The sequence below is a fragment of the Halomonas ramblicola genome (genome assembly GCF_030409215.1).
Lineage (GTDB): Bacteria > Pseudomonadota > Gammaproteobacteria > Pseudomonadales > Halomonadaceae > Halomonas > Halomonas ramblicola.
In genome coordinates this window covers 54755-104977 of the sequence record NZ_JAUFPL010000020.1, presented here as the reverse complement: position 1 = coordinate 104977, position 50223 = coordinate 54755, and the positions used below count along the sequence as shown (strand labels likewise).

General features: G+C 66.4%; 55 protein-coding genes, 4 tRNA genes and 1 rRNA gene. 52 read left to right on the top strand and 8 right to left on the bottom strand.

Translation table 11 applies throughout. The features are described from left to right. Nucleotides 1-93 precede the first annotated feature (93 nt). From rrf to rplQ, 47 genes are all read left to right on the top strand, one after another. Nucleotides 94-209: ribosomal RNA gene (rrf, locus tag QWY80_RS08770) — 5S ribosomal RNA — on the top strand. 228 nt (nucleotides 210-437) lie between these two features. Further along, nucleotides 438-1421: a biotin--[acetyl-CoA-carboxylase] ligase gene (locus tag QWY80_RS08765; RefSeq protein WP_290230410.1), complete on the top strand. Its 984-nt coding sequence runs from the start codon at nucleotides 438-440 to the stop codon at nucleotides 1419-1421. Then, a complete protein-coding gene (locus tag QWY80_RS08760) occupies nucleotides 1418-2257 on the top strand; it encodes a type III pantothenate kinase (RefSeq protein ID WP_290230409.1) in 840 nt (279 codons plus the stop codon). The genes QWY80_RS08765 and QWY80_RS08760 overlap by 4 nt, the downstream gene beginning before the upstream one ends. Before the next feature lie 123 nt (nucleotides 2258-2380). Continuing rightward, nucleotides 2381-2464: transfer RNA gene (locus QWY80_RS08755), tRNA-Tyr, on the top strand. Nucleotides 2465-2513: 49 nt separating this feature from the next. Next, nucleotides 2514-2587: transfer RNA gene (locus QWY80_RS08750), tRNA-Gly, on the top strand. A 23-nt stretch (nucleotides 2588-2610) separates the two neighbouring features. Further along, nucleotides 2611-2685, top strand: a tRNA-Thr gene (locus QWY80_RS08745). 146 nt (nucleotides 2686-2831) lie between these two features. After that, a tRNA-Trp gene (locus QWY80_RS08740) sits at nucleotides 2832-2907 on the top strand. Nucleotides 2908-2978: 71 nt separating this feature from the next. Further along, nucleotides 2979-3347, top strand: a complete 369-nt coding sequence (gene secE, locus QWY80_RS08735) for a preprotein translocase subunit SecE (RefSeq protein WP_290230408.1) — start codon at nucleotides 2979-2981, stop codon at nucleotides 3345-3347. Nucleotides 3348-3355: 8 nt separating this feature from the next. Continuing rightward, the gene (nusG, locus tag QWY80_RS08730) at nucleotides 3356-3889 is read left to right on the top strand and encodes a transcription termination/antitermination protein NusG (protein ID WP_290230407.1); all 534 of its coding nucleotides are present in this window, start codon (nucleotides 3356-3358) and stop codon (nucleotides 3887-3889) included. Between the two features lie 87 nt (nucleotides 3890-3976). Then, nucleotides 3977-4408: a 50S ribosomal protein L11 gene (rplK, locus tag QWY80_RS08725; RefSeq protein ID WP_132044070.1), complete on the top strand. Its 432-nt coding sequence runs from the start codon at nucleotides 3977-3979 to the stop codon at nucleotides 4406-4408. A gap of 2 nt (nucleotides 4409-4410) precedes the next feature. Beyond that, entirely contained in the window at nucleotides 4411-5103 is a 693-nt protein-coding gene (gene rplA, locus QWY80_RS08720; RefSeq protein ID WP_290230406.1) for a 50S ribosomal protein L1, read from the top strand. A 278-nt stretch (nucleotides 5104-5381) separates the two neighbouring features. Continuing rightward, nucleotides 5382-5885, top strand: a complete 504-nt coding sequence (rplJ, locus tag QWY80_RS08715) for a 50S ribosomal protein L10 (protein WP_290230405.1) — start codon at nucleotides 5382-5384, stop codon at nucleotides 5883-5885. Between the two features lie 89 nt (nucleotides 5886-5974). Further along, nucleotides 5975-6346 (top strand): 50S ribosomal protein L7/L12, encoded by a 372-nt coding sequence (gene rplL, locus QWY80_RS08710; RefSeq protein WP_290230404.1) that lies wholly within the window; start codon nucleotides 5975-5977, stop codon nucleotides 6344-6346. Between the two features lie 236 nt (nucleotides 6347-6582). Further along, entirely contained in the window at nucleotides 6583-10662 is a 4080-nt protein-coding gene (gene rpoB / locus QWY80_RS08705) for a DNA-directed RNA polymerase subunit beta (protein ID WP_290230402.1), read from the top strand. Between the two features lie 83 nt (nucleotides 10663-10745). Then, entirely contained in the window at nucleotides 10746-14966 is a 4221-nt protein-coding gene (gene rpoC, locus QWY80_RS08700) for a DNA-directed RNA polymerase subunit beta' (protein ID WP_290230401.1), read from the top strand. A 149-nt stretch (nucleotides 14967-15115) separates the two neighbouring features. Further along, complete coding sequence (rpsL, locus tag QWY80_RS08695; RefSeq protein ID WP_290230400.1) at nucleotides 15116-15490, top strand: 30S ribosomal protein S12; 375 nt, start codon at nucleotides 15116-15118, stop codon at nucleotides 15488-15490. 119 nt (nucleotides 15491-15609) lie between these two features. Next, nucleotides 15610-16080, top strand: coding sequence for a 30S ribosomal protein S7 (gene rpsG, locus QWY80_RS08690; protein ID WP_290230399.1), 471 nt, complete (start codon nucleotides 15610-15612; stop codon nucleotides 16078-16080). An 82-nt stretch (nucleotides 16081-16162) separates the two neighbouring features. After that, the gene (gene fusA, locus QWY80_RS08685) at nucleotides 16163-18283 is read left to right on the top strand and encodes an elongation factor G (RefSeq protein WP_290230398.1); all 2121 of its coding nucleotides are present in this window, start codon (nucleotides 16163-16165) and stop codon (nucleotides 18281-18283) included. Between the two features lie 29 nt (nucleotides 18284-18312). Next, complete coding sequence (gene tuf, locus QWY80_RS08680; RefSeq protein ID WP_290230397.1) at nucleotides 18313-19506, top strand: elongation factor Tu; 1194 nt, start codon at nucleotides 18313-18315, stop codon at nucleotides 19504-19506. 162 nt (nucleotides 19507-19668) lie between these two features. After that, nucleotides 19669-19980, top strand: a complete 312-nt coding sequence (rpsJ, locus tag QWY80_RS08675; RefSeq protein ID WP_021819602.1) for a 30S ribosomal protein S10 — start codon at nucleotides 19669-19671, stop codon at nucleotides 19978-19980. Nucleotides 19981-20128: 148 nt separating this feature from the next. Beyond that, nucleotides 20129-20767: a 50S ribosomal protein L3 gene (gene rplC, locus QWY80_RS08670; protein WP_290230396.1), complete on the top strand. Its 639-nt coding sequence runs from the start codon at nucleotides 20129-20131 to the stop codon at nucleotides 20765-20767. 14 nt (nucleotides 20768-20781) lie between these two features. Further along, the gene (gene rplD, locus QWY80_RS08665) at nucleotides 20782-21387 is read left to right on the top strand and encodes a 50S ribosomal protein L4 (RefSeq protein WP_290230395.1); all 606 of its coding nucleotides are present in this window, start codon (nucleotides 20782-20784) and stop codon (nucleotides 21385-21387) included. Then, the gene (gene rplW / locus QWY80_RS08660) at nucleotides 21384-21680 is read left to right on the top strand and encodes a 50S ribosomal protein L23 (RefSeq protein WP_290230394.1); all 297 of its coding nucleotides are present in this window, start codon (nucleotides 21384-21386) and stop codon (nucleotides 21678-21680) included. The genes rplD and rplW overlap by 4 nt, the downstream gene beginning before the upstream one ends. A 17-nt stretch (nucleotides 21681-21697) precedes the next feature. Continuing rightward, nucleotides 21698-22528 carry a 50S ribosomal protein L2 gene (rplB, locus tag QWY80_RS08655; RefSeq protein WP_290230393.1) on the top strand — a complete coding sequence of 277 codons (831 nt, stop codon included), beginning with the start codon at nucleotides 21698-21700 and terminating at the stop codon, nucleotides 22526-22528. Nucleotides 22529-22561: 33 nt separating this feature from the next. Next, nucleotides 22562-22837 (top strand): 30S ribosomal protein S19, encoded by a 276-nt coding sequence (rpsS, locus tag QWY80_RS08650; RefSeq protein ID WP_009098993.1) that lies wholly within the window; start codon nucleotides 22562-22564, stop codon nucleotides 22835-22837. Between the two features lie 17 nt (nucleotides 22838-22854). Next, nucleotides 22855-23187, top strand: a complete 333-nt coding sequence (gene rplV / locus QWY80_RS08645; RefSeq protein WP_010626471.1) for a 50S ribosomal protein L22 — start codon at nucleotides 22855-22857, stop codon at nucleotides 23185-23187. 11 nt (nucleotides 23188-23198) lie between these two features. Further along, entirely contained in the window at nucleotides 23199-23897 is a 699-nt protein-coding gene (rpsC, locus tag QWY80_RS08640; RefSeq protein WP_290230391.1) for a 30S ribosomal protein S3, read from the top strand. A 15-nt stretch (nucleotides 23898-23912) separates the two neighbouring features. Beyond that, a complete protein-coding gene (gene rplP / locus QWY80_RS08635; RefSeq protein ID WP_290230390.1) occupies nucleotides 23913-24326 on the top strand; it encodes a 50S ribosomal protein L16 in 414 nt (137 codons plus the stop codon). Next, entirely contained in the window at nucleotides 24326-24517 is a 192-nt protein-coding gene (rpmC, locus tag QWY80_RS08630) for a 50S ribosomal protein L29 (RefSeq protein ID WP_102588121.1), read from the top strand. The genes rplP and rpmC overlap by 1 nt, the downstream gene beginning before the upstream one ends. A gap of 1 nt (nucleotide 24518) precedes the next feature. Beyond that, the gene (rpsQ, locus tag QWY80_RS08625) at nucleotides 24519-24779 is read left to right on the top strand and encodes a 30S ribosomal protein S17 (RefSeq protein WP_290230388.1); all 261 of its coding nucleotides are present in this window, start codon (nucleotides 24519-24521) and stop codon (nucleotides 24777-24779) included. 49 nt (nucleotides 24780-24828) lie between these two features. Further along, entirely contained in the window at nucleotides 24829-25200 is a 372-nt protein-coding gene (gene rplN, locus QWY80_RS08620; RefSeq protein WP_290230387.1) for a 50S ribosomal protein L14, read from the top strand. A gap of 14 nt (nucleotides 25201-25214) precedes the next feature. Next, complete coding sequence (gene rplX, locus QWY80_RS08615; protein WP_290230386.1) at nucleotides 25215-25532, top strand: 50S ribosomal protein L24; 318 nt, start codon at nucleotides 25215-25217, stop codon at nucleotides 25530-25532. 18 nt (nucleotides 25533-25550) lie between these two features. Beyond that, a complete protein-coding gene (rplE, locus tag QWY80_RS08610) occupies nucleotides 25551-26090 on the top strand; it encodes a 50S ribosomal protein L5 (protein ID WP_290230385.1) in 540 nt (179 codons plus the stop codon). Nucleotides 26091-26100: 10 nt separating this feature from the next. Continuing rightward, a complete protein-coding gene (gene rpsN, locus QWY80_RS08605) occupies nucleotides 26101-26406 on the top strand; it encodes a 30S ribosomal protein S14 (protein ID WP_290230384.1) in 306 nt (101 codons plus the stop codon). A 32-nt stretch (nucleotides 26407-26438) separates the two neighbouring features. Next, the gene (rpsH, locus tag QWY80_RS08600) at nucleotides 26439-26831 is read left to right on the top strand and encodes a 30S ribosomal protein S8 (RefSeq protein ID WP_290230382.1); all 393 of its coding nucleotides are present in this window, start codon (nucleotides 26439-26441) and stop codon (nucleotides 26829-26831) included. Nucleotides 26832-26840: 9 nt separating this feature from the next. Continuing rightward, complete coding sequence (rplF, locus tag QWY80_RS08595) at nucleotides 26841-27371, top strand: 50S ribosomal protein L6 (protein WP_290230380.1); 531 nt, start codon at nucleotides 26841-26843, stop codon at nucleotides 27369-27371. 9 nt (nucleotides 27372-27380) lie between these two features. Beyond that, nucleotides 27381-27731 (top strand): 50S ribosomal protein L18, encoded by a 351-nt coding sequence (gene rplR, locus QWY80_RS08590; RefSeq protein ID WP_023007536.1) that lies wholly within the window; start codon nucleotides 27381-27383, stop codon nucleotides 27729-27731. An 11-nt stretch (nucleotides 27732-27742) separates the two neighbouring features. After that, nucleotides 27743-28243: a 30S ribosomal protein S5 gene (gene rpsE, locus QWY80_RS08585; RefSeq protein ID WP_290230378.1), complete on the top strand. Its 501-nt coding sequence runs from the start codon at nucleotides 27743-27745 to the stop codon at nucleotides 28241-28243. A 5-nt stretch (nucleotides 28244-28248) separates the two neighbouring features. After that, a complete protein-coding gene (gene rpmD, locus QWY80_RS08580) occupies nucleotides 28249-28431 on the top strand; it encodes a 50S ribosomal protein L30 (RefSeq protein WP_290230377.1) in 183 nt (60 codons plus the stop codon). Nucleotides 28432-28434: 3 nt separating this feature from the next. Next, on the top strand, nucleotides 28435-28869 hold the full coding sequence (gene rplO / locus QWY80_RS08575) for a 50S ribosomal protein L15 (protein WP_290230376.1): 435 nt from the start codon (nucleotides 28435-28437) through the stop codon (nucleotides 28867-28869). Further along, nucleotides 28870-30201: a preprotein translocase subunit SecY gene (gene secY / locus QWY80_RS08570; protein WP_290230375.1), complete on the top strand. Its 1332-nt coding sequence runs from the start codon at nucleotides 28870-28872 to the stop codon at nucleotides 30199-30201. 77 nt (nucleotides 30202-30278) lie between these two features. Further along, nucleotides 30279-30392, top strand: a complete 114-nt coding sequence (rpmJ, locus tag QWY80_RS08565) for a 50S ribosomal protein L36 (protein WP_031384759.1) — start codon at nucleotides 30279-30281, stop codon at nucleotides 30390-30392. A 123-nt stretch (nucleotides 30393-30515) separates the two neighbouring features. After that, the gene (gene rpsM / locus QWY80_RS08560) at nucleotides 30516-30872 is read left to right on the top strand and encodes a 30S ribosomal protein S13 (RefSeq protein WP_290230372.1); all 357 of its coding nucleotides are present in this window, start codon (nucleotides 30516-30518) and stop codon (nucleotides 30870-30872) included. A 39-nt stretch (nucleotides 30873-30911) separates the two neighbouring features. Then, a complete protein-coding gene (gene rpsK, locus QWY80_RS08555; protein ID WP_040183105.1) occupies nucleotides 30912-31298 on the top strand; it encodes a 30S ribosomal protein S11 in 387 nt (128 codons plus the stop codon). A gap of 12 nt (nucleotides 31299-31310) precedes the next feature. Further along, entirely contained in the window at nucleotides 31311-31931 is a 621-nt protein-coding gene (rpsD, locus tag QWY80_RS08550; RefSeq protein ID WP_290230370.1) for a 30S ribosomal protein S4, read from the top strand. A gap of 86 nt (nucleotides 31932-32017) precedes the next feature. Next, nucleotides 32018-33016, top strand: coding sequence for a DNA-directed RNA polymerase subunit alpha (locus tag QWY80_RS08545; protein ID WP_290230369.1), 999 nt, complete (start codon nucleotides 32018-32020; stop codon nucleotides 33014-33016). A 39-nt stretch (nucleotides 33017-33055) separates the two neighbouring features. After that, the gene (rplQ, locus tag QWY80_RS08540) at nucleotides 33056-33448 is read left to right on the top strand and encodes a 50S ribosomal protein L17 (RefSeq protein WP_290230368.1); all 393 of its coding nucleotides are present in this window, start codon (nucleotides 33056-33058) and stop codon (nucleotides 33446-33448) included. Nucleotides 33449-33672: 224 nt separating this feature from the next. Here rplQ and uvrA read toward each other — a convergent pair whose 3' ends face one another. Further along, complete coding sequence (gene uvrA / locus QWY80_RS08535; RefSeq protein WP_290230367.1) at nucleotides 33673-36543, bottom strand: excinuclease ABC subunit UvrA; 2871 nt, start codon at nucleotides 36541-36543, stop codon at nucleotides 33673-33675. A 218-nt stretch (nucleotides 36544-36761) separates the two neighbouring features. Between uvrA and QWY80_RS08530 the strand changes: the two genes are divergently transcribed. From QWY80_RS08530 to QWY80_RS08515, 4 genes are all read left to right on the top strand, one after another. Beyond that, nucleotides 36762-38150: an MFS transporter gene (locus tag QWY80_RS08530; RefSeq protein ID WP_290230366.1), complete on the top strand. Its 1389-nt coding sequence runs from the start codon at nucleotides 36762-36764 to the stop codon at nucleotides 38148-38150. Nucleotides 38151-38234: 84 nt separating this feature from the next. Further along, nucleotides 38235-38831, top strand: a complete 597-nt coding sequence (ssb, locus tag QWY80_RS08525; protein WP_290230365.1) for a single-stranded DNA-binding protein — start codon at nucleotides 38235-38237, stop codon at nucleotides 38829-38831. Nucleotides 38832-38869: 38 nt separating this feature from the next. Beyond that, nucleotides 38870-39763, top strand: coding sequence for a sugar nucleotide-binding protein (locus tag QWY80_RS08520; RefSeq protein ID WP_290230364.1), 894 nt, complete (start codon nucleotides 38870-38872; stop codon nucleotides 39761-39763). Next, on the top strand, nucleotides 39760-40509 hold the full coding sequence (locus QWY80_RS08515) for a lysophospholipid acyltransferase family protein (protein ID WP_290230363.1): 750 nt from the start codon (nucleotides 39760-39762) through the stop codon (nucleotides 40507-40509). Before QWY80_RS08520 ends, QWY80_RS08515 begins: the two co-directional genes overlap by 4 nt. A gap of 69 nt (nucleotides 40510-40578) precedes the next feature. Here the strand turns inward: QWY80_RS08515 and fabB are convergent, their stop codons facing one another. From fabB to QWY80_RS08490, 5 genes are all read right to left on the bottom strand, one after another. Further along, on the bottom strand, nucleotides 40579-41796 hold the full coding sequence (fabB, locus tag QWY80_RS08510; RefSeq protein ID WP_290230362.1) for a beta-ketoacyl-ACP synthase I: 1218 nt from the start codon (nucleotides 41794-41796) through the stop codon (nucleotides 40579-40581). A 13-nt stretch (nucleotides 41797-41809) separates the two neighbouring features. After that, nucleotides 41810-42325: a 3-hydroxyacyl-[acyl-carrier-protein] dehydratase FabA gene (gene fabA / locus QWY80_RS08505; RefSeq protein ID WP_290230361.1), complete on the bottom strand. Its 516-nt coding sequence runs from the start codon at nucleotides 42323-42325 to the stop codon at nucleotides 41810-41812. 136 nt (nucleotides 42326-42461) lie between these two features. Further along, nucleotides 42462-43877: a deoxyribodipyrimidine photo-lyase gene (gene phrB / locus QWY80_RS08500; protein WP_290230360.1), complete on the bottom strand. Its 1416-nt coding sequence runs from the start codon at nucleotides 43875-43877 to the stop codon at nucleotides 42462-42464. 10 nt (nucleotides 43878-43887) lie between these two features. Next, a complete protein-coding gene (locus QWY80_RS08495) occupies nucleotides 43888-44808 on the bottom strand; it encodes a MerR family transcriptional regulator (RefSeq protein WP_290230359.1) in 921 nt (306 codons plus the stop codon). Continuing rightward, nucleotides 44805-45185, bottom strand: a complete 381-nt coding sequence (locus QWY80_RS08490; RefSeq protein WP_290230357.1) for a sirohydrochlorin chelatase — start codon at nucleotides 45183-45185, stop codon at nucleotides 44805-44807. The genes QWY80_RS08495 and QWY80_RS08490 overlap by 4 nt, the downstream gene beginning before the upstream one ends. 140 nt (nucleotides 45186-45325) lie before the next feature. Here QWY80_RS08490 and QWY80_RS08485 point away from each other — a divergent pair, with 140 nt between their 5' ends. Next, complete coding sequence (locus tag QWY80_RS08485) at nucleotides 45326-46231, top strand: TIGR01777 family oxidoreductase (protein WP_290230356.1); 906 nt, start codon at nucleotides 45326-45328, stop codon at nucleotides 46229-46231. A 42-nt stretch (nucleotides 46232-46273) separates the two neighbouring features. On the opposite strand, the gene rapA is transcribed toward QWY80_RS08485, so the two are convergent. Together rapA and QWY80_RS08475 are read right to left on the bottom strand one after the other, a co-directional pair. After that, nucleotides 46274-49222, bottom strand: a complete 2949-nt coding sequence (gene rapA / locus QWY80_RS08480; RefSeq protein WP_290230355.1) for an RNA polymerase-associated protein RapA — start codon at nucleotides 49220-49222, stop codon at nucleotides 46274-46276. 141 nt (nucleotides 49223-49363) lie between these two features. Further along, nucleotides 49364-50164 (bottom strand): TlpA disulfide reductase family protein, encoded by an 801-nt coding sequence (locus tag QWY80_RS08475; protein WP_290230354.1) that lies wholly within the window; start codon nucleotides 50162-50164, stop codon nucleotides 49364-49366. Nucleotides 50165-50223 lie beyond the last annotated feature (59 nt).

Sequence of the window (50223 nt, the reverse complement as noted above, 5' to 3'; positions counted from 1 at the left end):
TTGACCATATAACACCCAAGGGGTCTGCGGGATGCAGACGACACCGGGTACGCGAGACGGCTCGGTCGGCATGATTCATATTGGCGTTTTTCGCCTGACGACCAGAGCGAGCGTGCCCCACCTGATCCCATGCCGAACTCAGCAGTGAAACCGCTCAGCGCCGATGGTAGTGTGGAGTTTCTCCATGCGAGAGTAGGTCATCGTCAGGCACCTCTTCCGACACCCCGGCCAACTGGTCGGGGTGTTCTCGTTTGGGAGCTTCTCCATGGAGAGTCCCGGGAGGCCGGCCCAGTCATCGTCAGGCGCTCATTCAGAAACCCCCGAGTTCTTGCGAGCTCGGGGGTTTTTGCGTTTCGGGGCCTTTCTCCGGGCCGACGGATTTCCGGGGTCGCTTCGCATCCGCTAGAATGAGGGCTTTTCCGGTCCGGGATCCAAGCATGACCATCGGTGACCTGATTCGCCTGCTCAGCGACGGCGAGTTCCACTCCGGCGAGCAGCTGGGCGAGCAGCTCGGGGTGTCCCGTGCCGCGGTGTGGAAGCAGCTACGCAAGCTGGAGTCGCTGGGGATCGCCATGGAGGCGGTCAAGGGGCAGGGCTACCGGCTCGCCGAGCCACTTGAGCTGCTGGATGGGGCGCGCATTGTGGCGGGGCTGTCGCGCGAGGCGCGGGGCCGTCTGTCGCGACTCTTCGTCGAGGAGACGCTGCCGTCGTCGAACGCCTTCCTGCGCCAGCGCTTCGAGCACGGGGCCGGCCACGGCGAGGTCTGCCTGGTGGAGCAGCAGAGTGCCGGTCGCGGGCGTCGCGGGCGCACCTGGACGACCCCCTGGGGCAAGAGCCTGATGCTGTCGCTGGGCTGGCGAGTCGAGGCGGGCGTGGCGGCCCTGGAGGGGCTGAGCCTGGCCGTCGGCGTGGTACTGGCCCGAGCCCTGGAACACCGCGGTGCGCGTCCGCGCCTGAAGTGGCCCAACGACGTGCTGCTCGAGACACCGGGGGGTGACTTCGGCAAGCTGGCGGGAATCCTGGTGGAGGTGACCGGCGACGCCTCGGGTCCCTGCGAGGTGGTGATCGGCATGGGCATCAACGTGGAGCTGCCGGAGGCGTTCCGGTGTGGCCTGGACCAGCCGGTGGCGGCGGTGCGCGACCAGGCGCCGCAGGTGTCGCGCAACGACCTGGCGGTCGACCTGCTCGATGGCCTCTTGCCACTGGTCGCGGGTTTCGAGCGGCAAGGCTTCGCCGCCTGGCAGGAGGCGTGGAACGCCCGGCATGCCTTCGCCGAGCGTGAGATCGACATCCTGAGCGGCGGCCAGCGTGAGGCGGGTATCGCCGAGGGGGTGGACGCCTCGGGCAACCTGCTGGTGAATCAGGCAGGGCGGCGCCGGCGCCTGGCCGGCGGTGAAATCAGCGTGCGTGTGCGCCCATGATCCTTGACCTGGATATCGGCAATACCCTGTCCAAGTGGCGGCTCAAGGATGCCGACAGCAGCGAGATCCGCTCGCGGGGCGCGGTCTGGACCCGCGAGGAGTGGCGTCCAGGTTCCGACATACCCGATCTGGACGTGGTCGAGGCGGTGCGTATCTCCAGCGTGGCGCGCCGGGCGGTGCTCGAGGAAACAGTGGCACTGCTCAGACAGCAGGTGGGTAGCGTCTACGTGGCGCACTCGACAGCGGAAGCCCTGGGGGTCACCAATGGTTACCAGGAGCCCGAGCGGCTCGGCGTCGATCGCTGGCTGGGGGCCCTGGCCGGCTACCAGTTGGCCGGTGGGTGTTGTGCGGTGGACTGCGGCAGCGCCATCACCATCGACTTCGTGCTGCCGGGTGGTCGCCATCTGGGGGGCTACATCCTGCCGGGGCTGCGGCTGATGAAAGAGAGCCTCAAGCTGGGCACCCGCAACGTGGCGATCGACCCGGACAGCGAGGCCGAGGAGCTGCTGGCCCCCGGTCGGCGTACCGTCGAGGCGGTCAATCACGGCATCTACATGGCGGCCGTCAGCGCCATCAACCGCGTCTATGCCGAGGTGTGCGACGACGAGGGCGTGGCGCTGCCCCTGCTGGTGACCGGCGGCGATGCCCGGGTGGTGGCGCGAGGGCTGCAGGTCCCCCATGCGGTCTGGCCGGACATGGTCTACGGCGGGCTCGAGGCGAGCTTCCCGCTGACGGCGGCCGAGCGGGCCGGGCGCATGTCCGGCGCCCCCCGGGTGCCGTCACCGGTGGCGCTGGAAAAGATCCGGGCGGGGCTTGCATTCTCCATGCTGCTTTGACACAATACGCCGCGTTCCGAGGCGAAGGGCAGGGCGCCAGGGTGCTCGCTCCGAGCGGTCAGGATAACTGCAAAAACAGTGACTTGACAGTGGAACTCGCGGTGGTAAAATACGCCGCCAGCTGGAGGGGTTCCCGAGTGGCCAAAGGGAGCAGACTGTAAATCTGCCGCGAAAGCTTCGAAGGTTCGAATCCTTCCCCCTCCACCAGATTCGGGCGGCGCCGGCCAAGGTTGGTGAAGCCAGCAAGAGTGGGCAGGCGGGCATAGTTCAATGGTAGAACCTCAGCCTTCCAAGCTGATGATGCGGGTTCGATTCCCGCTGCCCGCTCCAGCATCTCCGGATGTACAGATTGCGCTCATGTAGCTCAGGGGTAGAGCACACCCTTGGTAAGGGTGAGGTCGACGGTTCAAATCCGTCCATGAGCTCCACATCGAGAAAGGCGAGCCGCGGCTCGCCTTTTCTCTTTCTCCCCGGTGTCGCCGAGTGCGGGGAGGGGTTGCCAGGCGAAGCGGCTTCCGCTATCATGGCGCCCGCTGTTGTCAGGCCGCCTGCAAGGGGTGGCGAAGGCAGATACAGGCCAGTAGCTCAATTGGCAGAGCAGCGGTCTCCAAAACCGCAGGTTGGGGGTTCGATTCCCTCCTGGCCTGCCAGTCTTCCCCAGGCTGGTGTGTCCCCTTGAAGATTTCACGTTTCGATTGCCGCGCCCTGAGGAGTCTCGTTCATGAAACACAATGCCGAGGTGCAGGAGTCGCGCCACGACGGGCTCAGGTGGGCGGTGGTCGTCACTCTGCTGGTCCTGGCCGTGGTGGGTAACACCTACTTCGCCGACCAGGCCCTGCTCTATCGTGTGCTGGGCGTCGTCGCGCTCAGCGCCGTGGCCGCACTCATCGCGCTGACCACCACCAAGGGGCGTGAGCTGCTCGAGCTGGCCCGCGCCGCCAAGAAGGAGATCCAGCGCGTGGTCTGGCCGACGCGCCCCGAAACCGTACAGACAACCGCCATCGTGCTGGTCGCCGTGCTGGTGGTCGGCCTGATGTTGTGGCTTATCGACACCCTTCTTGGCTGGGCGATGTCCGGCGTTATCGGTTAGGAGCCTCCATGTCCAAGCGTTGGTACGTCGTTCACGCCTACTCCGGCTTCGAGAAGCATGTCATGCGCTCCCTCAAGGAGCGCGTGAGGATGTATGGCATGGAGGACCGCTTCGGCGAGATCCTGGTGCCGACCGAAGAAGTCGTCGAGATGCGTGACGGCAAGCGCCGCAAGAGCGAGCGCAAGTTCTATCCCGGCTACGTGCTGGTCGAGATGGAGATGGACGACGAGACCTGGCACCTGGTCAACGAGGCCCCGCGCGTCATGGGGTTCATCGGTGGCACCAAGGAGAAGCCGGCGCCCATTACCCAGAAGGAGGCCGATGCCATCCTGCGTCGCGTTCAGGACGGCACCGACAAGCCTCGCCCCAAGACCCTGTTCGAGCCGGGTCAGTCGGTGCGCGTCGTCGACGGCCCCTTCGCCGACTTCAATGGCGTGGTCGAAGAGGTCAACTACGACAAGAGTCGCCTGCAGGTCAGCGTGCTGATCTTCGGTCGGGCGACTCCCGTCGAGCTGGAATTCGCGCAGGTCGAGAAGGAGTAATCCGCGACCTGACGTCTGCGAGGCGGCCGCCGCGACGGCCGCATCACCGGGGAGCCGCAAGGCGCTACTACCCAACTGGAGAGCAACATGGCCAAGAAAGTACAGGCTTACATCAAGCTGCAGGTGGCAGCTGGCAAAGCCAACCCGAGTCCCCCCGTGGGCCCCGCGCTGGGTCAGCACGGCGTCAACATCATGGAGTTCTGCAAGGCGTTCAACGCCGCGACCCAGGAGATCGAGCCGGGTCTGCCCACTCCCGTGGTGATCACCGTCTACTCCGACCGCAGCTTCACCTTCATCACCAAGACCCCGCCCGCCGCGGTCCTGCTGAAGAAGGCGGCTGGCATCAAGTCCGGCTCCGGTGAGCCGAACAAGAACAAGGTCGGTACCGTGACCCGTGAGCAGCTCGAGGAGATCGCCAAGACCAAGGAGCCGGACCTGACGGCTGCCGATCTCGACGCCGCGGTGCGTACCATTGCCGGTAGTGCCCGCAGCATGGGCCTGAACGTGGAGGGTCTCTGATCATGGCCAAGCTGTCCAAGCGCGCACAGATGATTCGCGAGAAGATCGATCCGACCAAGGCCTATTCCATCGATGAGGCCGTGGCCCTGCTCGCCGAGCTGTCCGCCGTCAAGTTCAAGGAGTCCGTGGACGTCGCCATCAATCTGGGCGTCGATCCGCGTAAATCCGACCAGGTCGTGCGTGGCGCCACCGTCATGCCCAACGGCACCGGCAAGGACGTGCGTGTCGCCGTCTTCACCCAGGGTGCCAACGCCGATGCCGCCAAGGACGCCGGTGCCGACATCGTCGGCATGGACGACCTGGCCGAGCGGGTCAAGAAGGGCCAGCTCGACTTCGACGTGGTGATCGCCTCCCCGGACGCCATGCGCGTCGTCGGCCAGCTGGGCCAGATCCTCGGTCCGCGCGGCCTGATGCCGAACCCCAAGGTCGGCACCGTGACCCCGGACGTGGCCACCGCCGTCAAGAACGCCAAGGCCGGCCAGGTGCGCTTCCGTACCGACAAGAACGGCATCATCCACACCACCCTGGGCAAGGTCGACTTCGACGCCACTGCCATCCAGGGCAACCTGGAGGCGCTGGTCGCCGACCTGAAGAAGCTCAAGCCGAGCACGTCCAAGGGTATCTATTTCAAGAAGGTCACCCTGTCCACTACCATGGGCCCCGGGCTGACCATCGATCACTCTGCCCTGGTCTGAACGGGCAGCGGATCGACGTAACAGCAAGAACTTTGCGGTCCCCGTGTCGGGTCATGACTCGCCGGCGGGGCACCGTCAAAGACCGCAGGCGCCGCCCTTCCCTGCGAAGGGCGGCTTAATCATCCTTCCGATGGCCTGCGCAGATGGTGTGGCCGCCAGGTTTCTGGTGAGCACCATCACCCAGGACTCCCGGTGCCCTGGCCTTACGGCCTCGACCGGGGGAGATGGTAACCACCGGAACCCTCATCGCGAGGTTCCGGCACGAAGGAGTGATCACTGTGCCACTAGCACTCGAAGGCAAGAAGGCGATCGTTGCCGAGGTCAGTGAAGCGGCCAAGGATGCTCTCTCCGTCGTAGTTGCCGATTCTCGTGGCGTCGCGGTCAGCAAGATGACCGACCTGCGCAAGCAGGCCCGCGAGAATGGCGTCCAGCTGCGTGTTGTCCGCAACACCCTGGCACGCCGCGCCCTGTCCGGAACTCCTTGGGAGATTCTGGACGAGACCTTCTCGGGTCCGACCCTGCTGGCCTTCTCCTACGAGCATCCGGGCGCCGCCGCCCGCCTGTTCAAGGAGTTCGCCAAGGAGGAGAAGAACTTCGAGGTCAAGGCGCTGGCCTACGAGGGCGAGCTGATCCCGGCCGCCGATCTCGACCGCCTGGCGACCCTGCCGACCTATGACGAGGCCATCGCCAAGCTGATGTCCGTCATGAAGGAAGCATCGGCCGGCAAGCTGGTTCGTACCCTGGCCGCCCTGCGCGACCAGAAGCAGGAGGAGGCCGCCTGATCGGCGAACTCCTGCTGGCTGCCCGAATCGAATATTGAATCCCGAGTCGAAGCACAGCCTCGACTCCCGCAAAGTTAGGAAACGTGACAATGGCACTGACCAAAGAAGACATCATCAACGCCGTCGCCGACATGTCCGTGATGGAAGTCGCCGAGCTGATCGAGGCGATGGAAGAGAAGTTCGGCGTGACCGCCGCCGCCGCCGTCGTGGCCGGCCCGGGTGGTGGTGAAGCCGAAGCCGCTGAAGAGCAGACCGAGTTCGACCTGGTGCTGACCGGCGCCGGCGAGAAGAAGGTCAACGTCATCAAGGTCGTCCGCGAGATCACCGGCCTGGGTCTGAAGGAAGCCAAGGGTGCCGTCGACGGCGCTCCGGCGACCATCAAGGAGGCCATGTCCAAGGAAGACGCCGAAGCGGCCAAGACCAAGCTGGAAGAAGCCGGCGCGAGCGTGGAGCTCAAGTAAGTCCTTGGTCTCCATGGCTTTACGCGCTGCGTAAGCTTCCACGGCTGGTGGCGGGACACCCGCTGCCGGCCTTTTTCTGTTGTCACTGGCCTCTGCACACGAGCAGAATTGCCAGCCGAATTCCGAAGGCGAGCGACCCGCGAGGCGCTTGCCTTCATCGCCTGACGGAGCCGCGCCCCGTCGGGTGGCGCCGACCACGCATCGGTCACCCATGGTGAACAAGCTGGGGAATACAGATGGCTTACTCATACACTGAGAAAAAACGCATCCGCAAGGATTTCGGCAAACTGCCCCAAGTGATGGATGTGCCCTACCTGCTGGCGATCCAGCTTGATTCCTACTACGACTTCCTCCAGCAGGACCGCTCCCCGGAGGAGCGTCTCGAGGTCGGCCTGCATGCCGCCTTCAGGTCGGTGTTCCCGATCGAGAGCTTCTCCGGCAATGCCGCCCTGGAGTACGTCAGCTATCGCTTCGGCACCCCGGCGTTCGACGTCAAGGAGTGCCAGCTGCGTGGCGTCACCTACTCGGCTCCCCTGCGCGTCAAGGTCCGCCTGATCATCTATGACAAAGACTCGTCCAACAAGGCGATCAAGGACATCAAGGAGCAGGAAGTCTACATGGGGGAGATCCCCCTGATGACCGAGAACGGTACCTTCGTGGTGAACGGTACCGAGCGCGTCATCGTCTCCCAGCTGCACCGCTCCCCCGGCGTGTTCTTCGACCATGACAAGGGCAAGAGCCACTCCTCGGGCAAGCTGCTCTACTCCGCCCGGGTGATCCCCTACCGCGGCTCCTGGCTCGACTTCGAGTTCGATCCCAAGGACAACGTCTTCGTGCGCATCGACCGTCGCCGCAAGCTGCCGGCCTCGGTGCTGCTGCGCGCCCTGGGCATGAGCGCCGAGGAGATCCTCGACGAGTTCTTCGAGACCAGCACCTTCCACATCGAGAAGTCCGGCTTCTCCGTGGAACTGGTGCCGTCGCGGCTGCGCGGCGAGACCGCCACCTTCGACATCAAGGACGCCGAGGGCGGAGTGATCGTCGAGGAAGGGCGTCGCATCACCCAGAAGCACATCCGCCAGCTGGAGAAGGCCGGCCTCGAGCGCCTCGAAGTGCCGATGGAGTACCTGTTCGGCAAGACCCTGGCCAAGGACCAGGTCGATCCGAACACCGGCGAGCTGATCTGCCCCTGCAATACCGAGATCACCCCGGAACTGCTGGAGAAGATCGCCCAGGCCGGCATCTCCCGGCTCGAGACCCTCTACACCAATGATCTCGATTGCGGCCCCTTCGTCTCCGACACCCTCAAGCTGGATACCACCGGGTCCCAGCTCGAGGCGCTGGTGGAGATCTACCGCATGATGCGTCCCGGCGAGCCGCCCACCAAGGAGGCCGCCGAGACGCTGTTCCACAACCTGTTCTTCACCGAGGACCGCTACGACCTCTCCGGCGTCGGTCGCATGAAGTTCAATCGTCGTCTGCGTCGTGACGCCGACACCGGCTCCGGTGTGCTGGATCGGCGCGACATCCTCGACGTGCTCAAGGAGCTGATTTACATCCGCAACGGCTTCGGCGAGGTGGACGACATCGACCACCTGGGCAACCGTCGCATTCGTTGCGTGGGCGAGATGGCCGAGAACCAGTTCCGCGTGGGCTTGGTGCGCGTCGAGCGCGCGGTCAAGGAGCGTCTCTCCATGGCCGAGAGCGAAGGCCTGATGCCCCAGGACCTGATCAACGCCAAGCCGGTGGCGGCGGCGGTCAAGGAGTTCTTCGGCTCTAGCCAGCTCTCCCAGTTCATGGACCAGAACAACCCGCTCTCCGAGGTCACCCACAAGCGCCGCGTCTCCGCGCTCGGCCCGGGCGGCCTGACCCGCGAGCGGGCCGGCTTCGAGGTGCGCGACGTCCACGCCACCCACTACGGCCGCCTGTGCCCGATCGAGACCCCGGAAGGTCCCAACATCGGCCTGATCAACTCCCTGGCCACTTACAGCCACACCAACAGCTACGGCTTCCTCGAGACGCCCTACCGCAAGGTGGTGGACGCCCAGGTCACCGATGACGTGGTGCATCTCTCCGCCATCGAGGAGGGCGACTTCGTCATCGCCCAGGCCTCGGCCACCGTAGACGAGGGTGGCAAGCTGGTCGACGACCTGGTGCAGGTGCGCCACAAGGGCGAGACCACCTTCATGCGTCCCGAGCAGGTCACCCTGATGGACGTCTCGCCGCGCCAGGTGGTCTCCGTGGCCGCGGCGCTGATCCCCTTCCTCGAGCACGACGATGCCAACCGCGCCCTGATGGGGGCCAACATGCAGCGTCAGGCGGTGCCCACCCTGCGCGCCGACAAGCCCCTGGTGGGGACCGGCATGGAGCGCTTCGTGGCCCGCGACTCCGGCGTCTGCGCCGTGGCACGTCGCGGCGGGGTGATCGACTCGGTCGACGCCAAGCGCATCGTGGTGCGCGTCAACGAGGAGGAGATCATCGGCGGCGAGGCCGGCGTCGATATCTACAACCTCACCAAGTACGTGCGCTCCAACCAGAACACCTGCCAGAACCAGCGGCCCATCGTGCGGCCCGGTGACTCGGTGGCGCGTGGCGACATCCTGGCCGACGGCCCCTCTGTGGACATGGGCGACCTGGCGCTGGGCCAGAACATGCGCATCGCCTTCATGCCCTGGAACGGCTACAACTTCGAGGACTCCATCCTGCTCTCCGAGCGGGTGGTCCAGGAGGATCGGTTCACCACCATCCATATCCAGGAACTGACCTGCGTCTCCCGCGACACCAAGCTGGGGCCGGAGGAGATCACCTCCGACATCCCCAACGTGGGCGAGTCGGCGCTGTCCAAGCTGGATGAGGCGGGTGTCGTCTACATCGGTGCCGAGGTCGGTCCCGGCGACATCCTGGTCGGCAAGGTCACGCCCAAGGGTGAGACCCAGCTGACCCCCGAGGAGAAGCTGCTGCGGGCGATCTTCGGCGAGAAGGCCTCCGACGTGAAGGACACTTCGCTGCGTGCTCCCACCGGCATGCGCGGCACCGTCATCGACGTCCAGGTGTTCACCCGCGATGGTGTGGAGAAGGACTCCCGGGCGCTGTCCATCGAGCAGATGCAGCTCGACGAGGTGCGCAAGGACCTGCAGGAGACCTACCGCATCGCCGAGGACGCCACCTTCGAGCGCCTCAAGCGGGCGCTGGTCGGCCAGGCGGTGAACGGCGGGCCGCAGCTGAAGAAGGGCGACGTGCTCTCCGAGGGCTACCTCGAGGAGCTGCCGCGCCAGCAGTGGTTCAAGCTGCGCCTGCAGGACGAGACGCTCAACGAGCTGCTGGCCCAGGCCGACGAACAGCTGGAGAATCGTCGCAAGGAGATGGACGAGCGCTTCGAGGACAAGAAGCGCAAGCTCACCCAGGGCGACGACCTGGCGCCGGGCGTGCTCAAGATCGTCAAGGTCTACATGGCGGTGAAGCGTCGCCTGCAGCCGGGCGACAAGATGGCCGGCCGCCACGGCAACAAGGGCGTCATCTCGGCGATCATGCCGGTCGAGGACATGCCCTTCGACGACCAGGGCGAGCCCGTCGACGTGGTGTTGAATCCGCTGGGCGTGCCGTCGCGCATGAACGTCGGGCAGATCCTCGAGACCCACCTGGGCCTGGCGGCCTGGGGCCTGGGACGCAAGATCGACGCCCTGCTGCGCGATGCCCGCGAACAGCAGGTAGCGGAGATCCGCGACTTCCTGGGGCAGGTCTACAACTCCACCCCGGGCACCCGTGTCGAGGAGCTGGAGTCGCTCTCCGACGACGAGGTGATCGCCCTGGCCAGGAACCTCAAGGGCGGCGTGCCGATGTCGACGCCGGTGTTCGACGGCGCCAACGAGCACGAGATCAAGCACCTGCTGCGCCTGGCAGAGCTGCCGGATTCCGGCCAGATGACCCTGTACGATGGCCGTACCGGTGACGCATTCGACCGTCCGGTGACCGTCGGCTACATGTACATGCTCAAGCTCAACCACCTGGTGGACGACAAGATGCACGCGCGCTCCACCGGCTCCTACTCCCTGGTCACCCAGCAGCCGCTGGGCGGCAAGGCGCAGTTCGGTGGCCAGCGCTTCGGTGAGATGGAGGTCTGGGCCCTGGAGGCCTACGGCGCCGCCTACACCCTCCAGGAGATGCTCACCGTCAAGTCCGACGACGTGGAGGGTCGCACCAAGATGTACAAGAACATCGTCGACGGCGACCACGCCATGCAGGCCGGCATGCCGGAATCCTTCAACGTGCTGGTGAAGGAGATCCGCTCGCTGGGCATCGATATCGAGCTCGAGAGCTGAGGCGGCCGACGCTTCACATCTATGACGGTCCGCGGGGGCGGCGACGCCCCCGCCCATGACAACTCCGCAGCGGAGCCGACCCCATGAAAGATTTGGTGAAAGTCCTCAAATCGCAGTCTCAGTCCGACGAGTTCGACGCGATCAAGATCACGCTGGCGTCGCCGGACATGATCCGCTCCTGGTCCTACGGCGAGGTCAAGAAGCCCGAGACCATCAACTACCGTACCTTCAAGCCGGAGCGTGACGGCCTGTTCTGCGCCAAGATCTTCGGCCCGGTGAAGGACTACGAGTGCCTGTGCGGCAAGTACAAGCGCATGAAGCACCGCGGCATCATCTGCGAGAAGTGTGGCGTCGAGGTCACCAAGGCCGCCGTGCGCCGCGAGCGCATGGGTCACATCGAGCTGGCCAGCCCGGTCGCCCACATCTGGTTCCTCAAGTCGCTGCCGTCGCGTATCGGCATGTTCCTGGACATGACCCTGCGCGACATCGAGCGCGTGCTCTACTTCGAGAGCTTCGTGGTCATCGACCCGGGCATGACCACCCTGGAGCGTGGCCAGCTGCTCAACGACGAACAGTACTTCGAGGCCCTCGAGGAGTTCGGCGACGACTTCGATGCGCGCATGGGTGCCGAGGCCGTCCAGGCGCTGCTCAAGGACATCGACCTGGTCGAGGAGATCGATCGCCTGCGCGAGGAGATTCCCCAGACCAACTCCGAGACCAAGATCAAGAAGCTCTCCAAGCGGCTCAAGTTGCTGGAGGCCTTCCACAACTCCGGCAATGCGCCGGCGTGGATGGTCATGGAGGTGCTGCCGGTGCTGCCGCCGGACCTGCGTCCGCTGGTGCCGCTGGACGGTGGCCGCTTCGCCACCTCCGACCTCAACGACCTCTATCGCCGGGTGATCAACCGCAACAACCGCCTCAAGCGGCTGCTCGACCTCAATGCGCCGGATATCATCGTGCGCAACGAGAAGCGCATGCTGCAGGAGGCGGTGGACGCCCTGCTCGACAATGGCCGTCGCGGCCGGGCCATCACCGGTTCCAACAAGCGCCCGCTGAAGTCGCTGGCCGACATGATCAAGGGCAAGCAGGGGCGTTTCCGCCAGAACCTGCTGGGCAAGCGCGTCGACTACTCCGGCCGCTCGGTGATCACCGTGGGCCCGACCCTGCGCCTGCACCAGTGCGGCCTGCCCAAGAAGATGGCGCTGGAGCTGTTCAAGCCGTTCATCTACTCCAAGCTGCAGGCCAACGGCCAGGCGTCCACCATCAAGGCCGCCAAGAAGATGGTCGAGCGCGAGCTGCCCGAGGTATGGGACATCCTCGCCGAGGTCATCCGCGAGCACCCGGTGCTGCTCAACCGTGCCCCGACCCTGCACCGCCTGGGCATCCAGGCCTTCGAGCCGCTGCTCATCGAGGGCAAGGCGATCCAGCTGCACCCGCTGGTGTGTGCCGCCTACAACGCCGACTTCGACGGTGACCAGATGGCGGTCCACGTGCCGCTGACCCTGGAAGCCCAGCTCGAGGCCCGGGCGCTGATGATGGCCACCAACAACGTGCTGTCGCCGGCCAACGGCGAGCCGATCATCGTGCCCTCCCAGGACGTGGTGCTGGGGCTCTACTACATGACCCGCGAGCGCATCAACGACAAGGGCGAAGGCATGGTGTTCTCCGACCTCAACGAGGTGGAGCGTGCCTTCGGCACCCAGAACGTGGCGCTGCACGCCCGGGTCAAGGTGCGCCTCGACGAGGTGACCATCGACGAGGAGAGCGGCGAGAGGCATCACCGGCGGGTGCTGCGCGACACCACCGTGGGGCGTGCCCTGCTGTTCCGCATCCTGCCCGAGGGGGTGCCCTTCGAGCTGGTGGACAAGCCGATGAAGAAGAAGGCGATCTCCAACCTGCTCAACGAGGTGTATCGTCGTGCCGGCCTCAAGCCCACGGTGATCTTCGCCGACCAGCTGATGTACACCGGCTTCCGCCTGGCCACCTGGTCCGGCGCCTCCATCGGCGTCAACGATTTCGTCATCCCCGATGCCAAGGCCGAGATCGTCGACGCCGCCGAGGAGGAGGTGAAGGAGATCGAGGACCAGTTCTCCTCCGGCCTGGTGACCGCCGGCGAGAAGTACAACAAGGTGATCGACATCTGGGCGCGCGCCAACGACCAGGTGGCCAAGTCCATGATGGCGGGCATCTCCAAGGAGACCGTCACCGACCGCGAGGGCAACGAGGTCGAGCAGGACTCCTTCAACAGCGTGTTCATCATGGCCGACTCCGGGGCGCGGGGCAGCGCCGCCCAGATCCGCCAGCTGGCGGGCATGCGGGGCCTGATGGCCAAGCCGGACGGCTCGATCATCGAGACCCCGATCGTCGCCAACTTCCGTGAGGGCCTCAACGTCCTGCAGTACTTCATCTCCACCCACGGCGCGCGGAAGGGGCTGGCGGACACGGCGCTCAAGACCGCCAACTCCGGTTACCTGACCCGTCGCCTGGTGGATGTGGCCCAGGACATGGTGATCACCGAGTCCGACTGCGGCACCGAGGAGGGCCTGACCCTGCACCCGGTGATCGAGGGCGGCGACATCATCGTCTCCCTGGCCCAGCGCGTGCTGGGGCGCGTGGTGGCGCGCGACGTCATCGATCCGGCCACCGAGGAGGTGCTGATCCCGCGCGATACCCTGCTCGACGAGAAGTGGTGCGCCGAGCTCGATACCATGGGCGTCGACGAGATCGTGGTGCGCAGCGCCATCAGCTGCCAGACCCCGCACGGCGTCTGCTCGGCCTGCTACGGTCGTGACCTGGCGCGCGGCCATCAGGTCAACATCGGCGAGGCGGTGGGTGTGATCGCCGCCCAGTCCATCGGCGAACCGGGCACCCAGCTGACCATGCGGACCTTCCACATCGGCGGTGCGGCCTCCCGGGCCTCCGCGGTGGACAGCGTCCAGGTCAAGCACGGCGGCAAGGTGCGCCTGCACAACATCAAGTTCGTCGAGCGTGCCGACGGCAAGCTGGTGGTGGTATCCCGCTCCAGCGCCCTGGCACTGGCCGACGAGCACGGTCGCGAGCGCGAGTACTACAAGCTGCCCTACGGCGCCGAACTGGACGTTCGCGACGGCGACAGCGTCGAGGCCGGGCAGGCGGTGGCCAAGTGGGACCCGCACACCCACCCCATCGTCGCCGAGGCCGAGGGTACCGTGCAGTACGCCGACATGGACGAGGGCCTGACCATCCACCGCAGCGTGGACGAGATGACCGGCCTGTCCTCCATCGAGGTGATCGAGGCGGCGGCGCGTCCCATGGCCGGCCGCGACAAGCGCCCGATGATCCTGCTCTCCGACGAGGCCGGCAGCCCGGTCACCGTCAGTGGCTCGGACACCCCGGTGCAGTACCTGCTGCCCGGCAAGGCGATCGTCACCGCCGATAACGGTTCGAAGATCGGCGTCGGCGAGGTCGTGGCGCGCATCCCGGTGGAGGCGTCCGGCAACAAGGACATCACCGGGGGTCTGCCGCGGGTGGCCGACCTCTTCGAGGCTCGCAAGCCCAAGGAGCCGTCGATTCTCGCCGAGGTCAGCGGCGTGATCAGCTTCGGCAAGGAGACCAAGGGCAAGCGGCGCCTGGCCATCACCCCGGAGGATGGTGGCGATCCCTTCGAGATGCTGATCCCCAAGTGGCGCCAGATCGCGGTCTTCGAGGGCGAGAGCGTCGAGAAGGGCGAGGTGATCTCCGACGGGCCCAGCAACCCCCACGACATCCTGCGGCTGCTGGGCGTGGCGGAGCTGGCCAAGTATATCACCGCCGAGATCCAGGAGGTCTACCGCCTCCAGGGCGTGGGCATCAACGACAAGCACATCGAGGTGATCGTGCGTCAGATGCTGCGCAAGGTGGAGATCACCGATTCGGGCGATTCCGACTTCATCCCCGGCGACCAGGTCGAACTGGTGCGGGTGCTGGAGGAGAATGCCCGCCTCGAGAAGGGCGAGAGGTTCCCGGCCAAGTACCAGCGGGTACTGCTGGGCATCACCAAGGCCAGCCTGGCCACCGAGTCGTTCATCTCCGCGGCCTCCTTCCAGGAGACCACGCGGGTGCTGACCGAGGCGGCGGTGACCGGCAAGCGCGACTACCTGCGCGGCCTGAAGGAGAACGTGGTGGTGGGACGCCTGATCCCGGCCGGTACCGGCCTGACCCACCACGCCGAGCGTCGCCGCAAGCGCGAAGACGCCGAGCGCCTGCTCACGCCGTCGGCCTACGACGTCGAGCAGGAGCTGGGCGCCCAGCTCACCGCGCTGGATTCGGACGACGAGGAGATCTGACCCGCGCCGTGCCTGACGCCCCGCATGGCGGGGCGTCAGGCTTGACGGCCAGCGGCGTCAGCCATTAGAATGCGCAGCCTTTAACAGTGGGGCGGGTGCGCCTGCACCGCTGTGAAGGCAAGGCAACCCATTGGAGTCAGCTACACACCATGGCAACGATCAATCAGCTCGTGCGCAAGCCGCGCAAGCGCCAGGCCGCCAAGAGCGACGTGCCGGCGCTGCAGGCCTGCCCGCAGAAGCGCGGCGTCTGCACCCGCGTCTACACCACCACCCCGAAGAAGCCCAACTCGGCCCTGCGTAAGGTCTGCCGCGTGCGCCTGACCAACGGCTACGAGGTCTCTTCCTACATCGGTGGTGAAGGTCACAACCTGCAGGAGCACTCCGTGGTCCTGATCCGCGGCGGCCGTGTCAAGGACCTGCCCGGTGTGCGTTACCACACCGTGCGCGGCGCCCTGGACACCTCCGGCGTGCAGAACCGCAAGCAGGGCCGTTCCAAGTACGGCGCCAAGCGTCCCAAGGTCTGATCGACCCGGGACGAGAGTTTCATCGGAATTTGATACCGGTCTGATAAGAGTAAGGTCGGGCGTCGCCGTCGGCGAGAGTCCCGGGTTTACCTGAAGGACCCTTCAACAGAGGGCTTATCATGCCTAGAAGAAGAGTTGCGGCCAAGCGCGAGATCCTGCCGGATCCCAAGTTCGGAAGCGAGCGCCTGGCGAAGTTCATGAACCACCTGATGGTCAGCGGCAAGAAGTCCGTAGCTGAGCGCATCGTCTATGGTGCGCTGGACAGGGTTGCCGAGCGCAGTAACGAAGAGCCGCTGGAGATCTTCGACAAGGCGCTGGAGACCATCCAGCCCATGGTCGAGGTGAAGTCCCGCCGCGTCGGCGGCGCGACCTATCAGGTGCCCGTGGAGGTTCGTCCCTCGCGTCGCCAGGCGCTGGCCATGCGCTGGCTGGTGGATGCCGCCCGTCGTCGTGGCGAGAAGACCATGGTGCAGCGCCTGGCCGGCGAGATGCTGGATGCCGCCGAGGGCAAGGGCGCGGCCGTCAAGAAGCGTGAAGACGTGCATCGCATGGCGGAGGCCAACAAGGCCTTCTCCCACTACCGTTTCTAAGCACGCCGCTTCAGACGACGAGTTCCATACACGAAGGGCCGCCCCCCGCGGGCGGCGCTTCACAGCAATGGAGAATTCCATCGTGCCACGCAAGACTCCGCTCAAGCGCTACCGCAACATCGGTATCGTGGCTCACGTCGACGCCGGCAAGACCACCACGACCGAGCGTGTCCTCTTCTACACCGGCCTCTCCCACAAGGTCGGTGAGGTCCATGATGGCGCCGCCACCATGGACTGGATGGAGCAGGAGCAGGAGCGCGGTATCACCATCACCTCCGCGGCGACCACCTGCTTCTGGCAGGGCATGAACAAGCAGTTCGACGAGCACCGCATCAACATCATCGACACCCCCGGACACGTCGACTTCACCATCGAGGTGGAGCGCTCCCTGCGTGTCCTCGACGGGGCCGTGGTGGTGCTGTGCGGCAGCTCCGGCGTGCAGCCCCAGACCGAGACCGTCTGGCGCCAGGCCAACAAGTACGAAGTCCCGCGCATGGTATTCGTCAACAAGATGGACCGTACCGGCGCCGACTTCTTCATGGTGGTCGACCAGCTCAAGAGCAAGCTGGGTGCCAACGCCGTGCCGATCCAGATCAACTGGGGCACCGAGGACGAGTTCAAGGGCGTCATCGACCTGATCCAGATGAAGGCGATCCTCTGGGACGAGGAGAACCTCGGCATGAACTACGACCTCGTGGACATCCCCGCGGAGCTCCAGGAGACCGCCGAGGAATACCGCGAGCAGATGGTCGAGGCCGCCGCCGAAGCCTCCGAAGAGCTGATGGACAAGTACCTCGAGGAGGGCGAGCTCTCCATCGAGGACATCAAGGCCGGCCTGCGTCGCCGCACCCTGGACAACGAGATCGTCCTGGTCACCTGCGGCAGCGCCTTCAAGAACAAGGGCGTGCAGGCGGTGCTGGATGGCGTCATCGAGTACATGCCGTCGCCCACCGAGGTCAAGGCCATCGAGGGTGAGCTGGACGACAAGGACGGCACCATCGCGACCCGTGAGGCCGACGACAGCGCCCCCTTCGCCGCCCTGGCCTTCAAGATCGCCACCGACCCCTTCGTCGGCACCCTGACCTTCATCCGGGTCTACTCCGGCGTGCTCAACTCCGGCGACAGCGTCTACAACTCCGTCAAGCAGAAGAAGGAGCGCGTCGGCCGTATCGTGCAGATGCACTCCAACTCCCGCGAGGAGATCAAGGAAGTGCGCGCCGGCGACATCGCCGCCTGCATCGGCCTCAAGGACGTCACCACCGGTGACACCCTGTGCGACCCGGACAACAAGATCGTGCTGGAGCGCATGGAGTTCCCCGATCCGGTGATCTCGGTGGCCGTGGAGCCGAAGTCCAAGGCCGACCAGGAGAAGATGGGCGTGGCCCTGGGCAAGCTGGCCCAGGAGGACCCCTCCTTCCAGGTGCGCACCGACGAGGAGACCGGCCAGACCATCATCTCCGGCATGGGCGAGCTGCACCTCGACATCATCGTCGACCGCATGCGTCGCGAGTTCAAGGTCGAGGCCAACATCGGCAAGCCGCAGGTCGCCTACCGCGAGACCATCAAGAAGAGCGTCGAGCAGGAAGGCAAGTTCGTGCGCCAGTCCGGCGGTCGCGGCCAGTACGGCCACGTCCACCTGCGCATCGAGCCGCTCACCGCGGAAGACAAGGGCGAAGATGAAGACATGCACTTCAAATTCGCCTCCGAGATCGTCGGCGGCGTGGTTCCCAAGGAATACGTGCCGGCCGTCGAGAAAGGGGCCTACGAGCAGCTGCAGAACGGTGTCATCGCGGGCTACCCGATGATCGACGTCAAGGTTACGCTGTACGATGGCTCCTACCACGACGTGGACTCCAACGAGACCGCGTTCAAGGTCGCTTCTTCCATGGCGATCAAAGAAGGTGCCAAGAAGGCCAAGGCCGTGCTGCTGGAGCCGGTGATGAAGGTCGAGGTCGTGACGCCCGAGGAGTTCATGGGTGACGTCATGGGCGACCTGAACCGCCGTCGCGGCCTGGTGTCGGGCATGGATGACTCGCCCTCCGGCAAGATCATCCGCGCCCGGGTTCCGTTGGCTGAGATGTTCGGTTACGCGACCGATCTGCGTTCTCAGACCCAGGGCCGCGCAAGCTACGTCATGGAGTTTGCGGATTACGAAGAGGCGCCGTCCAGCGTCGTTGAAGCCGTCATCAACCAGAACGGTTAACCGTTAGCTAACGTAAAGAGGTTAAAGCAGTGGCTAAGGAAAAATTCGAACGTTCCAAACCGCACGTCAACGTCGGCACCATCGGTCACGTCGACCACGGCAAGACCACCCTGACTGCGGCCCTGACCCGCGTTTCCGCCGAGGTGTTCGGTGGTGACTGGCGCGAGTTCGACTCCATCGACAACGCCCCGGAAGAGCGTGAGCGTGGTATCACCATCGCCACCTCTCACGTGGAGTACCAGTCCGAGGACCGTCACTACGCCCACGTGGACTGCCCCGGGCACGCCGACTACGTGAAGAACATGATCACCGGTGCGGCGCAGATGGACGGCGCCATCCTGGTGTGCTCCGCCGCCGACGGCCCCATGCCGCAGACCCGCGAGCACATCCTGCTGTCCCGCCAGGTCGGCGTGCCGTACATCGTCGTGTTCCTCAACAAGGCCGACATGGTCGACGACGAGGAGCTGCTCGAGCTGGTCGAGATGGAAGTGCGCGAACTCCTCAACGAGTACGACTTCCCGGGTGACGACACCCCGATCATCACCGGCTCCGCCCTGATGGCCCTGGAAGGCAAGGACGACAACGGCATGGGCACCACCGCCGTTGCCAACCTGATCAAGGCCCTGGACGACTACATCCCCGAGCCGGAGCGCGCCATCGATCAGCCGTTCCTGATGCCGATCGAGGACGTCTTCTCCATCTCCGGCCGCGGTACCGTGGTCACCGGTCGTGTCGAGCGCGGCATCATCAAGGCCGGCGAAGAGATCGAGATCGTGGGTCTGAAGGACACCACCAAGACCGTGGTGACCGGTGTCGAGATGTTCCGCAAGCTGCTCGACGAAGGTCGTGCCGGCGAGAACATCGGCGCCCTGCTGCGCGGCACCAAGCGTGACGATGTCGAGCGTGGTCAGGTCCTGGCCAAGCCGGGCACCATCACCCCGCACACCGTCTTCGAGGCCGAGGTGTACGTGCTGTCCAAGGAAGAGGGTGGTCGTCACACTCCCTTCTTCAAGGGCTACCGTCCGCAGTTCTACTTCCGCACCACCGACGTGACTGGTACCTGTGAGCTGCCGGAAGGCGTGGAGATGGTCATGCCGGGCGACAACGTCAAGATGGTCGTCACCCTGATCGCCCCGATCGCCATGGACGAAGGCCTGCGTTTCGCCGTTCGTGAAGGCGGTCGTACCGTCGGCGCCGGCGTCGTGGCCAAGATCGTCGAGTAAGCGCAAGCCGCTCGAATGATCGAAGGGGGCTCCGCGAGGAGCCCCCTTTCTGCGCACCGCGGGGAGTGTTTGACACTCATCTGCGGCGCGCCTATAATGCGCATCCTTTGAATGCGTGGGTAGACGGCTCGCGCCGTCGAGATCCATTGGAGTTTAGGGCAAATGCAGAACCAGAAGATTCGCATTCGGTTGAAGGCCTTCGACCATCGCCTGATCGACCAGTCCGCTGCGGAGATCGTGGAAACCGCCAAGCGTACCGGCGCCCAGGTTCGTGGTCCGATTCCTCTGCCGACCAATCGCGAGCGGTATACCGTGCTGATCTCGCCGCACGTCAACAAGGACGCGCGCGACCAGTACGAGATTCGCACGCACAAGCGGGTGCTCGATATCGTCGAGCCCACCGAGAAGACCGTTGATGCCCTGATGAAGCTCGACCTCGCCGCCGGCGTGGACGTGCAGATCAAGCTCGACTGATACCACACTAGACACCGCGGCCCAGCGCTCGGCGAGACGCCCGAGCAGCAGCCGCCGCGCCGTGAGGCGCTACACAACGTGCTAGTGGAATGCTCTGGAAAGGGCAGCCATAGCGGGTGATAGCCCCGTACACTATAGGAGACTGAGAATGACTATCGGTTTGGTCGGTAAGAAGGCCGGGATGACCCGCGTCTTCACCGAAGACGGCGCATCCGTGCCCGTGACCGTGATCGAGGTTGAGCCCAACCGCGTGACTCGCGTGAAGTCCGTCGAGAGCGACGGCTACGCCGCGGTGCAGGTGACAACCGGCTCCCGCAAGGCCAAGCACCTGGCGAAAGCCCAGGCCGGGCAGTTCGCCAAGGCGGGTGTAGAGGCCGGTCGTTCGCTGATGGAGTTCCGCCTCGCCGAAGGCGATGAGGCTCCGGAAGTGGGCGGCGAACTCACCGTATCCCTCTTCGAAGCTGGTCAGTTGATCGACGTGACCGGCACCTCCAAGGGCAAGGGCTTCCAGGGCGCCGTCAAGCGCTGGAACTTCCGCACCCAGGACAACAGCCACGGTAACTCCCTGGCCCACCGTGCGCCGGGTTCCATCGGCATGTGCCAGACCCCGGGACGCGTGTTCAAGGGCAAGAAGATGGCCGGCCAGATGGGCAACGTGCGTTGCACCGTCCAGAGCCTCGAAGTCGTGCGTGTCGATGCCGAACGTAACCTGCTGCTGGTCAAGGGCGCCGTGCCCGGCGCCACCGGCAGTGACGTCGTCGTGCGCAGCGCCGTGAAAGCAGGCTGAAGGGGAGCTTACCGATGAATCTGAATCTTGCTGCCGGCGCCGGTACCGTCGAAGTGTCCGACGCCACCTTTGGCAAAGAATTCAATGAAGCGCTCGTGCACCAGGTCGTCACCGCCTATCTGGCCGGTGGTCGCCAGGGTACCCGCGCCCAGAAGAACCGTTCCGACGTGCGTGGCGGCGGCAAGAAGCCGTGGCGCCAGAAGGGCACCGGCCGTGCCCGCGCCGGTACCATCCGCTCTCCGCTGTGGCGCAGCGGCGGCGTGACCTTCGCGGCCCGTCCCCAGGACTACACCCAGAAGGTCAACCGCAAGATGTACCGTGCGGCGATGCGCTCCATCCTCTCCGAGCTGGTGCGCCAGGAGCGCCTGGTGGCCGTCGAGGAGATCACCGTCGACGCACCCAGGACCAAGCAGCTGGTCGCCAAGCTCGATGAGCTGGGTCTGGAGAAGGTGCTGATCGTCACCGAAGAGATCGACGAGAAGCTCTACCTGGCCGCCCGCAACATCCCCAACGTGGATGTGGTGGACGTGGCCGCCGCCGACCCGGTGAGCCTGGTCGCCTTCGACAAGGTGCTGGTCACCGTCTCCGCCCTGCGCAAATTCGAGGAGAAGCTGGCATGAACCAGGAGCGTGTATTCAAGGTTCTGCTTGGTCCGCACGTGACCGAGAAGGCCGCCATGGCTGCCGAACGCAACCAGTACGTGTTCAAGGTGGCCGGCGACGCGACCAAGCCCGAGATCAAGAAGGCCGTCGAAGCCCTGTTCGGCAAGAAGGTCGATCGCGTTCAGGTGCTGAACATGAAGGGCAAGACCAAGCGCACCGCGCAGGGTCTGGGTCAGCGCAAGGGGTATCGCAAGGCCTACGTCACGCTGGCCGCCGGCGAAACCCTTGAAGACTTCTCTGGCGCCGAATAAGGGCAGGAGTACGGACAATGGCAATCGTCAAGACCAAACCCACATCCGCCGGTCGCCGCCACCTGGTCAAGATCGTCGGCGACGAGCTGCACAAGGGCAAGCCCTACGCGGCCCTGCTCGAGAAGCAGTCGCACAGCGGTGGACGCAACAACCACGGTCGCATCACCACCCGCCACGTGGGCGGTGGTCACCGTCAGCACTACCGGATCATCGACTTCAAGCGCACCAAGGATGGCGTCCCGGCCATCGTCGAGCGCCTGGAGTACGATCCCAACCGCAGCGCCCATATCGCGCTGCTCAAGTACCTCGATGGCGAACGTCGCTACATCATCGCGCCCAAGGGCGTGAGTGCCGGTGACCGTCTCGAGTCCGGCGTCAACGCGGCGATCCGCAAGGGCAACGCCCTGCCGCTGCGCAACATCCCGCTGGGTTCCACCGTGCACTGCATCGAGCTCAAGCCCGGCAAGGGCGCCCAGCTCGCCCGCAGCGCCGGTACCAGCGCCCAGTTGGTCGCCCGCGAGGGCAACTACGCCACCCTGCGCCTGCGCTCCGGCGAGATGCGCAAGGTGCTGGCCGAGTGTCGCGCGACCCTGGGTGAAGTGAGCAACTCCGAGCACAGCCTGCGTCAGCTTGGCAAGGCCGGTGCGAAGCGCTGGAGAGGTGTGCGTCCGACCGTTCGCGGCGTGGCCATGAACCCGGTGGATCACCCGCACGGTGGCGGCGAAGGCCGTACCAGCGGTGGTCGTCACCCGGTGACCCCGTGGGGTATCCCCACCAAGGGCCACAAGACCCGCAAGAACAAGCGCACCGACAAGCTGATCGTCCGTCGCCGCAAGGCCCGGAACTGATTGAAAACGCCAAGACTTTAAGAGGTAACGGCTGTGCCACGTTCACTGAAGAAAGGTCCCTTTATCGACCTTCATCTGCTGAAGAAGGTTGAGGCTGCAGTGGAAAAGAACGACCGCAAACCGATCAAGACCTGGTCGCGTCGTTCCATGATCCTGCCCAACATGGTCGGGCTCACCATTGCGGTCCATAACGGTCGCCAGCATGTGCCGGTACACGTCTCCGAGGAGATGGTCGGCCACAAGCTGGGCGAATTCGCTGCTACCCGCACCTACCGCGGCCATGCGGCGGACAAGAAAGCCAAACGGTAAGCCAGAGAGGATTAGAGATGGAAGTCACAGCTAAGCTGCGTGGCGCTCGTTTATCCGCCCAGAAGGCCCGTTTGGTGGCTGACCAGGTGCGCGGTAAACCGGTCGCCGAAGCACTGGACCTGCTGACCTTCTCACCGAAGAAGGCTGCCAAGCTGGTCAAGAAGGTGCTGCAGTCCGCCATCGCGAACGCGGAAGAAAATAACGGCATGGATATCGACGAGCTGCGTGTCTCGACCATCTGCGTCGATGAGGGCATGACGCTCAAGCGTATCAAGCCGCGTGCCAAGGGCCGCGCGGATCGTATCTTGAAGCGCACCTGCCACATCACCGTCAAGGTAGCCGAGAAGTAGGAGTCGACCAGATGGGTCAGAAAGTCAATCCGACAGGCATCCGACTGGGTATCGTCAAGGACCATACCTCTGTCTGGTACGCCGAGCGCGGCGCCTATGCCGACAAGCTGAACAACGACCTCGAAGTGCGTCGCTTCCTCGAGGAGCGTCTCAAGAACGCTTCCGTGAGCCGCATTCACATCGAGCGTCCGGCCAACAACGCCCGCATCACCATTCACACCGCCCGTCCGGGCATCGTGATCGGCAAGAAGGGCGAGGACGTCGATCGGCTGCGTCGCGAGGTCACCGCGATGATGGGCGTGCCCGTGCACGTCAACATCGAGGAAGTGCGCAAGCCCGAGCTGGACGCCCAGCTCGTCGCCCAGAATATCGCCGGCCAGCTGGAGCGCCGCGTGATGTTCCGTCGCGCCATGAAGCGTGCGGTGCAGAACGCCATGCGCCTGGGCGCCGGCGGCATCAAGGTGCAGCTCTCCGGTCGCCTGGGTGGCGCCGAGATCGCGCGCACCGAGTGGTACCGGGAAGGTCGCGTGCCGCTGCACACCCTGCGTGCGGACATCGACTACGCCACCTACGAGGCCAAGACCACCTACGGCATCATCGGTGTCAAGGTATGGGTCTTCAAGGGTGAAATCCTCGGGGGCATCGAAGAGGTCCGCGCCAAGGCGAAACAGCCGCAGGCCGCGCCCTCCAAGAAGAAAGGTTCCAGGTAAGGGGAGAGCGAGTCGATGTTACAACCCAAGCGCATGAAGTTCCGCAAGATGCAGAAGGGCCGCAACCGTGGCCTGGCGCATCGCGGCAGCAAGGTGAGCTTCGGCGAGTATGGCCTGAAGGCCACTGGCCGTGGTCGCATCACCGCCCGCCAGATCGAGGCCGGTCGTCGTGCCATCACTCGTCACGTCAAGCGTGGCGGCAAGATCTGGATCCGTGTCTTCCCCGACAAGCCGATTTCCAAGAAGCCGCTGGAAGTCCGGATGGGTAAGGGCAAGGGCTCCGTCGAGTACTGGGTCGCGCAGATCCAGCCCGGCAGGGTCCTCTACGAGATCGAAGGCGTGTCCGAGGAGCTGGCCCGCGAGGCGTTCGCCCTGGCCGCCCAGAAGTTCCCGGTCTCCACCACCTTTGTGAAACGGACGGTGATGTGATGAAAGCCCAGGAAATCCGTGAAAAGTCAGTCGACGAGCTCAACGAGCAGCTCCTCGAACTCCTCCGCGAGCAGTTCAACCTGCGCATGCAGAAGGCCACCGGCCAGCTCAGCCAGACTCATCTGCTCAAGCAGGTTCGTCGGGACATCGCCCGGGTGAAGACTGTGCTCAACGAGAAGGCAGGTGACTGAGATGGCCGAAGAAAAGAAAGCCCGTACGCTCACCGGCAAGGTGGTGAGCGACAAGATGGACAAGTCCATCGTCGTGATGATCGAGCGCCGTGAGCGCCACCCGATCTACGGCAAGTACGTAAAGCGCTCCACCAAGCTGCACGCCCATGACGAGGCCAACCAGGCGAAGGCCGGTGACACGGTCTCCATCCAGGAGTGCCGTCCGCTGTCCAGGAAGAAGTCCTGGACGCTGGTCGAGGTGGTCGAGCAGGCCAAGGGCTGAGGCTCATGCCTGTCAACCAGTGCAGTCAGATTAGGTTTGGAGAAAACCGATGATTCAGACTCAGACAATGCTGGATGTCGCCGACAACAGCGGGGCGCGCCGGGTGCAGTGCATCAAGGTGTTGGGTGGTTCTCACCGCCGCTACGCCCATGTTGGCGACATCATCAAGGTCACGGTGAAGGAAGCCATTCCGCGTGGCAAGGTCAAGAAGGGCCAGGTCCTCAAGGCGGTGGTGGTTCGCACCCGTAGTGGCGTCCGTCGTTCCGACGGTTCGCTGATCCGCTTCGACGGAAATGCGGCGGTTCTGTTGCAGAACACCAACGAGCAGCCGATCGGTACCCGTATCTTCGGGCCGGTGACCCGTGAGCTTCGCAACGAGAAGTTCATGAAGATCATTTCCTTGGCGCCTGAAGTGCTGTAAGGAGCGAGGCGGATATGCAAAAGATCAAACGTGACGATGAAGTGGTCGTCATCGCCGGCAAGGACAAGGGCAAGCGCGGCACCGTCAAGCGCGTCCTCAAGGACGAACGCTTCGTCGTGTCCGGTGTGAACATGATCAAGCGTCACACCAAGCCCAACCCCATGGCGGGCAATCAGGGCGGTATCGTCGAGCGCGAGGCTCCGATTCACGCGTCAAACGTGGCCATCTTCAACCAGGAGACCGGAAAGGCGGATCGCGTCGGCTTCCAGGTTCAGGAAGACGGTACCAAGGTACGTATCTACAAGTCGACGCAGACGCAGATCGACGCCTAACGCGAGTCGGGTAGCAAAATGGCGAACTTGAAAGAACGTTATCAGAACGAGGTGGTGGCTCAACTCAAAGAGCAGTTCAGCTACGCCAACGTGATGCAGGTGCCCAGGATCACCAAGGTGACCCTGAACATGGGCATCGGCGACGCGACCAGCGACAAGAAGCTGATCGAGAACGCCATGGGTGACCTGGAGAAGCTGTCCGGTCAGAAGCCCATGGTGACCAAGGCACGCAAGTCCATCGCGGGCTTCAAGGTGCGTGAAGGCTGGCCGATCGGGATCAAGGTGACCCTGCGCTCCGAGCGCATGTGGGACTTCCTCGATCGCCTGGTGAATATCGCGATCCCCCGCGTTCGTGACTTCCGTGGTCTCAACCCGAAGTCCTTCGACGGTCGTGGCAACTACTCGATGGGGGTGCGTGAGCAGATCATCTTCCCGGAGATCGAATATGATAAGATCGACCGGATCCGTGGTCTGGATGTCACCATCACCACCACCGCCGACACCGATGAAGAAGGTCGCGCGCTGCTCAGCGCGCTGAACTTCCCGTTCAAGAAATAAGGGTGGGATCATGGCAAAGAAAAGCATGGTAGAGCGTGAGCTGAAGCGCGCGAAGCTGGTGGACAAGTACGCCGCCAAGCGTGCCCAGCTCAAGGCGATCATCCAGGACGTGAACGCTTCCGACGAAGAGCGCTTCGAGGCAACGCTGAAGCTGCAGCAGCTGCCGCGCGACTCGAGCCCGGTGCGCCAGCGCAACCGCTGCCGTATCACCGGCCGTCCGCACGGCTTCTACAACAAGTTCGGCCTCGGCCGCAACAAGCTGCGTGAAGCCGCCATGCGTGGCGACGTGCCCGGGCTCAAGAAGTCCAGCTGGTAACGCCACGTAGAAACATCAGGAGCGCAACGTACATGAGCATGCAAGACACTCTGGCGGATATGTTCACCCGTATCCGCAATGCGCAGATGGCCACCAAGGAGACGGTCTCCATGCCGTCCTCCAAGCTGAAGGTCGAGGTGGCCCGCGTGCTGAAGGAAGAGGGCTACATCAACGACTTCGTGGTGGCCGAAAGCACCAAGCCCGAGCTGACCGTGACCCTCAAGTACTTCGAGGGCAAGCCGGTCATCGAGCACCTGCAGCGCGTGTCCAAGCCGTCCCTTCGCTCTTACAAGGGCAAGGACGCGCTGCCGAAGGTCGCCGATGGCCTGGGGATCGCGATCGTCACCACCTCCCAGGGGGTGATGACCGACCGCGCGGCTCGCAAGGCCGGTGTCGGTGGCGAAGTCATCTGCACCGTATTCTAGGAGTTTGGAATGTCCCGCGTAGCCAAATATCCGGTAAAAGTGCCCGCTGGCGTCGAGATCAAGATCGACGGTGACCAGCTGACCGCCAAGGGCGGCCAGGGCACGCTGTCGCTGACCATCCACCCCGACGTGGTGATCGGTCAGGAAGAGGGTCAACTGACCTTCGCCCCGAGCGAGGTCGCCAAGAGCTGGGCCATGGCCGGTACCACCCGTGCCCTGGTCCAGAACCTGGTCACCGGCGTGAGCGAAGGCTTCACCAAGTCCCTCGAAATCATCGGCGTCGGTTATCGTGCCCAGGCAAAGGGCCAGACGCTCAATCTTACACTGGGCTTCTCGCACCCGGTCGATTACCAACTGCCCGAGGGTGTCGTGGCGGAAACGCCCAAGAACACCCAGATCGTGCTGAAGAGCGCGGACAAGCAGAAGCTCGGCCAGGTCGCTGCGGAAATCCGCGCCTTCCGTCCGCCCGAGCCCTACAAGGGCAAGGGTGTCCGGTACGCCGACGAGCAGGTGCGTCGCAAAGAAGCCAAGAAGAAGTAAGGCAGGGTTATGAACGCGAAGAAAGAATCTCGTCTCCGTCGTGCCCGCCGCGCTCGCGCCAAGATCCGCGAGCTGGGCGTGTATCGCCTGTGCGTCAACCGTACCCCCCGCCACATCTATGCGCAGATCATCTCGCCGGATGGTGGCAAGGTCCTGGCCAGCGCTTCCACGCTGGACAAGGCCCTGCGCGAGGGTGCGACCGGCAACGCCGACGCCGCCGCCAAGGTGGGCGCGCTGATTGCCGAACGCGCTAAGGAAGCAGGCATCACTCAGGTAGCCTTCGATCGCGCCGGTTTCAAGTACCATGGCCGCGTCAAGGCCCTGGCCGACGCCGCTCGTGAAGGCGGCCTGGAATTCTAAAGGGTTTTACGATGGCGAAGAACGAACAGCAAAACGGCGATCTGCAGGAAAAGCTGGTGCAGGTCAACCGTGTCGCCAAGGTGGTCAAGGGTGGCCGTATCTTCGGCTTCACCGCTCTGACCGTCGTCGGCGATGGCAAGGGCCGTGTCGGCTTCGGTCGCGGCAAGGCACGCGAGGTGCCGGTCGCGATCCAGAAGGCCATGGACCAGGCCCGTCGCAACATGGTCAAGGTGCACCTCAGCGGCGGCACCCTGCAGTACCCGGTCAAGGCCCGTCACGGCGCCTCCAAGGTGTACATGCAGCCCGCCTCCGAGGGTACCGGGATCATCGCCGGCGGTGCCATGCGCTCCGTGCTGGAGCTGGCTGGCGTCCACGACGTCCTGGCCAAGTGCTACGGCTCCACCAACCCGGTGAACGTCGTGCGGGCCACCGTCAAGGGCCTGTCCGCCATGCAATCGCCGGATGACATCGCCGCCAAGCGCGGTCTGTCCGTCGAAGCGATCACGGGGTGAGCACCATGGCAGCAACGATCAAGGTTACCCAGACCCGCAGCACCATCGGCATCCTGCCCAAGCACAAGGCCACCATGAAGGGCCTGGGGCTGCGCCGTATCGGTCACACGGTCGAACTGGAAGACACCCCCGCCGTCCGCGGCATGGTCCACAAGGTCAACTACCTTGTGCGCATTGAGGGAGAGTAATCCATGAAACTCAATAGCCTGAGCCCGGCACCGGGCTCCAAGCACGCCGAGAAGCGCGTCGGTCGTGGCATCGGCTCCGGCCTGGGCAAGACCGGCGGCCGTGGCCACAAGGGCCTCAAGTCGCGCAGCGGCGGCAGCGTCAAGCCCGGCTTCGAGGGCGGCCAGATGCCGCTGCAGCGGCGCCTGCCCAAGTTCGGCTTCACCTCCGCGAAGTCGCTGGTCTCCCAGGAAGTGCGCCTGGCCGAGCTGGCCAAGGTTGCCGGTGACGAGGTCACCCTGGAGACCCTGAAGCAGGCCAACGTGCTGAAGGACGCCACCGAGCATGCCAAGGTGATCCTTTCCGGCGAACTGAACAAGGCGGTCACGGTCCGCGGTCTCAAGGTCACCAAGGGTGCCCGTGCCGCGATCGAGGCCGCCGGTGGCAAGGTAGAGGACTAAATGGCCAAGTCAGGAAAGATGCCGGCGATGGGCAGCGGTCTGAGTGAACTGTGGGCGCGCCTGCGCTTCGTGCTCCTCGCCATCGTGGTGTACCGCATCGGTGCCCACATCCCCGTGCCCGGTATGAATCCTGACCAGCTAGCTGCCTTGTTCAGGGAGCAGCAGGGCACCATCCTGGGCATGTTCAACATGTTCTCGGGTGGCGCCCTGGAGCGCATGAGCATCATGGCGCTGGGCATCATGCCCTACATCTCGGCGTCGATCATCATGCAGCTGCTGACCGCGGTCTCGCCCCACCTCGAGCAGTTGAAGAAGGAGGGCGAGGCCGGCCGTCGCAAGATCAGCCAGTACACGCGCTACGGCACCGTGCTGCTGGCCCTCGTGCAGGCCACCGGCATGTCCGTGGGCCTGGCCAGTCAGGGCATCGCCTACACGGCCGACTTCAGCTTCTTCTTCACCGCCATCGTCACCTTCGTGACCGGGGCGGTGTTCCTGATGTGGCTGGGCGAGCAGATCACCGAGAAGGGCATCGGCAACGGCATCTCGCTGCTGATCTTCGCGGGGATCGTCGCCGGCCTGCCCGGCGCCGTGGGCCAGGCCTTCGAGCTGGCCCGCAACGAGGGCGCCTGGAACGTGCTGCCGCTGCTGGCGTTGTCCGTGCTGGGCATTGCCACCGTGGCCTTCGTGGTGTTCATCGAGCGCGGCCAGCGTCGTATCACGGTGAACTACCCGCGGCGCCAGGTCGGCAACAAGATGTACGCCGGTCAGAGCAGCTACCTGCCGCTCAAGGTGAACATGGCGGGCGTGATCCCGGCGATCTTCGCCTCCAGCATCCTGCTGTTCCCGGCCTCGCTGGGCCAGTGGGTCGGGGCCGGGGATGGCATGGAGTGGCTGCAGCGGGCGTCCCAGGCCCTGGGGCCGGGGCAGCCGCTGTACATCTTGCTTTTCGCCGCGGCGGTGGTATTCTTCTGCTTCTTTTACACAGCGCTGGTCTTCAACCCCAAGGACGTCGCCGACAACCTCAAGAAGTCGGGGGCCTTCCTGCCGGGGATTCGTCCGGGTGAGCAGACCGCTCGCTACGTCGACAAGGTCATGACCCGTCTGACCCTGTTCGGCGCCTTGTACATCACTGCGGTTTCCCTGATGCCCCAGTTCCTGATCGTGGCCTGGAACGTGCCGTTCTTCTTCGGCGGTACCTCGCTGCTGATCGTGGTGGTGGTCATCATGGACTTCATGGCCCAGGTGCAGTCGCACCTCATGTCGCACCAGTACGAGTCGGTGATGAAGAAGTCCAACCTGAAAGGCTACGGTAGCGGCGGCATCATGCGCTGAGGCGCGCCGCTGGCGATTTGGCGCGCCGCGAGCCGAAGTGTCGGCTCGCGGCGCGAGCCAACTTTGGAGATGGAACGATGAAAGTTCGAGCTTCCGTGAAGAAAATGTGCCGCAACTGCAAGATCATCCGCCGCAATGGCGCCGTGCGCGTCATCTGCACGGAGCCGCGGCACAAGCAGCGCCAGGGCTGATCCTGACGCTGTGCTGAACCGGGTGCCGGCATGCCCCTTGCCCTTTTCAGGGCAAAGGGGTATGCTGTTGCGCCTTTTGTAGTCGACCCAACGAGCAAGCCGCTCGAATTTCGGAGTAAGCTGATGGCCCGTATTGCAGGCGTCAATATCCCGGACAACAAGCATGCGGCGATCTCGCTGACCTATATCTTCGGGATTGGCCGTACTCGTGCACAGGAGATCTGTGCCGCGTCCGGCATCGCGCCGACCACCAAGATCCAGGAACTGTCATCCGAAGAGATCGACACCCTGCGTAGTGAAGTCGGCAAGTATACCGTTGAGGGTGACCTTCGTCGTGATGTGACGCTGAACATCAAGCGTCTCATGGACCTGGGTTGCTACCGTGGTCTGCGTCATCGTCGCAGTCTTCCGCTGCGTGGTCAGCGTACCAAGACTAATGCGCGTACCCGCAAGGGCCCGCGCAAGCCGATCCGCAAATAACACGCACGTTGTGGCGTCAAGACAGGAATAGACATCAACATGGCTAACCCGCGTAGCAATCGCAAGAAGGTTAAAAAGCAGGTAGTGGATGCCATCGCGCATATCCACGCCTCTTTTAACAACACGATCATTACGATCACAGACCGCCAGGGCAACGCCCTCTCCTGGGCGACTGCCGGTGGTTCGGGTTTTCGTGGTTCTCGCAAGAGCACCCCGTTCGCTGCTCAAGTGGCAAGCGAGCGTGCAGCGACCGCTGCAGCCGAGTATGGTGTGAAAAACGTCGACGTGCTGGTCAAGGGCCCCGGTCCTGGCCGTGAATCCGCCGTGCGTGCGCTCAATGCCGCCGGCTTCCGCGTGCAGAGCATCACCGACGCGACGCCCATTCCCCACAATGGCTGCCGTCCGCCGAAGAAACGCCGCGTTTAAGGAGACAGATTCATGGCTCGTTACATTGGACCGAAGTGCAAGCTGTCTCGTCGTGAAGGCACCGACCTCTTCCTGAAGAGCGGTGTCACTCCCTTCGAGAAGAAGTGCAAATCCGAGCAGATCCCGGGTGTGCACGGCCAGCGCCGTCAGCGTCTTTCCGAATACGGCTCGCAGCTTCGCGAGAAGCAGAAGGTACGCCGCATGTACGGCGTGCTCGAGAAGCAGTTCCGCAACTACTACAAGGAAGCGGCCCGCCTGAAGGGCGCGACCGGTGAGCTGTTGCTGCAGCTTCTCGAATCCCGACTGGACAATGTCGTCTACCGCATGGGTTTCGGCTCCACTCGCGCCGAGGCGCGCCAGCTGGTCAGCCACAAGGCCATCGCCGTGAACGGCAAGACCGTCAACGTGGCCTCCTACCAGGTCAAGCCCGGTGACGTCGTCGCCGTGCGCGAGAAGGCCAAGAACCAGGCGCGCATCCAGAGCGCCCTGGCGATCGCCGCCAATCGCGGCGACGTGACCTGGGTCGAGGTCGATGCCAAGAAGATGGAAGGCACTCTCAAGGCTCTGCCTGAACGCGGTGACCTGACTGCCGACATCAACGAAAACCTGATCGTCGAGCTCTACTCGAAGTAAGCGGTGCCAAGCGCCGTGTCGGCTCCCGGTGACGGGGGCCGACCCAGAGTATCGAGTATCCGTTTGGCAGCCTGAAAGGTGTTCATATGCAGCGTTCAGTGACAGAGTTTCTTCGCCCGCGCGACATCAAGGTCGAAGAGATCAGCGCACATCACGCGAAGATCGTGCTCGAGCCCTTCGAGCGTGGCTTCGGCCACACCCTGGGCAATGCACTGCGGCGTATCCTGCTCTCGTCCATGCCCGGCTGCGCCGTGGTGGAGGCCGAGATCGGCGGCGTCGATCACGAGTACAGCGCGATCGAGGGCGTCCAGGAAGATGTCATCGAGATCCTCCTGAACCTCAAGGACGTGGCGATCAAGATGCACAGCCGCGACGAGGCGGTGCTCTCGCTGAACAAGCAGGGCCCGGCCGTCGTGACCGCGGGTGATATCGCCCTCGACCATGACGTCGAGATCGTCAACCCCGATCACGTCATCGCCCACGTCAACGAGGGCGCCGAGCTGAAGATGCAGCTCAAGGTGGCGCGCGGCCGCGGCTATGAGCCGGCAGATACTCGTGTCGGTGCCGATGACGAATCCCGTGCCATCGGTCGCCTGCAGCTGGATGCGACCTTCAGCCCCGTGCGTCGGGTTTCCTACTCCGTCGAGGCCGCGCGTGTCGAACAGCGTACCGACCTCGACAAGCTGATCATCGACCTGGAAACCGACGGCACCCTGGATCCGGAAGAGGCGATCCGGCGTAGCGCGACCATCCTGCAGGAGCAGCTGGCCGCGTTCGTCGACCTGGAGGCCGACAAGGAACAGGAAGTGGAGGAGGAAGAGGATCACATCGATCCGATCCTGCTGCGCCCCGTAGACGATCTCGAGTTGACCGTTCGCAGCGCCAACTGCCTCAAGGCCGAGAACATCTACTACATCGGGGACCTGATCCAGCGCACCGAGGTGGAGCTGCTCAAGACCCCGAACCTCGGCAAGAAGTCCCTGAACGAGATCAAGGACGTCCTGGCAGCGCGCGGTCTCTCCCTCGGCATGCGGCTGGAGAACTGGCCGCCGGCAAGCCTGAAGGACGACAAGGCCTCAGCGTGAGCGCCGACTCGAGTCCCAGTTTGGTAAGGAATCACAACCATGCGTCATCGTAAGAGTGGTCGTCACCTCAATCGTACGAGCTCGCATCGTCAGGCCATGTTCAAGAACATGAGCGTGTCGCTGATCGAGCACGAAGTCATCAAGACTACCCTGCCCAAGGCCAAGGAGCTGCGTCGCGTCATCGAGCCGCTGATCACCCTGGCCAAGCAGGACAGCGTCGCCAATCGTCGTCTGGCCTTCAGCCGCACCCGCTCCAAGGAAGCGGTCGGCAAGCTCTTCAACGAGCTGGGTCCGCGTTACGCCGAGCGTCCGGGCGGTTACGTCCGTATCCTCAAGTGCGGTTTCCGCACCGGCGACAACGCCCCCATGGCCTTCGTCGAGCTCGTCGATCGTCCGATCGTCGAGGAGGCCGAGGAAGCCGCCGAGGAGTGATCCTGGCGGGCCCCGGCCCGGTAGTGCTGAAAGAAAAACCGGCCCTTATCGGGGCCGGTTTTTTTGTATCGAAAGGCTAGAAGGAAGACCGGCGCTGCGCGCCTGGAAGGGCCGGGCTGCGCCCGGAGCTGGAAGAACGCCCGCTTCGCGGGCTTAAGCTTGAAGGTTGAAGAAAAACCCTTGATACCAGCTTCTGGTGGCAAGATGCTGCCTTCCAGCTTCGCTCAGGTCTCCGCCGCGCTCGTGGCCCGTGGCTCGCGGCCCGTCGCTTGCCTCTCCAGCAGCGGCTTGAGGAAGCGCCCGGTATGCGAGGCCTCCATTTTCGCCACCTGCTCCGGGGTGCCCTCGGCGATGATGCGCCCGCCGCCGGAGCCGCCCTCGGGGCCCAGGTCGATGAGCCAATCGGCGGTCTTGATCACGTCCAGGTTGTGCTCGATCACCACGATGGTGTTGCCGTGGTCGCGCAGGCGATGCAGCACGGTGAGCAGCTGGCGGATGTCCTCGAAATGCAGGCCGGTGGTGGGCTCGTCGAGGATGTAGAGGGTGCGGCCGGTGTCGCGCTTGGCCAGCTCGCGGGCCAGCTTGACCCGCTGGGCCTCGCCGCCGGACAGGGTGGTAGCACTCTGGCCCAGGCGGATGTAGGAGAGCCCCACGTCGAGCAGGGTCTGCAGGCGCCGGGCAATGGCCGGCACCGGCGAGAAGAACGCCAGCGCCTCCTCCACGGTCATCGCCAGCACCTCGTCGATGGTCTTGCCCTTGTACTGGATCTCCAGGGTCTCGCGGTTGTAGCGCTTGCCCTTGCAGACATCGCAGGGCACGTAGATGTCGGGCAGGAAGTGCATCTCGACCTTGATCATGCCCTCGCCCTGGCACGCCTCGCAGCGCCCGCCCTTGACGTTGAAGCTGAAGCGACCCGGCTTGTAGCCGCGCGAACGGGCCTCCTGGGTACCGGCGAAGAGCTCGCGGATCGGCGTGAAGATGCCGGTGTAGGTGGCGGGGTTGGAGCGCGGCGTGCGGCCGATGGGGCTCTGGTCGATGTCGATCACCTTGTCCAGGTGGTCGAGACCCTCGATGTGCGCGAAGGGGGCCGGGCTCAGGCTGGTGGCGTGGTTGAGCTCGCGGGCGGCGATGGGCATCAGCGTCGAGTTGATCAGCGTCGACTTGCCCGAGCCGGAGACGCCGGTGACGCAGACGAAGAGCCCCAGCGGCAGCGCCAGCGTCACGTCCTGCAGGTTGTTGCCCCGGGCGCCGGTGAGGCGCACCACCTTCTCCGGGTTGCCGGGGATGCGCCAGGGCGGTACCTCGATGCGTCGGCTACCGGCCAGGTACTGGCCGGTCAGCGAGTCAGGATTGGCGGTGACGTCGGCGGGGGTGCCCTGGGCGACGATGCGACCGCCGTGGACCCCGGCGCCGGGGCCGATGTCCAGCACATGGTCGGCGGCGCGGATGGCCTCCTCGTCATGCTCGACCACGATCACGGTGTTGCCCAGGTCGCGCAGGCGCTCCAGGGTCTTGAGCAGGCGGTCGTTGTCACGCTGATGCAGGCCGATGGAGGGTTCGTCGAGGATGTACATGACGCCCACCAGGCCGGCGCCGATCTGGCTGGCCAGGCGGATGCGCTGGGCCTCGCCGCCGGAGAGGGTGTCGGCACTGCGCTCCAGGTTGAGGTAGTCGAGCCCCACGTTGACCAGGAACTCCAGTCGGGCGTGGATCTCGTTGATGATCTTCACGGCGATCTCGCCGCGGCGGCCCGGCAGCTCCAGCGCCTTGAAGTATTCCCGGGCCTCGCCGATGGGCAGGTGGACCATCTCGGGGAGGGTGCGCTCGTCGATGTAGACGTGGCGCGACTCCTTGCGCAGGCGACTGCCGTTGCAGGTCGGGCAGGCCTGGGTGGCGATATAGCGGGCCAGTTCCTCGCGCACCATGCTTGATTCGGTCTCGCGGTAGCGGCGCTGCAGGTTGGGCAGCACGCCCTCGAAGGGGTGTTCGCGGGTCACCTTGCGGCCGCGGTCGTTGACGTAGTGGAAGGCGATGTCGTCGTGGCCGCTGCCGTGCAGGATGACCTCCTTCTCGTGGCGGGCCAGCGCCTGCCAGGGGGTCTCCAGCGCGAAGCGGTAGTGGTCGGCCACCGCCTTGAGCTGGTTGAAGTAGAAGACGCTGCGCCGGTCCCAGCCCTTGATCACCCCCTCGGCGAGCGACAGCTCGGGGTGGCTGATCAGCTTGTCGGGATCGAAGTACTGCTGTACGCCCAGGCCGTCGCAGCCGGGGCAGGCACCGGCCGGGTTATTGAAGGAGAACATGCGCGGCTCGAGCTCGGCAATCGAGTAACCGCACACCGGGCAGGCGAAGCGCGCCGAGAAGGCGATGTCCTCCCGCTCGCCATCCATGAAGTGCACCGTGGCCACGCCGTCGGAGAGGCCCAGCGCCGTCTCGAAGGACTCCGCCAGGCGCTGCTGCAGGCCGTCGCGCACCTTGATGCGGTCCACCACCACGCTGATGTCGTGCTTCTTGTTCTTGTCCAGCGGCGCGAGGTCATCGAGCTCCAGGACCTGGCCGTCGATCCGTGCGCGCACGAAGCCCTGGGCGCGCAGCTCGGCGAGCAGCTGCAGGTGCTCGCCCTTGCGTCCCTTGACCACCGGGGCTAGCAGCATCAGCTTGCTGCCCTCGGGCAGGGCCAGCACCTGGTCGACCATCTGCGAGACCGTCTGGGCCTCCAGGTCCTCGCCGTGCTCGGGGCAGCGCGGGGTGCCGGCGCGGGCGAACAGCAGGCGCAGGTAGTCGTAGATCTCGGTGATGGTGCCCACGGTGGAGCGGGGGTTGTGGGAGGTGGACTTCTGCTCGATGGAGATCGCCGGCGACAGCCCCTCGATGTGGTCGACGTCGGGCTTCTCCATCATCGACAGGAACTGCCGGGCGTAGGTGGACAGCGATTCCACGTAGCGGCGCTGGCCCTCGGCGTAGAGGGTGTCGAAGGCCAGCGACGACTTGCCCGAGCCGGACAGCCCGGTGACCACGATCAGCCTGTCGCGGGGCAGTTCGACATCGATGTTCCTGAGGTTGTGGGTGCGGGCACCCCTGACCAGAATCCTGTCCATTCCCACCTCGCGGTGCGCGGCAAAGGGTCGATTATACGGGGCCGCGGCCGGCACCGGCAAAGCGCGATAGGCAGGGCCATGACCATGCCTTCCCCGGCGCCCCTCGCCGTAGGCAACCGCGAACGCCCCGGCGGCTTTCCCTGGGAGGCGGCGAGCCGCTAGAATAGGCGGTCCACTCAAGGGTGTGCGTCACCCGTCCATGGAATACCGTCTTCCCTATGCGCAAGGTCTCTGGACTGCTCCTCGCCACCGAGCGGCGTGCCATCGCCGGGCTCGCGGGGCTCTATGCCACCCGTATGCTGGGCCTGTTCATGGTGCTGCCGGTACTGGCCCTGCATGCCGACGACCTGGCCGGCGCCACCCCGCTGCTGGTGGGGGTGGCGCTGGGCATCTACGGCCTCACCCAGGCGGCCTTGCAGATCCCCTTCGGGTTGCTCTCCGATCGCCTGGGACGCAAGCCGGTGATCGCCGGGGGGTTGCTGCTGTTCCTGATCGGCAGCCTGGTGGCGGCCCAGGCCGAGACCATCGGCGGGGTGATCCTGGGGCGCTGCCTGCAGGGCAGCGGCGCAGTAGCCGCCGCCATCATGGCGCTGCTCGCCGACCAGACCCGCGAGCAGGTACGCACCGCGGCCATGGCCACCATCGGCCTGTCCATCGGCGTGGCCTTCGCCGTGGCCATGGTGCTGGGCCCCCTGCTGGCCTCGTGGTTCGGCCTGGCCGGGGTCTTCTGGTTCGCCGCGCTGCTGGCCGCCGTCGGCCTGCCGGTGCTGTGGCGGCTGGTGCCGCCCGCGCCGCGCCGCCTGCGCCACCGCGACGTGGGCCTGGACCGCGCCCAGCTCAGGGCGATCCTGGCCCGCGGCGACCTGCTGCGCCTGGACCTGTCGATCTTCGCCCTGCATCTGGTCCTGATGGCGATCTTCGTCGCCGTGCCCTTCCGGCTGCTGGAGGCGGGGGTCGTCGCCGAGCGTCACGGCCTGGCGTACCTGGGGGTCATGGCCCTGGCCTTCGTGGCCATGGTGCCGCTGGTGGTGATCGCCGAGAAGCGTCGGCGCATGAAGGCCATGTGCCTGTCGGCCATCGCCGCCATCACCCTGAGTCTCGCCGGCCTGGCGGGACTCGGCGAGGGGCTCTGGCCGCTGCTCGCCTGGCTGCTGGTGTTCTTCACCGCCTTCAACCTGCTCGAGGCGACGTTGCCCTCGATGCTCAGCAAGCTGGCCCCGGCCGGGGCCAAGGGCACCGCCATGGGGGTCTACTCCACCAGCCAGTTCCTCGGTGCCTTCCTGGGTGGCATGCTGGGAGGTTTCCTCGCCCAGCAGTGGGGGCTGGCCGCGGTCTTCCTCGGCGCCGCCCTGCTCGGCCTCGTCTGGTTGGCGCTGATGGCGGGCATGTCGCCGCCGCCCCATCTGGCCAGCGAGGTGGTGGCGCTGGATGGCGAGCACGGCGACGATGCCCTGGAAACCCTGATGGCGAAGTTCGCCGGGGTGGCCGGGGTCGAGGACGTGCTGGTCGTTCCCGAGGAGCGGCTGGCCTATCTCAAGGTGGACCGCCAGCGCCTCGATCAGGAGGCGCTGGCGAGACTGATCGATACTGGAAGGGACCGCCCCTGAGGGCGGTTCGTGACAGGGCGCCCGGTGCGCCATTCCGCAGGCCGCCCGGCGGCACAATGCATTCACGACAGCAAGGAGTCCCTCATGGCCCGAGGCGTCAACAAGGTCATCCTCATCGGCAACCTGGGGCAGGACCCCGAGGTGCGTTTCATGCCCTCCGGCAGCCCGGTGGCCAACCTGCGGCTGGCCACCACCGACACCTGGACGGACCGCCAGAGCGGTCAGCGCCAGGAGCGCACCGAGTGGCACAACCTGGTGATGTTCAACAAGCTCGCCGAGATTGGCCAGCAGTATCTCAAGAAGGGCTCGCGCATCTACGTCGAGGGTCGCCTGCAGACCCGCAAGTGGCAGGGCCAGGACGGCCAGGATCGCTACACCACCGAGATCGTGGTCAACGACATGCAGATGCTCGACTCGCGCAGCGGTGGTGACTTCCAGGGGGGCGGTGCGCCCCAGGCCGGCAACATGCCGCCGCAGCAGGGTGGTGGTTTCGGCGGCGGCCAGCCCCAGGGCGGCTACGGCAACGCCCCCCAGCAGGGCGGCAACTTCGGCGGTGGCCAGCCCCAGCGCCAGGCGCCGCAACAGAACCGTCCGCCGCAGAACACCCCGCCCCAGCAGGGCAACTACGGCGCGCCGGATCCGGGCAGCTTCGACGACTTCGACGACGAGATCCCGTTCTAGGGGGCCGGCGGACCGCCAGGGCGAAGGGAGGAACGCGAGTGAAGCTGTTGATACTTGATGCGGGTCACTGCCTGAGCCTGGCGTTGGCCCGGGAAGCCAACCGCCGCTCGGATACCGAGCTGGTGATCGAGGAGGGCCTGGCGCTGGCGCCGGAGCGCCTCGATGAGGTGGCCCCGGACGCCCTGGTGATCCCGCCGTTGTCGCGGCCGATCCGTGCCGCGCCGGCCGAGGTGGCGGCCCATGCCGAGGCGGTGGAAGGCTGGATGGAGGCGTGTCGCGATGCCGGGGTGCCACTGGTGTGGTGCGTCTCCGACCAGCTCTACGAGGACGGCTTCGCCGAAGCCATCGATGAGCACGTCATCCCGCGGCCCCGCGACGAGAGCCTGCGTCGCCTGGTGGTGACCGGCGACCGTATCCGCGCCGAGCACCCCCAGCATCTGATCGTGCGTCTGGGGCCACTCTTCGCCCTGGAGGGCAGCCATGCCTGGCTCAACGAGCTGATCGATACCCTGGTGGTCGGTGGCGAGTTGCGTGCCGAGGCCGATGTAACCTGCTGTCCCACCTCGGCGGATGCCGTGGCCATGGCGCTGATCGGGATGCTGCAGCAGCTCCAGTGCGGGGCCGATGCCTGGGGCAGCTATCACCTGGCCGGTACCGAGCCGGTCAGCGCCTTCACCTTCGTCTCGGTGGTGCGCACCCAACTGACCACCCGCCTGGAAGGACGCGGCGAGACCCTCGAGCTGGGGCCGGTCAAGGCGATGCATCACCACCATGACCATCCGCTGCGCCGGGTACTCAACTGCCGGCGGGTGCTGGCGGCCTTCGGCGTGCACCAGAAGCCCTGGCGCCTGGAACTCGGCCGGATGCTCGACGCCTGGTGCCGGGCCAACGCGAGGGCCGGCGACGATGGGGAGGCCGCGTCCCGCTCATGAATGTCCTGCGCAGCCTGATCTTCTATGCCGGCTACTTCACCGCCATGGTGGTGTGCGGCGTGCTCTTCCTGCCGGTCTCGCCGCTACTCCCATTGCGTCGGCGCTACACCCTGCTCAACCTCTACAACCACTTCATCATCGCCTGGTTCCGGCTGACCTGTGGCGTGCGTTACGAGTGGCGGGGGCGCGAGCGCCTGCCCGACGGCGCCTGCGTGATCCTCGCCAACCACCAGTGCGAGTGGGAGACCGTCTTCCTGCAGCTGCTCAAGCCGCCGGTGTGCACGGTGCTCAAGCGCGAACTGCTCAACATCCCGCTGTTTGGCTGGGGGCTGCGCCTGCTGCACCCCATCGCCCTGGATCGCTCACGCCCGGCGCGGGCCATGAAGCAGGTGCTGACCCAGGGCAAGCAACGCCTGGAGGAGGGGCTCTCGGTGCTGATCTTCCCCGAGGGGACCCGGGTGGCGCCGGGGCAGCGGCGTCGCTACAACAAGAGCGGAGCGGTGATCGCCTGTCGTGCCGGGGTGCCGGTGGTGCCGGTGGCCCACAACGCCGGCGAGCGCTGGCCGGGGCGGCACTGGGTCAAGAATCCCGGGCGGCTCACCCTGGTGGTGGGAGAGCCCATCGCCACCGCCGGACGGACGCCGGAGGAGGTGCTGGTCGAGACGGAGGCGTGGATCGAGGCCACCCTCGCCGAGATCTCCGAGGTGCCGCGACCGGTAAGCAACGCGACCAAGGCCCCGGCCTGAGGGCCCGGCCTCCTGCATACGCGAACGGCGCCCCGCGGGGCGCCGTTCGCGTCACAGGGCGAGGCGGACTCAGCCCCGGTACTTCTCCAGCACCAAGCAGGCGTTGGTGCCACCGAAGCCGAAGCTGTTGGTGAGGATCCGCTCCACTTTCACGCCATCGCGGCGGGCGGTGACGATGTCGAAGCCGTCGGCCTGCTCGTCGAGGTTCTCGACGTTGGCCGAGGCGGCGATGAAGTCGTTCTCCATCATCAGCAGCGAATAGATCGCCTCCTGCACGCCGGTGGCCCCCAGGGAGTGGCCGGTCAGCGACTTGGTGGAGCTCATCGCCGGGGTGGAGTCGCCGAACACCTCGCGGACCGCCTTGAGCTCGGCGACGTCGCCCACCGGGGTGGAGGTGCCATGGGTGTTGATGTAGTCGATGCCGCCATCCACGGTAGCCAGGGCCTGGCGCATGCAGCGCACCGCGCCCTCGCCGGACGGCGCGACCATGTCGTAACCATCGGAGGTGGCCCCATAGCCCACCACCTCGGCGTAGATCCGGGCGCCGCGGGCCTTGGCGTGCTCCAGCTCCTCGAGCACCAGCATGCCGCCGCCGCCGGCGATGACGAAGCCGTCGCGGGCCTGATCATAGGGGCGCGAGGCCTGGTCGGGGGCGTCGTTGTAGTGGGTCGACAGGGCCCCCATGGCGTCGAACAGGCAGGACAGGGTCCAGTGCTCCTCCTCGCCGCCGCCGGCGAAGACCACGTCCTGCTTGCCGAGCTGGATCTGCTCCATGGCGCTGCCGATGCAGTGGGCCGAGGTGGCACAGGCCGAGGAGATCGAGTAGTTGACCCCCTTGATCCGGAACGGGGTGGCCAGGCAGGCGGAGACGGTGCTGCCCATGGTGCGGGTGACCCGGTAGGGGCCCACGCGGCGCAGGCCCTTCTCGCGCATCACGTCGGCGGCCTCCACCTGGTTGGCGCTGGAGGCGCCGCCGGAGCCGGCGATCAGGCCGGTGCGCTCGCTGGAGACCTGCTCCGGGGTGAGGCCCGCGTCCTCGATGGCCTGGGCCATGCTGATGTAGGCATAGGCCGCGGCGTCGCCCATGAAGCGGAGCAGCTTGCGGTCCACCAGGGCGTCCAGGTCGATGTCGACCGTGCCGGCCACCTGGCTGCGGAAGCCGCATTCGGCGTACTCCTCCTTGAAGCGAATGCCGGAGCGCCCTTCCCTGAGCGCCTCGAGAACCTGCTGTCGGTCGTTGCCCAGGCAGGACACGATGCCCAGGCCGGTGACTACCACTCGTCGCATGGGAGCCTCCTGATCAGAAGTTCGCTGTGGAGGTGAACAGGCCGACGCGCAGGTCGTTGGCCTGGTAGATATCGCGGCCGTCGACACAGACGGTGCCGTCGGCGATGCCCAGGATCAGGCGCCGGGTGATGATGCGCTTGATGTTGATTCGGTAGGTGACCTTCTCGGCGTCGGGCAGGATCTGGCCGGTGAACTTCACCTCGCCGCAGCCCAGGGCGCGGCCACGCCCCGGGTGACCGAGCCAGCCCAGGTAGAAGCCGACCAGCTGCCACATGGCGTCCAGGCCCAGGCAGCCGGGCATCACCGGATCGCCGGGAAAGTGGCAGCCGAAGAACCAGAGGTCGGGGTGGATGTCCAGCTCGGCGATCAACTCGCCCTTGCCGTGCTCGCCGCCGTCCTCGGTGATGCGGGTGATGCGGTCGAGCATCAGCATGTTGGGGGCCGGCAGCTGGGCGTTGCCGGGGCCGAACAGCTCGCCCCGCGAGCAGGCCAGCAGTTCTTCGAGGTCAAAGGAGTGTTGCTTGGTCACTGAATCATTCCGAGAGTCGAATGTTGTTGTGCGCCGGCGGCGAACCGCCGGGCGACTGTGCCTAGTCTACTGTTCGTACAGGGGGAATGCACGCCATCCGTCCTGCAACCCGCCGGCCACATCATGCTCCTCGGGTTCAGTCGGTGGCGAGGGCCTTGAAGGCGGCCAGGGCGCGGGTCCTGGCCGCCTTGTGGTCGACGATGGGGGGCGGATAGCCGGTGTCGCCGAGCCAGTCGCGGGGCGGGGCGTGGCGTGCCTTGGCCGGCAGCTCGGCCAGCTCGGGCAGCCACTCGGCGAGGAAGGCGCCGTCGGGGTCGAAGCGCCGCGACTGGGTGGTGGGGTTGAAGATACGGAAGTAGGGCGCGGCATCGGTGCCGGTGGAGGCGGCCCACTGCCAGCCGCCGTTGTTGGCGCAGAACTCGCCGTCCACCAGGTGGCGCAGGAAGAAGGCCTCGCCGCGTCGCCAGTCGATCAGCAGGTGCTTGCTGAGGAACATGGCGGTGACCATGCGCAGGCGGTTGTGCATCCAGCCGGTGGCCACGAGCTGACGCATGGCGGCATCGACGATGGGGTAGCCGGTGCGCCCCTCGCACCAGGCGGCGAAGCCGGCCTCGTCGTCGCGCCAGGCCAGCGCCTCGGTATGGCGCTGGAAGGCGCGGTGGCGGCAGACGCGGGGGAAGCCCACGGCCACGTGGCGATAGAACTCCCGCCACACCAGCTCGCCCACCCAGGCGACCAGCCCGGCGTCGCCCTCGACCAGGCGGCCGTCGTTCTCGGCGAGAACCGCCTGCAGGCACTGGCGATGGGAGAGCATGCCCAGCGCCAGGTAGGGGGAGAGCTCGCTGGTCGCGCGCAGTGCCGGGAAGTCGCGCCGCTCGGCGTAGTGGCGGCCGCGGAAGCGCAGGAAGCGCTCCAGGCGTTCGGCGGCGGGTGCCTCGCCGGCGGGCCACAGGCGGCCGTCGAGGGGCGTGTCCTCCAGCGCGGGGAGCTCGGGCAGCGGGTCCGCGGCGATCCCTGTCGGCGCCTGGGGGGCGGGGGCGTCGCGGATGGCCAGCCGTTCCGGGGTGAGCCGGCGGTGCCAGGCCTTCGAGAAGGGCGTGAAGACGCCGTAGTAGTCACCCTTGCCGGTGAGCAACTCGCCGGGGGCGAAGGCCACGGCGTCGTGGTGGCCGTGCGCCGCCAGGCCCGCCTCGGCGAAGGCGGTCGCGACCGCCGCGTCGCGGGTCCGCTCGTCCACCGGGTACTCGCGATTGAAGTGCAGGGCCGCGGCGCCGGTCTCCCGGGCGATGGCCAGCAGCGCCTGCGGGGCCTCGCGGAAGTCGTCGATATCGCGGTGCAGCAGCGGGATATTGAGCCCCGCGAGCGCCTCACCGAGGGCGGCGACGCCGCGGGCCCGGAAGTCGAGCTGGTTGGCGCCGTGGCCGTGGCGCTGCCAGTGGGGCAGGCTGCGCAGGTAGACGCCCACCACCGGGCCGTGGCGCGCCGCCGCCGCCAGGGCGCTGTTGTCATGGATGCGCAGGTCGCTGCGGAACCAGAGCAGGGTCGGGGGCATGGTGGCTCGTTCAGTCCGTCGGCAGCAGGGTCTGGAGGCGTGACAGCGCCTGGTCGAGGTCGTCGCCCAGCACCTCGATGCCGGTGTCGATGAGGTCCGCGGCGCGGATCCGGGCCACCGGCCCGTACAGCCCGACCGGCACCTCGAGCTGCTCGGCCAGGCGCGGCAGCTGGCGCCGTATCAGGTCGGTGCGACCGGCCCGGCTGCCGGCCATCAGCACGCCGGCGGCGCGGAAGCGTTCCACCGCCAGCGGCAGTTCGCCGAAGGGCAGCGGGGCGTCGAACAGCTGGACCCGGTAGCCGCGGTCGCTGGCGGCCAGGGCGGCGAGCAGCAGCCACAGGGTGCCGGGGTCCTCGGGCAGGGGCGTCAGCACCAGGCCGGGGCCCCGGGTCCGGGCGTTGGCGTGGAGCAGCCGGGTGCCGATGCGGGTGCGCAGGAAGGCCTCCAGGGCGAGCCGCTGCAGGGGGTCACCCAGCCGATCCCCCCAGCGCTCCTCCAGCTCGCGGATCGCCGGCGTCCACAGCGCCTCGATGCAGGTCGCCACCGGGTAGAGCGCCAGGGACTGGCAGAACAGCGTCTCCAGCAGGGTCTGGTCCAGGGCCTCCACCGCGGCGACCAGCTGTTCGCGCTGGCCGGTCCAATCACCGGTGTCGGGGGGCGGTGCGACCGCCTCTCCGGTCTCGGGGCGGTCGAGCAGCTCGCGCACCTGGCTGACCGGCACGCCGCGGTTGAGCCACTGCAGGATTCGCTCGACCCGCTCGATGTCCTCGCGGGCGTAGAGGCGGTGCCCCTTGGGCGTGCGGCGCGGCTTGATCAGGCCGTAGCGACGCTCCCAGGCGCGCAGGGTCACCGAATTGACGCCGGTGAGTCGCGAGACCTCGCGAATGGGGTAGAGCGGGGTGTCGCCGTGGTAGGAGGGCTGGTCGCTCATGGCGCCACCGGTTCTCCGGCCTGCTCGGCGATCACCGTGGCCAGGGCCTCGATGAAGGCGGGGTGCTCGCCCACCGGCGGCAGCAGTCGTAGGTCGATGCCCGGGTGCCGCGCCTCGAGCTCGGCGACCTGGCTCGGTACGTCCTTGCGCAGGTGGCGGCCGGCGGCGAAGAACAGCGGCAGGATCTCGGCGCGTGCCACCCCGGCCTCGGCCAGCTCGGCCACGGTGCTCTCCAGGGAGGGTTCGCTGAGCTCCATGTAGGCCAGGCGCAGCGGGGTATCGAGGCGCTCGGCCAGGGCGGCGTGGAAGTGCTCGAAGGGGGCCCGCCAGTTGGGGTCGCTGGAGCCGTGGGCCAGCAGGATCAGGGCGTAGGTCATGGCGATCTCCTGTCACGTCGAGGGAGGCGGCCGCGAGAGGGCGATGGGTCGACCCCGGGACGCTTGCGCAGGGGTTTTCAGCTAGACTAGCAGAAGTGTACAACAGCTGTATAACTCATGGCAGACACGAGGAGGTCGGCATGCGCGTCCTGATCACCGGAGGCACGGGGTTCGTCGGCCAGCGCCTGGCCCTGCGGCTGGCGGAGGCGGGGCATCGGTTGCTGGTGGTGTCCCGGGATCCCGAGGCGGCCCGGCGCCGCCTGCCGGAGGGTGCCGAGGTGCGCCGCTCGGTGCTGGACTTCGTGGACACCCCCCCGGATGCCCTGGTCAACCTGGCCGGCGAGTCGATCGCCGCCCGGCGCTGGAGCGACGAGCAGAAGAAACGGTTGATCGACTCGCGGGCCAACATCACCCGCGACCTGGTGATCCTCTGCGAGCAGCTCCACCAGGCCGGGGGGCGGGCGCCGCGGGTCATGGTATCGGGCTCGGCGATGGGCTACTACGGCGACCAGGGCGACCGCGAGGTCACCGAGGAGACGCCGCCCCACGACGAGTTCGCCCACCGGCTGTGCAAGCGCTGGGAGGACACCGCCAGGGAGGCGGCCGACTTCGGCACCCGGGTCGCGCTGTTGCGCACCGGCCTGGTGCTGGATGCCGGCGGCGGGAGCCTGCAGAAGATGCTGCCGCCCTTCCGGCTGGGGCTGGGCGGGCGCTTCGGTAGCGGCCGCCAGTACATGCCCTGGATCCACCGCGAGGACCTGGTGCGGGCGATCCTCTTCCTGCTCGAGCGCGACGACCTGGAGGGGCCCTTCAACGGCAGCGCTCCGCACCCGGTGACCAACGCCGAGTTCACCCGCACCCTGGCGAAGGCGCTCAAGCGCCCGGCCCCCTTCCCGGTGCCGGCCATCGTGCTGGAGACCGCCTTCGGCGAGATGTCGCGGTTGCTGCTAACCGGCGCCGACATGCGCCCGGCGCGGCTGCTGGAGGCGGGCTTCGCGTTTCGCTTCGAGACGCTGGAGGCGGCCCTGGCCGATATCCTGGGATAGTGTTTCCCGAAACACATCGAGGGGCGCCGGATCAGCCCCGACTCATCGCGTGTCTTCACCCACCGTAACGATGACGCGCACCGCGTCGAGACGCAGCCGTGCGCCCTCGATCGCCGCGTCCAGGGCGGCGCGCTCGTCGCGCAGCGCCGCGAGTTCGTCGTCGCGCACCGCGGGATTGCGGCGCGCCAGGGCCGCCAGGCGCGCCAGTTCGCCGTCGAGCTCCTCGCGCATGCGCGCCTGGGCGGCCTCGACGATGCTGGGCAACTCGCGCTCCGCCTCGGTCTCGCCGCGGTCGAGCAGCTCGCGCAGCACCTCCAGGCGGCTGCGGATCAGGTCGCGGGCCATGGCCTTCTTGACCTTCTGGACGTTCTTCGACAGCCCGGTGAAGGAGATCTTGTCGGTGAGGTTGGCGCCGGACTCGTCGAGCAGCACGCGCACCGCGGTGGGGGGCAGGAAGCGGTTGAGGTGCAGCCGCCTGGGGGCCGGGCAGTGGGTGCGAAACACCAGTTCGGCCATCACCCGGCCGGCGGGCAGGGCCGGGTGCTTGAGCAGGGCCAGGGCGGTGTTGCCCATGGTGCCGTCGAGGATGCGCCCCATCATCTCGCGCAGCAGCGGATGCTCCCAGGAGAGCCGCTGGACGTCGTCGCGGGCCAGGGCGCGGCGGCGCGAAAGGGTGGCCGAGAAGCCCTCCTCGCCCTTGGCCAGCCCCGGCAGGCCGTCGAGCATCTGCGGGCCGGCCACCAGGTGCTGGATGCCGCCGCCCAATTCCTGGCTGTCGACCCCGAAGACGTCCAGCGACAGGTCCAGGTAGCGGGGCAGGGCGCGGTCCTCGTCCAGCTCACGGATCGCCGCGGCCACCGTCTCGGCGCGTTCGTGGCGGCAGGCGTTGAGCTCCAGCAGGCGGTTGCGTCCGGCATCGCGCTCGACCAGGCGGGCCTCGAACAGCGCCCGGGTCTCGGCGATCACCTCCTCGAGGGCCGCGTCGTCGAGCAGGGCGTCGGCCAGGGCATCGCCGAAGGCGTCGAACAGCTCGTTGCCCAGGCCATGGGGGGCCTGGAAGGCCGCCATGCCGTCGCGGTACCAGCGCAGCAGCCTCTCGCCGGGGCTGGCCGCGAACACCGGCACGTGCAGCTCGATGGCGTGGCGCTGGCCGATGCGGTCGAGGCGGCCGATGCGCTGCTCCAGCTGGTCGGGGTGCAGCGGCAGGTCGAACATCACCAGGTGGCGGCAGAACTGGAAGTTGCGCCCCTCGGAGCCGATCTCCGAGCACACCAGCACCTGGCAGCCCTCCTCCTCGTCGGCGAAGGCCGCCGCGGCGCGGTCGCGTTCCACCAGCGACAGTCCCTCGTGGAACAGCGGGGCGTGCAACCCGCCGAGCACGCGTAGTGCCTCGGCCAGCCCCTGGGCGGTCTCGCGGTCGTGGGCGATCACCAGTACCTTGTCGCCGGCCAGGCCGTCCTCGCCGTCATCGGTCAGGCGCTCCAGCAGCCAGTTCACCCGTGGGTCGATCTGCCACCAGGGTTCGGCGTTCAGGGGGTCGTCGGAGAGCGCGCGATACATGGCGTCGGGGTAGACCAGCACCTCGGGATGGTCGAGGCCGGTCTCGATCAGCAGTTCGTCGAGGTAGTCCTCGTCGCGCTCCAGCTTGCGCAGCTCGCGGCGATAGGCGCTGGGCGGGGCGAGTTCGCTGACGTGCAGGCGGCGCTCGGGGAAGCCGCCCACGTGGCGGCGGCTGTTGCGGAACATCACCCGGCCGGTGCCGTGGCGGTCGAGCAACTGGTCGCGCAGCCGGTCGCGGGCGATGTCGCGCTGGGCCGCGTCGGCCTCGGAATTGGCCAGGGTGTCGAGCAGCGCCAGGCTGTCGGGTTCGTCGATCACCGCGGCGATGCGCTCGCGATCGCCGGCCGCACCGGGCAGGCGCTCCAGGGCGTCGATCGCCTCGGCCACCTCCACGTAGTGGGCCTCCTCCTCGCGGAAGGCGTCCAGGCTGTGGTAGCGGTCGGGGTCGAGCAGGCGCAGCCGGGCGAAGTGGCTCTCCAGGCCCATCTGTTCGGGCGTGGCGGTGAGCAGCAGCACGCCCTCGATCGCAGCGGCCAGGCGCTCCACGCAGGCGTAGCCGGGGCCGACCCGGTCGGCGCTCCAGTCCAGGTGGTGGGCCTCGTCGACGATCAGCAGGTCCCAGTCGCAGGCCGTCGCCTGGTCCTGGCGGTGAGGGTTGGCGAACAGCCAGTCCTGGCTGGCCAGCACCAACTGGCCGGCCTCGAAGGGGTTGCCCTCGCCATGGGCCTGGCTCTGCTGCTCGTCGAGCAGGGTCACCTCCAGGGCGAAGCGGCGCAGCAGCTCCACCAGCCACTGATGGGTGAGGCTCGCCGGCACCAGGATCAGCGCGCGCTCGGCGCGGCCGCTAAGCAGCAGGCGGTGCAGGATCAGGCCCGCCTCGATGGTCTTGCCCAGGCCCACCTCGTCGGCCAGCAGCACCCGCGGGGCGTGGCGACGCGCCACCTCGTCGGCGATGTAGAGCTGGTGGGGAATCAGGTCGATGCGCGGCCCGGCCAGCCCCAGGGCGGGATTCTGCTCGATGCGGTGGTGGTGGTGCAGGGTGCGAAAGCGCAGGTCGAACCAGTCGTTGCGGTCCACCTGGCCGGTGAGCAGGCGGTCGCGGGCCTGGTCGAACTGCATGGTGTCGGCCAGGCGCGCCTCGGGCAGCTCGATCAGCTCGCCTCGCTCGTCCTCGCCGATGTAGACGATCAGGCCGTCGAGCTCCTTGGTGTCGTCGACGGTGAGGGTCCAGCCCTCGGCGGCCTGGATGCGGTCGCCGCTGCCGAACACCACCCGGGTCAACGGGGCCTGGCGGCTGCTGTAGGTGCGGGTTTCCTGGCTGGCACCGAACAGGACGGTGACGCTGCGTGCATCGCAGCTCAGGATGGTGCCCAGGCCGAGTTCGGCCTCGCCGTCGCTGATCCAGCGCTGGCCGGGGGAGAAGTCGCTCATGATGCCTCGAGGATGCTGTCTGACTGTGCGCCGAGGTGCCGCTTCGCCGGGGGCGGCACGACAAGGGCGCGGTATCTTACAGCAAAGGTCGGCGCGGCTTAAGCGTAGCGGCGCCGGTGCGGCTGTGATAAGGGAGTCGGCTCAGTCGTCGCCCAGCCAGGCGTCGAGCTGGGCGCGGGTCAGTTCGCCCACGTGACGCTCGAGGGCCTGGCCCTCGGCGTCGAACAGCAGGGTGGTGGGGAGCCCCGGCGATTCGGTCAGCACCATCAACTCCTGGCGCGGGTCGAGCAGCGGGTAGCGGAACTCGAGCCCCTGGTCGTCCAGGTAGCGGATCACCTGCAGCAGTTCCTCGCCCTGGTTGGCCACCACCACGGTGACGCCCTCGCGCTCGTCGGCCTCGGCCAGCAGCGGCATCTCGCGCAGGCAGGGCGGGCACCAGGTGGCCCAGAGGTTGAGCACCACGCGCTCGCCGCGCAGCTCGCGCAGGTCGACCGTCTCGCCGTCCAGGTTCTCCAGCGTCAGGTCGGGGAGCTCGTCCAAGGGCAGGCCGGCGCCGAAGGGCTGCAGGGTCACCACCGCCAGCCACAGGCCCGAGGCCGCCAGGGTCAGGGCCATGGCGCCGAGCAGCCGCCACAGCCGGGCACGCAACGCCCAGGCGCTCCAGCCGAGCGCCGCCAGCAGCCCCCAAAGGCCGTGGTAGCCCGGCTGCCACAGCTTGAGGATATCCAGCGGGGCGGCCGCATAGGCGTCCAGGTTCAGCGCCACATGGCCCAGGCGGGCGCCCAGCAGCCAGGCCAGCAGCAGGCCGTTGAACCAGCGGGCGTGCTCCCGGCGCGGCAGGCGGAGCAGCCAGGTGCTGGCCGCCAGCAGCAGCAGGGCGGCCGCCAGGGCGTAGAGGCGGGGCAGCGAGATCAGCACGGGGCCTAGGGCGATGGCGTCCATGTGGGGATGACTCCTTGGCGGTCGGGGTCGGCGTCCGGCACGCGAGCGGGTACACTGTG

Excerpts from the sequence above, each read along its gene's own strand:
- nusG (WP_290230407.1), top strand. The coding sequence starts at position 3,356 with ATGTCCAAGCGTTGGTACGTCGTTCACGCCTACTCCGGCTTCGAGAAG.
- rpsL (WP_290230400.1), top strand. The coding sequence starts at position 15,116 with ATGGCAACGATCAATCAGCTCGTGCGCAAGCCGCGCAAGCGCCAGGCC.
- rplK (WP_132044070.1), top strand. The coding sequence starts at position 3,977 with ATGGCCAAGAAAGTACAGGCTTACATCAAGCTGCAGGTGGCAGCTGGC.
- secY (WP_290230375.1), top strand. The coding sequence starts at position 28,870 with ATGGCCAAGTCAGGAAAGATGCCGGCGATGGGCAGCGGTCTGAGTGAA.
- rpmC (WP_102588121.1), top strand. The coding sequence starts at position 24,326 with ATGAAAGCCCAGGAAATCCGTGAAAAGTCAGTCGACGAGCTCAACGAG.
- rpsK (WP_040183105.1), top strand. The coding sequence starts at position 30,912 with ATGGCTAACCCGCGTAGCAATCGCAAGAAGGTTAAAAAGCAGGTAGTG.
- rpmD (WP_290230377.1), top strand. The coding sequence starts at position 28,249 with ATGGCAGCAACGATCAAGGTTACCCAGACCCGCAGCACCATCGGCATC.
- rpsC (WP_290230391.1), top strand. The coding sequence starts at position 23,199 with ATGGGTCAGAAAGTCAATCCGACAGGCATCCGACTGGGTATCGTCAAG.
- rpsD (WP_290230370.1), top strand. The coding sequence starts at position 31,311 with ATGGCTCGTTACATTGGACCGAAGTGCAAGCTGTCTCGTCGTGAAGGC.
- rpsQ (WP_290230388.1), top strand. The coding sequence starts at position 24,519 with ATGGCCGAAGAAAAGAAAGCCCGTACGCTCACCGGCAAGGTGGTGAGC.
- uvrA (WP_290230367.1), bottom strand. The coding sequence starts at position 36,543 with ATGGACAGGATTCTGGTCAGGGGTGCCCGCACCCACAACCTCAGGAAC.
- rpsE (WP_290230378.1), top strand. The coding sequence starts at position 27,743 with ATGGCGAAGAACGAACAGCAAAACGGCGATCTGCAGGAAAAGCTGGTG.
- rplB (WP_290230393.1), top strand. The coding sequence starts at position 21,698 with ATGGCAATCGTCAAGACCAAACCCACATCCGCCGGTCGCCGCCACCTG.
- rplX (WP_290230386.1), top strand. The coding sequence starts at position 25,215 with ATGCAAAAGATCAAACGTGACGATGAAGTGGTCGTCATCGCCGGCAAG.
- QWY80_RS08495 (WP_290230359.1), bottom strand. The coding sequence starts at position 44,808 with ATGAGCGACCAGCCCTCCTACCACGGCGACACCCCGCTCTACCCCATT.
- QWY80_RS08545 (WP_290230369.1), top strand. The coding sequence starts at position 32,018 with ATGCAGCGTTCAGTGACAGAGTTTCTTCGCCCGCGCGACATCAAGGTC.
- rpsN (WP_290230384.1), top strand. The coding sequence starts at position 26,101 with ATGGCAAAGAAAAGCATGGTAGAGCGTGAGCTGAAGCGCGCGAAGCTG.
- rplR (WP_023007536.1), top strand. The coding sequence starts at position 27,381 with ATGAACGCGAAGAAAGAATCTCGTCTCCGTCGTGCCCGCCGCGCTCGC.
- rpoC (WP_290230401.1), top strand. The coding sequence starts at position 10,746 with ATGAAAGATTTGGTGAAAGTCCTCAAATCGCAGTCTCAGTCCGACGAG.
- rpsM (WP_290230372.1), top strand. The coding sequence starts at position 30,516 with ATGGCCCGTATTGCAGGCGTCAATATCCCGGACAACAAGCATGCGGCG.
- rpoB (WP_290230402.1), top strand. The coding sequence starts at position 6,583 with ATGGCTTACTCATACACTGAGAAAAAACGCATCCGCAAGGATTTCGGC.
- QWY80_RS08515 (WP_290230363.1), top strand. The coding sequence starts at position 39,760 with ATGAATGTCCTGCGCAGCCTGATCTTCTATGCCGGCTACTTCACCGCC.
- rplW (WP_290230394.1), top strand. The coding sequence starts at position 21,384 with ATGAACCAGGAGCGTGTATTCAAGGTTCTGCTTGGTCCGCACGTGACC.
- rplA (WP_290230406.1), top strand. The coding sequence starts at position 4,411 with ATGGCCAAGCTGTCCAAGCGCGCACAGATGATTCGCGAGAAGATCGAT.
- rplF (WP_290230380.1), top strand. The coding sequence starts at position 26,841 with ATGTCCCGCGTAGCCAAATATCCGGTAAAAGTGCCCGCTGGCGTCGAG.
- rplO (WP_290230376.1), top strand. The coding sequence starts at position 28,435 with ATGAAACTCAATAGCCTGAGCCCGGCACCGGGCTCCAAGCACGCCGAG.
- rpsJ (WP_021819602.1), top strand. The coding sequence starts at position 19,669 with ATGCAGAACCAGAAGATTCGCATTCGGTTGAAGGCCTTCGACCATCGC.
- QWY80_RS08490 (WP_290230357.1), bottom strand. The coding sequence starts at position 45,185 with ATGACCTACGCCCTGATCCTGCTGGCCCACGGCTCCAGCGACCCCAAC.
- rplN (WP_290230387.1), top strand. The coding sequence starts at position 24,829 with ATGATTCAGACTCAGACAATGCTGGATGTCGCCGACAACAGCGGGGCG.
- rapA (WP_290230355.1), bottom strand. The coding sequence starts at position 49,222 with ATGAGCGACTTCTCCCCCGGCCAGCGCTGGATCAGCGACGGCGAGGCC.
- QWY80_RS08475 (WP_290230354.1), bottom strand. The coding sequence starts at position 50,164 with ATGGACGCCATCGCCCTAGGCCCCGTGCTGATCTCGCTGCCCCGCCTC.
- rplE (WP_290230385.1), top strand. The coding sequence starts at position 25,551 with ATGGCGAACTTGAAAGAACGTTATCAGAACGAGGTGGTGGCTCAACTC.
- secE (WP_290230408.1), top strand. The coding sequence starts at position 2,979 with ATGAAACACAATGCCGAGGTGCAGGAGTCGCGCCACGACGGGCTCAGG.
- rpmJ (WP_031384759.1), top strand. The coding sequence starts at position 30,279 with ATGAAAGTTCGAGCTTCCGTGAAGAAAATGTGCCGCAACTGCAAGATC.
- rplQ (WP_290230368.1), top strand. The coding sequence starts at position 33,056 with ATGCGTCATCGTAAGAGTGGTCGTCACCTCAATCGTACGAGCTCGCAT.
- QWY80_RS08760 (WP_290230409.1), top strand. The coding sequence starts at position 1,418 with ATGATCCTTGACCTGGATATCGGCAATACCCTGTCCAAGTGGCGGCTC.
- QWY80_RS08485 (WP_290230356.1), top strand. The coding sequence starts at position 45,326 with ATGCGCGTCCTGATCACCGGAGGCACGGGGTTCGTCGGCCAGCGCCTG.
- fabB (WP_290230362.1), bottom strand. The coding sequence starts at position 41,796 with ATGCGACGAGTGGTAGTCACCGGCCTGGGCATCGTGTCCTGCCTGGGC.
- rplL (WP_290230404.1), top strand. The coding sequence starts at position 5,975 with ATGGCACTGACCAAAGAAGACATCATCAACGCCGTCGCCGACATGTCC.
- ssb (WP_290230365.1), top strand. The coding sequence starts at position 38,235 with ATGGCCCGAGGCGTCAACAAGGTCATCCTCATCGGCAACCTGGGGCAG.
- rplD (WP_290230395.1), top strand. The coding sequence starts at position 20,782 with ATGAATCTGAATCTTGCTGCCGGCGCCGGTACCGTCGAAGTGTCCGAC.
- QWY80_RS08530 (WP_290230366.1), top strand. The coding sequence starts at position 36,762 with ATGCGCAAGGTCTCTGGACTGCTCCTCGCCACCGAGCGGCGTGCCATC.
- rplP (WP_290230390.1), top strand. The coding sequence starts at position 23,913 with ATGTTACAACCCAAGCGCATGAAGTTCCGCAAGATGCAGAAGGGCCGC.
- phrB (WP_290230360.1), bottom strand. The coding sequence starts at position 43,877 with ATGCCCCCGACCCTGCTCTGGTTCCGCAGCGACCTGCGCATCCATGAC.
- rplV (WP_010626471.1), top strand. The coding sequence starts at position 22,855 with ATGGAAGTCACAGCTAAGCTGCGTGGCGCTCGTTTATCCGCCCAGAAG.
- rpsH (WP_290230382.1), top strand. The coding sequence starts at position 26,439 with ATGAGCATGCAAGACACTCTGGCGGATATGTTCACCCGTATCCGCAAT.
- QWY80_RS08765 (WP_290230410.1), top strand. The coding sequence starts at position 438 with ATGACCATCGGTGACCTGATTCGCCTGCTCAGCGACGGCGAGTTCCAC.
- rpsG (WP_290230399.1), top strand. The coding sequence starts at position 15,610 with ATGCCTAGAAGAAGAGTTGCGGCCAAGCGCGAGATCCTGCCGGATCCC.
- rplC (WP_290230396.1), top strand. The coding sequence starts at position 20,129 with ATGACTATCGGTTTGGTCGGTAAGAAGGCCGGGATGACCCGCGTCTTC.